Here is a 55,194-nt window from a genome sequence, read left to right as displayed (position 1 = left end):
CCCCCCCCCCCCCCCCCCCCCCCCCCCCCCCCCCCCCCCCCCCCCCCCCCCCCCCCCCCCGCCGGGATCGAGCAGAACGGGCACGAGGCGGCGCTCGCGTCGGCGGGCTTGTCCTGCCCTCCGATGTAGATCATCCGGTGCGGCGTCCAGAGCCGTTCGAGCGAGTCCGGGACGCCCGGGTGCTCTGCGGCGGTCTCGCTCACACCTGGACCCGGTCCCGCACGGCCGCGAGCACACGCTCGATGGCGTCGGCGATCGGGACGCCGTTGTCCTGGCGTCCGTCCCGGTACCGGAACGAGACGGCGCCGGCTTCGGCGTCCTCTCCCCCGGCGATGAGCACGAAGGGGATCTTCTGCGTCGACGCGGTGCGGATCTTCTTGGCGAAGCGGTCGCTGCCGTCGTCCAGGTCGGCGCGGACGCCGTTCGCACGGAGCTGCGCGACGACGTCGGCGAGGTAGTCGTTGAAGGGTTCTGCGACGGGCACGGCGAGGACCTGGACCGGCGCGAGCCAGGCCGGGAACGCTCCGGCGTAGTGCTCGGTGAGCACGGCGAAGAAGCGCTCGATCGAGCCGAAGAGCGCACGGTGGATCATCACCGGTCGCTGGCGCGTGCCGTCGGCGGCGGCGTACTCGAGGTCGAACTTCTCGGGGAGGTTGAAGTCGAGCTGGATCGTCGACATCTGCCACGTGCGCCCGATGGCGTCCTTCGCCTGGACGGAGATCTTCGGTCCGTAGAACGCCGCGCCCTCGGGGTCGGCGACGAGCTCGAGGCCGGACTCGGTGGCGACCTCCTCGAGCGTGCGGGTCGCTTCCTCCCAGACCTCGTCCGAGCCGACGGACTTCTCGGGGTCACGGGTGGAGAGCTCGAGGTAGAAGTCGTCGAGCCCGTAGTCCTTGAGCAGGCCGAGCACGAAGTTCAGTGCGTCGGTGAGCTCGGACTTCATCTGCTCGCGCGAGCAGTAGATGTGGGCGTCGTCCTGCGTGAAGCCGCGGGCGCGGGTCAGACCGTGCACCACACCGGACTTCTCGTAGCGGTAGACGGTGCCGAACTCGAAGAGGCGCAGCGGGAGCTCGCGGTAGGAGCGTCCGCGCGAGGCGAAGACGAGGTTGTGCATCGGGCAGTTCATGGGCTTGAGGTAGTAGTTCTGCCCTGCCTTGCGCACCACGCCGTCGGCATCGCGCTCCTCGTCGAGGTGCATCGGGGGGTACATGCCCTCCGAGTACCAGTCGAGGTGGCCCGACGTCTGGAAGAGCTGCTCCTTGGTGATGTGCGGGGTGTTGACGAAGGAGTAGCCCTCCTCGATGTGCCGCTTGCGGGAGTACTGCTCCATCTCGGAGCGGATGATGCCGCCCTTGGGGTGGAAGACCGCGAGGCCGGACCCGATCTCGTCGGGGAAGGAGAAGAGGTCGAGCTCGGTGCCGAGCCGGCGGTGGTCGCGGCGCTCGGCCTCGGCGAGGCGTTCGAGGTGCTCCTTGAGCTCGTCCTTCGTGGGCCACGCGGTGCCGTAGATGCGCTGCAGCTGCGGGTTCTTCTCGCTCCCCCGCCAGTACGCCGCAGCGCTGCGCATGAGCTGGTAGCCGTTGCCGATGAGCTTTGTGCTCGGCAGGTGCGGGCCGCGGCAGAGGTCGGACCACGCGACGTCGCCGTTGCGGCGGACGTTCTCGTAGATGGTCAGCTCGCCCGCTCCGACCTCGACCGAGGCGCCCTCGGCGGCGGTGTCGCTGCTGCTCTTGAGGCCCACGAGCTCGATCTTGTAGGGCTCGTCAGCGAGCTCGACGAGCGCGTCCGCGTCGGCCACGACACGACGACGGAAGGTCTGGCCTTCCTTGACGATGCGCATCATCGCCTTCTCGAGGGCCTTGAGGTCCTCGGGCGTGAAGGGCTCGGCGACGTCGAAGTCGTAGTAGAACCCGTCCTTGATGGGCGGGCCGATGCCGAGCTTCGCGGTGGGGTTGACCTGCTGCACCGCCTGAGCGAGCACGTGGGCGGCCGAGTGCCGGAGCACGTCGAGGCCGTCGGGCGAGTCGATGGTCACGCCCTCGACGACCGTGCCCTCGCGGAGCTCGGACGAGAGGTCGCGCAGCTCGCCGTCGACGCGCAGGACGACGACGTCACGGCGCTCGGCGAAGAGCTCGGTGCCGGTCGTGCCCGTGGTCACCGTCGTCTGCTGACCATCGACTGTGATGGTGACGGACGGGTCCAGCGGCGACGACTCAGACACGGTGGTCTACTCCAATGACGTTCGAGGGGCGCTGCCTGGTGACATGCGCCCCTCGATGTTACCGACACCGGCCCCGCTCGCGGGCCACCGGCGCCGACCGTGTCCGTCGTCGGTCCGTCGTTGGTCCGTCGTCGGTCCGTCGTCGGTCCGTCGTCGGTCGTCCGTCGGTCGTCCGTCGGTCAGTTGTTCGCCTGCTTCGCCTTCTCTGCGAGCGCGGCGACGGCCTTGTCGACGGAGTCGGGGGCGACGGCGGTGACCTTCTCGGCGATGGCGTCGATGTTCTCGTCGGTGAGGTGTTCTTTGGCCTTGCCTGCGAGCGCGCCGAGGTCGTCGAGGCCGAAGCCGTTCTTCTTGTCTGCCATGTGTGGGGCTCCTTGTGCTCGTGGCCGCCTGCGGAGGGGTGGCTGGTGGTTCTACGGTACTCAGCGGTGCGCCTGGATGGGTGGTGGGTGTCTCGTTGACGGTCTCGTGGACGGCGTCGCGGTGTGCGACCCTTCGGAGATGGCCGATGCTTCGTCTGCGACGACCGTGGGGCCGTCGCGTGCTTTCCACCTGTTGGTGTGGTGCGGTGTCCCCGTGCTCGGTGCGATGGCGGGCGGGGTGCTCGCGCTGGGGCTCGACTGGATCGTGGGCCTCTCCTGGGTTCCGTTCCAGGGTCCGTTGAGTCTGGTCGACGAGCTGACGGGGTCGTGGACGGTGCTCGCTCTGGTCGTTCTCGGGGTGGCGCTGGGTCTGGTTCTGGCGCTGTCGGTGTACGGGGACGTCGTCTATGTGACGGTCGAGCCGCAGGCCGTCGTCGTGACGCGGGGGGACGAGGTTCGACGGGTCCCTCGGAGCGCTGTCGCGACGGTCTTTCTCGAGGGTGGGCATCTTGTGGTGCAGGATGCGTCGGGTCGTCGGGGTGCGCGTGCCCCGGTCGATCACCTCCCGACCGACAGGTTGAGGGCTGTGTTCATCGGCTGCGGGTATAGGTGGGTCGAGGCCGATCCTCTGGCTGGGGCTTTCTCTCGGTGGTTCGAGAACGCGCCGGGCCTTCCGGCCGGAGGCGATGCGATCCTCGCGGCGCGGCAGAAGGCTCTCGACGGTGGGCAGGAGGAGGCCGCTGAGGACTTGCGTGTGGAGCTGGACCGGGTCGGTGTCGTGGTGCGCGACGAGGGAGGTCGTCAGTTCTGGCGCCCGGTCGTGTAGCGGGACCTTGCGTGCGGCGGGTGGTCGTCAGGCTGCGAGCGCCGCGAAGGCCTCGTAGACCATGTAGGCCGGCCAGAAGATGCCTTGGAAGATCGCGTAGAGGTACTCCCAGAATGCGTCGGCCTGCTGCCAGAAGTAGACCCATGCGCCGAAGATGCCCAGGCCGTAGAGCGCTCCGCCTCCTGCGGCTGCTCCGGCACTGCTGTCTGCCATCGTCGTCCTCCGTCCCTCTTGCGCCCGTTCGGGAGTCTGGGCGCGGGCTGGTCGGGGGCCCGCTCGCTGTGGGGCTCAGCTCTGCGGCGCGTGTGTGTGCCGGTAGCGGGCCTGGGCTGTTATGAGTCGGTGTGGGGCACGGTGTGGTGGACGTGGGCGTCGGGCCCGGGATAGACGAGTGCTTCGTGTCCGGTGTCGGACCATCGGACGAGGTAGGGAGGGCTGCCGTCAGGGTGGCGCACCTCGAGGATCTTCGCGTCTCGGGCGGGCGTGTCGAGGTGTGCGCTCTGGACGACGAGCCGGTCTCCTGCCTCGGCGTACATGTCGGTTCTTCTTCCTCGTGCGGGCGGACTCGTGGGGGGCGTCTCAGGTCCACCTTGGACTTGCGTGGGCGGTGGGTGTAGGGCCGAAGGACCTGTACACGACGGGGCCCGTCGGCCTGGGGGCGGGCGGTGGTGGTGCGTCGGGTGCGGGGACCACGGGGTCCGGTGGCTCGGTGTCGGGACCATGTTCCCTGCGGGAGGTGACCGCTGGCCCTGTCGGGCGGGGTTCTGGGTGGTGGAGCCTGGAGATCAGGTGAAGTGCTCTGAGAGGCATCATGTCCACCACTGCGGTCTTCGATCCACGTCCGGTGCACGTCGACGCTCGGCTCGACGAGCCGTTGAGCCGTGGGCTGTGGTTGGTGAAGTGGTTGCTGGCGCTGCCGCACTGTGTGGTCCTGGCGTTCTTGTGGGTCGCGTTCGGTGTGACGAGCGTGATGGCGTTCTTCGCCATCCTTTTCGCGGGGCGGTATCCGCGAGCGCTGTTCGACTTCAACGTCGGGGTGCTGCGCTGGTCGTGGCGGGTGTCGTTCTACACGTACGGGGCTCTGGGGACGGATCGGTATCCGCCGTTCTCGCTGCACGAGGTGGCTGACTATCCTGCTCACCTCGAGATCGAGTATCCGCTGCGTCTGTCGCGCGGTCTCGTCCTGGTGAAGTGGTGGTTGTTGGCGATCCCGCACTACCTGGTGCTGAGCCTGTTCCTGGGTGGTGTGGGGTATGCGGTGCAGGAGGGGGATCGGGAGTCGTTCTCGGGGATGGGGCTGATCGGTCTTCTCGTGCTGGTGGCTGCGGTGGTGCTGTTGTTCACGGGTCGTTATCCGGTGCGGGTGTTCGATCTCGTGATCGGGCTCGATCGCTGGGTGCTGCGGGTCGTGGCCTATGCGGCGCTCATGACGGATCGCTACCCGCCGTTCGCGCTCGACCAGGGGGGCCTGGAGCAGGTCGTTCGAGAGCAGCCTGGGGTGGACGGCTCTGGGGTCGGGGGGTCTGGAGCGGCGTCGGCTCCTCGTCCGCCGTCGCGTCATGATGCGGGCTGGTCGCCGGGTCGGGTCGTTGCGCTGGTCGTCGGGTCGGTGCTGGTCCTGACCGGTCTGGGCATGGGTGGGACGGCGGTCGCCCTGACGGTGGTCGACTCCGGTGCCCGAGACCGGGACGGTTTCCTCATGAGCGACCCTCGGGCGTTCGACAGCCGGACCCACGCCATCACCTCCCAGAGCGTGCGCCTGCACTCCGACGCTCCGGGTGACTTCCTGCCGGGTCGGCTCCTGGGCGACGCCCGGCTGACCGCTGCACCGGCGGACGGCGCGGAGCTCTTTCTCGGTATCGGCCCGACGCCCGACGTGGAGCGCTACCTGGCGGAGGTGGACCACGAGACCGTCACGGGCTTCGACGACGGCAAGCCGGAGTACGGCGCACGCCCGGGGTCGACGACCCCGGATCCCCCGTCGGGGCAGACGTTCTGGGTGGTCGAGGACACCGGTCCGGGCGAGGTGACGATCACGTGGGAGCTCGCCGACGGCGACTGGACGGCGGTCCTCATGAACGCTGACGGGAGCGCACCCGTCGCGGCCGCGGTCGCCGCCGGTGCCGAGCTGCCGGCCTTGGACGACGCGGCTGTCGTGCTCGGGGTGCTGTCTGCCGTCGCCGTGGCCGCCGGTGTCGTCCTTGTCGTCGTTCCCCTGCGCGGGGTCTCCACCGAGCACCGCGCCCGCACCATCACCCCCGGGAGGAAACCATGAAGGCCGCCGTCGTCCCCCAGCTCGGAGCACCCTTGGAGATCCGGGACGTCCCTGTCCCGCACCCTGGTCCCGGACAGGTTCTCGTGCGGATCGAGACGTCCGGCCTGTGCCATACGGACATCCATGCCGCCCGCGGGGAGTGGCCGGTGAAGCCGAAGATCCCGCTCGTCCCCGGCCACGAGGGCGTCGGTGTGGTCGAGGAGCTGGGTGAGGGCGACCTGCACCTCGCTGTCGGGGACCGGGTGGCTCTCCCGTGGCTCGGTCTGGCCTGTGGCCGCTGCCGGTACTGCGTGGGCGGGTGGGAGACCTTCTGCACCGACCCGCAGTACATGGGGTACACGATGGACGGCAGCTATGCCGAGTATGCCGTGGCCTACGCGAGCCACGTGGTCCGCGTGCCCGACGGGGTCAGCTCACTCGATGCTGCTCCGCTGACGTACGCGGGCGTCACCACGTACAAGGCGCTCAAGGTGGCGCGGCCGCAGCCGAACGAGACGGCCATGGTCGTCGGCATCGGCGGTCTGGGGCACCTCGGCCTCCAGTACGCGAAGGTCTTCGGCGCGACGACGGTGGCCGTCGACGTGCACGACGACAAGCTCCGGCTGGCTGAGGAGCTCGGTGCCGACCACGTCGTCGACGGACGCGGTGACCAGGCGGGCGAGCTGGCTGCTCTCGGCGGGGTGGACGTCGCACTGGTGACTGTCCCTTCCCCTGCCGCGATGCGTGCCGCGCATGCCGCCCTGAACCCCAACGGGCGTCTGGTGATCGTCGGCCTGCCGGCGGACAACATGCTCGAGCTCCCGATCTTCGAGACCGTCCTGACGGGCAAGTCCATCATCGGTTCGCTGGTAGGCACCCGCAACGACCTCGTCGACTGCTTCGCGCTGCACGCGAGCGGACGGACACGTGTCATCACGAGCACCCGGCGTCTCGAGGACGTCAACGAGTGCTTCGAGGAGGTGCTTGCCGGTCAGGTGCCCGCGCGACTGGTCTTCGACATGACGGGTAGCGCGTCGTGAGCGTCCTCGGGCCCGTCCGCGCGGCGGTCGTCGTGTCTGGGGGCCCCGTCGCCCTGGCTGCGGCGGGTGTCCTCGCACCGGTCGCCGTGGTCCGCCGGTGGCCCGACCGTGCACGGCCGGGATGGGTCCGGCGCGCCGCATGGGCGGCGACGAGCGCCGCTCTCCTGGCCTCATGGCTCGAGGTCGGCCTGGTCCGTCCGCGGATGCGCCGGTGGGGAGCCACACCGCAGGAGCGCACCAGGACCTATCCCGGTGACATCGACGACGCGCTGCTCACCACCACACGTGCCGTCACGGTCGACGCGCCGGCCGAGGTCGTCTGGTCGTGGCTGGTCCAGATCGGCCAGGACCGCGGCGGGTTCTACTCCTACGACTGGCTGGAGAACCTCGCAGGGTGCCAGGTGACCAGCGCGGACCGGATCCACGACGAGTGGCAGCACCGCAGCCCAGGTGACGAGCTGTCGATCTTTCCCGGCTACGCGACGACCATCGCCGCAGCGGACCCGCCTCGGTCGCTGCTCATCGAGAACTGGGGCGCCTACGTGGTGGAGCCTGTCGACGCGACCACGTGCCGGTTGATCGCCCGCTCGCACGCCGAGCGTGGCCTGCCGGGTGCGGCGTACGTCCTGCTCGTGGAGCTGCCGCACGCCGTCATGGAACGCAAGATGCTCCTGGGCATCAAGCGACGCGCCGAGCAGTCGGCCGGCACACCGCCACCGGCCGCCGGGCCGGTCGAGTCCCGTGTCAGTGCTCTCGGTGCGTCCGAGCCCTGGCGAGCTCGGTGATGCGGCCGAGGTTGATCGCCCAGCCGACCCCGAAGGCCCGCGGTGTGACCAGTCTCGGGTCTGCCGGCGCCCACCAGCTCTGACGCACGCGCTCCCAGGTGGGCCGGCGCAGGTCGTAGGGCACCCCCACGATGCGCCCGTGCCACGACCGCTCCCCCCGCGGGAGCCTGAGCTCCCGCACGACGGCCGCTGCGGCGAGCGCCAGCGTCACCGCCTTGACCAGGTCACGCAGACCCGTGTCCTCACGCTTCTTCATGGCTGCACCTGTGCTCCCCTGGTTCCGGCGACCACCCTGGTGTGGCCGGGTGGCCTCTGCCCGATCGCGTGGACGCGACGCGCGAGCAGACGTGAGCTTCATCGTAGATCTCGACCCGCCCTGGCGGGAGGGCCGGGGCACGGGACCTTCTCCTCGCCGAGCGGTGACCGATGGCCCTTCCTGGACCGGGTCGCACGCCGGACGCTGGTGGTGTCGTCCACCAGCGAACGGCGGTCCCATGCGACGGTCCCTCGGCTCGATCGCCCTGCTCGTGGTGGGCTGCGTCAGCCTCGCGGTCGGCGTCGGGCTCGGACCGGCGCACGCGAGCAAGGAAGGGCTCGGACCGGTCGCCCTGGGCGGATTCCTGCTCATCCTCGGCGGACTCGTGAGCGCTCTCTGGGGCGCTCGCCGGGTGCTCGGCGCCACCCGACGCCGGTGGTGGCTGGTGACCGTCCCGCTGATGCTGCTGGGCGCCTCCGTGTGCCTCTGGACGCTCGGTCAAGCGGTCGCCGCCTCGTTCCCACCACGGCCTGACCTCGGCACCCGGACCCCCGACAGCCTGGGCCTGACGTACCGCGACGTCACGTTCGAGAGCCGGGACGGAGTGCTCCTGCGGGGCTGGTACGTCCCGTCGGAGAACGGTGCCGGGGTGGTGCTGCTGCACGGTGCCGGATCGACACGCTCGAGTGTGCTCGACCACGCCGGCGTCCTGGCACGGCACGGGTACGGCGTCCTGCTCTTCGACGCGCGCGGCCACGGGCAGAGCGCAGGGCGCGGGATGGACTTCGGCTGGTTCGGCGAGAGCGACACCCGCGGCGCGATCGACTTCCTGTCCGCCCAGCCCGAGATCTCCTCGGGCAGGATCGGTCTCGTGGGCCTGTCCATGGGCGGCGAGACGGCCGTCGGCACCGCTGGAGCCGACCGACGGGTCGCCGCAGTGGTGGCCGAGGGCGCGACGAACAGGGTCGCGGAAGACAAGGCCTACCTCTCGCGGTACGGCCACCGCGGAGAGGCCCAGCACCACGTCGACCGGCTCACCTCCCAGCTCACCGACCTGCTCACCAGCGCCCCGAGACCCGCTCCGCTCCGGGACTCCGTCGAGGCCGCGGCGCACCGGTCGAGCCCGGCAGCCTTCCTGCTCATCACGGCCGGCGACGACCCGGACGAGGGCTACGCAGCCGACCACCTGTGCTCGGGAGCGCCGACCGTGTGCGAGGTCTGGACGGTACCTGGCGCGGGGCACACCCACGGGCTCCGGGTCGCGGGTCCACAGTGGGAAGAGCGGGTCACCGGTCTCCTCGATCGCACGCTCCGCTGACCAGCGAGACGGTGACCGGCGAGACGCCAGAGGCCGGTTCCCGTCGCGGGAACCGGCCTCTGATCTGCACTGCTCTGGTGGGCGATACTGGGTTCGAACCAGTGACCTCTTCGGTGTAGACGAGGTCTTGCCCTTTCTCCTCACGGATCCTCGGTCAGATCGCGCCGATGTGAATGATCGGGCGGACCGGGTCCGACGTCGACACTGGGTCTGTGCAGACACCAGACGACGCTGCGGGCGGTCCTGGCGGCGGTTGACCGCACATAGAGGGTCGAAGCCAGTCGCCGCCATCCTGCGGACGCCTCGAGCTTCGACAGACGTCTCGTGGTAATCATCAAGGGAAGCTGTCCCAGCGCGCACGCTGCAGCACGCCAAGTCAAGTGTTTCGGAGGCGGAGAAGATGGAAGATGTCTCGGCACTACTACTCGGCGCCGGTGCGCTCTTGGTTTCCCTCACATCTCTGCTCGGCATTGTCGAACTGGCCACCATACGCACCATTCGCCCACCGAAGCAGAGAACATTCTCTCACATTCGCCACGCTGCAACACAATATCAGACCATCTTCGCACCCGCCCTTGCCGCGCTTGTATCAGGCCTGTTCGTCAGCCTGTCGGCGTCCTTCTTCTACGCAAGCCTGACCTCCGAACAAGACTCGTGGCACCAGGCGGCGGGCCCCGTCGCGTTCATCGGAGGAATGGTTGCACTTGCGGCGACCTTGTGGTCGGCCCTCAAGAGCGTGGGGGAACCCGCGGAGTTGGCGCGCGACCCGTTCACCATCCGAGCTGCCGCAGATGAGAGCGCTGCGAATCCGCGGCACAGGGCGCTCGATCCGGACTTCCTGACGCAGCAGCTCGACGACTGGGCGAAGCACATCTCCACTCACTCCCTAAATCTCAGCGCGAAGGCTAGCTCACCCCGTCTTGACCAAAGCCTGAATCGAGCGGCACAGGAGCACGGGTTCTGGCTCCCAGTCCTCTATTCGCTCGACATCTACCGCGCGGCGCTCCTAGAGTTCCCAGTTCGATTCTCAGGCCCCCTCCTCAGCTTCGCTCTATTTGCCGGCGGGACTGTGTGTTTCGCTGTCGACTTTGCAGGACCCGAATCCACCACTTCGAGCAGACCGTGGGCTGCGACGGCCTTGTTCATGACAGTCGGTGCGGCACTCACCGTGTTCTACTGCACGACACGAGGCAACCGTGCTCGTCTCTGGCATCGCATTCACCTGGTCGCGCTCGACGATGCTCGACAAGCAATCGACAGAGCGAGAGCCGCCCATGAATCGGTCGCATCCGAGGACGCTCTCCTCCGGCGAGTCCTCGGAAGCGCCGACGGGTTCCTCCAACAGAAGCAGGGCGCACCCGAGACCGACACGCGCGTCATCTTCCGGTTGGGCAGGTTCCGTGTGTCGATCGACGCGGACTCGAGCCAGGGAACGTTCGCCTAGTTGCTGGATACTCTCGGCCCGGTTCGCTCCCGCAAGCTCTGCGGGCGTCCAAGAAGGAGCAACGACTGCGGCGGCTCTGCCGGCGAAGATCACGCTCCACGAACTCCGACACTGGGTAGCGACCATGCTCAATGGCATCAACCTTGAGGCTGTCAGCGACACGCTCGGCCACGCGGGCGTGCAGACCACCTGCGGCACTCACTCCGAGGCGTCTCGCCACACCGCCGCCGAACTTGTGCCAGTTGCGACTTGCCCGCGCGGACACGCAAGAGGCCGCTTCTCTCTAGCAGAAGCGGCCTCTGAACAGCGGTAATACTGGTGGGCGATACTGGGTTCGAACCAGTGACCTCTTCGGTGTGAACGAAGCGCGCTACCACTGCGCCAATCGCCCGCTGATCTCGTGCACGGATGCCGGACGCTCACCTTCAGCGTCGGTGTCCGTGGAAGATCGTAACCGGTCGAGGGCCATGGATGCGAACCGGCCCACCGTCATGTCCGTCCGGGACGGCCGCCCTGCACCGTCAGGGGTCGATCCCGTCCCGCACGCGTCGGGCGAACAGCTCCTGCGCGGCGACGGACAGGTGCCCGGGCACGAGGTCGACCCCGTCGAGGGACACGACCGGCGACACGTTGCGGATGCTCCCCGCGAGCGCGAGCGCGAGCGCACCGTGACCGGCGAGGACGTCGTCGAGGACGGTGAAGGGCAGCTCGTCGGGTGTGGCCTCACGGACCGGGAGTCCCTCCTGGGCGGCCCACTCGAGGAGGAGCTCGCGGGTGATGCCGGCGAGGCAGCCGGTCTCGAGGACGGGTGTGAGGAGCTCGCCGTCGCGCTCGACGAGGACGTTGGATGCGGTTCCTTCGCAGAGGGCGCCGACGGTGTTGGCGAGGAGGCCTTCGTCGGCGCCGCGGGCGGTGGCGTAGGCGAGGCCGACGACGTTCTCGGCGTACGAGGTGGTCTTGAGGCCGGCGACGGCGGAGCGTTCGTTGCGGATCCAGGGCAGGCGGACGACGCGCGAGGGTTTGGCGGGCGGGGTGGGCCCGGCGGCGACGAGGAGGGTGACGGGGCCGTCTCCGCGGGCGGAGCCGAGGGGGCCGGCTCCGGCGGTGACGGTGATGCGGAGGCGTCCGACCGTGGAGCCTGCACGGTCGAGGACGCTTCGTACGGCGTCGCGGACGATGGCTTCGTCGGGTGCTGTGATGCCGAGGCCGTGGGCGGAGCGGGCGAGTCGGGCGAGGTGGCGGGTCAGGGCGAAGGCTTCGCCGTCGTAGACGGCGCACGTCTCGAAGACTCCGTCGCCGACGGTGAAGCCGTGGTCGACGGCGCTGAGCGCCGGTTCCTCGGCGGTGACGAACCGCCCGTCCGTCCAGATGACCAGTTCCATGCGCTCAGTCTGCCGTAGACGCGAGCGCGATCAACCGGTGGGCCTTGAGCTCGGTCTCGCGCCACTCGGTGCCGGGGTCGCTCCCCCACGTGATGCCTGCCCCCGTCCCGAAGTGCAGGTGGGGTCCTCCCTGCGGGGTGTGTGGGCTGTCGGGGGTCCACCAGAAGGTGCGGATGCCGACGGCGAGCTCGGCGGTGCCGGAGTCGGCGTCGATCCATCCGAGGGCGCCGCAGTAGGGGCCGCGTGGGACGGGTTCGAGCTCGCCGATGATCCGCAGGGCGGAGGACTTGGGTGCGCCGGAGACGGAGGCGGGCGGGAACGTCGCCGCGAGGAGCGGGCCCCACGGGCCGGGAGTCTGGGTGACCTGCGGGCGGAGCGTGCCGACGACCGTGGAGACGAGGTGCGCGAGCCCGGGGTGCTTCTCCACGGCGAGGAGGTGCGTCACCTCGACGCTCCCCGGTTCGCACACGCGCTGCAGGTCGTTGCGGACGAGGTCGGTGATCATGATGTTCTCGGCACGGTCCTTGGCGAGCAGCCCGTCAGGTGTGGGCGCGGTGCCCTTGATCGGGGCGGAGGTCACCGTGGAGCGGCGCGACCCGTCAGGGTCTGCCGAGCGTTCGACGCGCAGGAAGAGCTCAGGAGACGCGCTGACCACCCAGACGGGGTCGAGACCGCTGGTCGCCGGGACATGGACCACCCCTTCGTAGGGAGCGGGGTTCCCGGTGGCGAGACGCTCCGCGAGGGCGGCTGCGTCCGGTTCGCTCGCCGTGGGCGGCAGCGGTGCGGAGAGGATGCGGCAGATGTTGGCCTGGTAGACGCTCCCCTGCCGCACGTGCTCGCGGACCGTCGCGACGGCGGCCCGGTAGGCGGCCTCGTCGAGAGAGGTGCGCCAGCTGCTGGGAGCAGGGCCGTGCCACGGTTCGGTCGGACGAGTCTCGGGCGCACGCCCGTGGGAGCCGGCGTGCCTGTCGACGTGCGCGAAGCGCCACGCTCGCACCGGCCCTTCGAAGTCCGCGACGACGAACCACACGCCACCGGCCTCGAGCGCATCGGGCTGACGCGTCAGGTCGACCATCTCGACCACGTCGCGCCCCGTCATGCGCCCGAAGCGCGCGTATCCGTCCACGCGCACACGCTACCGACCATCGGCCCACGGGCGGCATCTCAGGGAGTTTTCCGCGAGATCCTGCGGCCGACGCGCAGGTGACGGGCCTCAGTTGGACTCAGGGCGCGAAAGTCCATTAGAGTCTGGGACGCGCCGAAAACGCCGGGAAGAAATTCCCGAACAGCTCGGTGCATGCGGACGTGGCTCAGTGGTAGAGCATCACCTTGCCAAGGTGAGGGTCGCGGGTTCGAATCCCGTCGTCCGCTCGGAGACAGATCCTCGGGGGTCTCCCCCGGTGATCGATCTCAGCGGTGGAGTGGCCGAGAGGCGAGGCAGCGGCCTGCAAAGCCGTCCACACGGGTTCGAATCCCGTCTCCACCTCGTAGTACGAAGCTTGTGTTCCATCTCATGCAGCACGCATGGGCGATTGGCGCAGCGGTAGCGCGCTTCCCTGACACGGAAGAGGTCACTGGTTCGATCCCAGTATCGCCCACCAGCATCACAGCAGGTCAGAGGCCGTTTCGGAGAAATCCGGAACGGCCTTTTTCGTTGTCTGGAGGGGCCGTACCTCTACGCGTACCCCTACCGGGTCTCGCGGACTGGTGTGGACGGGTCTGGATCCGGGTGGTCGGCAGCGTGATGTGCGACACGTCGATGCTAGGTCGATGGGGGTTCGCGGAGGCTGTCCGAGAGAACCGTCATCGCGGCGCGGGAGACGCTGTCCGAGACGTGACCGTAGACGTCGGCGGTAATCCTGATGTCCGCGTGGCCCAGAAGAGTACTGACCGCCTTGACGTTCACTCCTGCCTCGAGCCACGCCGTGGCCGCAGAGTGTCGGAGGGTATGGACGTTGACGTGGTCCAGCCCCGCTTTCGTTGCCGCGGTGGTCATGGCGCGCAGGACGTTGCGCGGGTCCATCGGCTGTCCGGTCTCTGTCGTGAAGACGAAGCCGGCTTCGTGCCAGTCCTCGCCGGCCCGCGACCGTTCCTCAGCTTGGTCCCGGCGGTGGGCAGCGAGCATCGCGACCTCTGCCGGAGCGAGAGGGAGGACGCGTCGAGACTGGGCCGTCTTCGGGGGTGTGACCACGAGCTGGCCGTCGACTCGGGTCAGCGTGCCTCGGACCGCGAGCTCGGCGCGGTCGAGATCGACCGCGTCCCAGGTGAGGGCGAGTGCTTCGCCCTTGCGGACGCCGGTCGTCGCGATGAGGCGCAGCAGTGGGTAGTAGCGGGTCCCTGTCGCACATGACAAGAGGGCCGAAACGTCCGCCACCGACAGATGACGCGCCTCGGTCCGCTCGATCCTCGGCTGGCGCACCAGGTCAGCAGGATTCCGTGCGATGAGCCCGTCGCGAACCGACCCGGCGAGGGCGAGCCGTAGGACGATGAAGATCCGCTGCACGGTGGACTGCGCCAGGCCTCGCGCTCGCAAGCGAAGGATCAAGGCCTCGATGTCCGAAGGCCTGACGCGGTCGAGTGTCAGGTTCCCGAACGGGGGCGACTCCAGGTGTCCGCGTGACAGGCCCTCGTAGAGCGCCTTCGTCGTGGCCCGGCGGCTCGACGCCGCCACGGTCGTGTCCAGCCACCGCCGGCACCACTCCTGCACCGTCATCGACGAGTCCGTCACGGGAGCGCCCGCCGCGAGCCGCTCCCCCGCGTCCCGCATCTGCTGCCGCGCCTCGGCCGCTCTCCGCCCGTAGAACGACCGACGCCTGATCTCCCCTGTGCTCGGGTCCTCGTAGTGGAAGCGAGCCTCCCACGTTCCGTTCGGACGCTTGCGGACCGAACCCTCACCGTTCGACCGCTTCGCCATGACTCACCCGCTCTCCCTCTCACAGCACCCGCTACAGGAGCCCGCACTGCGGAGATCCACCCAGGCTTCCCCCTTCCCTTGCACGTGTGCCTCCCCACCGAAGCACCAGTGCATATCGCCGCCCCACGGGAACCCGTGGATCATCGAACGCCTCGCCGCCCACCGACCTCAGCGCCTCGACCTCAGGTCCCTGCCATGTGGTGTGCCCCGTGGTGCGGGACATCGCGCGACCTTTCGTCCTCGACCGCCGCGGCCGGCTCGGGTAGGACAGTGGAATGCCTCCATCCAAGTCACTGACATCCGAAGAGCTCGCGACCGTCCTAGGCGTCACTGCGAGCTCCCTGCGAAAGCAGGCACGAGCGGGTCGCATCCCCTCCCACAAGGACGGTTCGCGATACACCTTCGACGAAGGTGAGGTCCGGGCTGCACTCGAACGCGGGCGCCAACCGAAGTCCCCACCGCAGGAGACACCGTCACGTCGCGCGGCGTATGTGCTCGACCTGTGCGACGAGGTGGTCGGAGCGCGTGGGAGTCGCGAGCACACGTTCGACTGGCTCCTTGGCGATCCGAACGAGCACGGCAGACGGGCGCGGCTACGAGTCGACTCCTACTGGCGAGACCAGCGCCTCATCGTCGAGGTGCACGAGTCCCAGCACCAGGAGCCGACTCCATTCTTCGATCGCCGAGCAACACTCAGTGGGGTCGGGCGCGCCGACCAACGGCGTCTGTATGACGCTCGCCGCGCAGAGCAGATTCCGCTTCACGGGTTGCGCCTGGTTGTCGTTCGCTTCGCAGATCTGTCGATCGGCTCGAAGGGGCGCCGCCGACCAGACCCAATCACCGACCTCACCACTGTCCGAGGGCTCCTTGAGCGCTCCGAGGACTGAGCGACAAGCACCACCCAGCGGTGGGTAGTCAGCGAGCCGGTCACGGTGTGCGAGACGCGCTCAAGAGCAAGCGAAGATCCATGACACATCTGGCACTTGTACCGCCGACGCGCCTCCCGGCACGTAGATCCCGGACACGGACCGTGAGAGATGACGTGCCGAGTCGGGGCCCGACTGCCGCATGTGTCTCGCGGACGCCGGTGTAGAGGCGGAGGGGAGCCCGCCACGTTCTCATTTGCCGTCCCCGCAGGGCCTGACTCTTGTGCCACACCGAGGGTGGCTACCCTCGCCCGGATCTGCTATCTGGCATGGCGGCATGCTGTTGCACGGTCATTGCCGTATTCAGGACGGATACCCGCGCATAGAGTGGGCTGATGCTTCCCAGTCATGCGCGCGAGAGGCTCGCTCAGCCACTCCGTGAGACGTGCGAGGAAGCGCGTCCCCTGCACGCCAGCCACACGCTGCCCATCGAAGCCGCCCTATGGGGCTGGTACTCCAACGGGTTGGTAGAGCGGCTACGCGAACTCGCCGCCGGGCTTGAGCACTTTCCGAGTGACACGTCCTTCGGCAGCCTCAGCAAACACGTCGAGTCGGTGGTCGCCTCCCGCAGCAGCGCCTTGTCTGTCCTGTACGCGCTCGAACCCTTCGCGCCGTTCGACCATGAGATCGCCCAACGGATTCTGCAAGCCGTTGATATGGGGCTCGCGCAAACTGCAACCGCGCTTGAAGACGGAACCACACCGCCACGCCCGCGGGAGCTATGGCTAGCCTGCAACGAGTGGCCGCACGGCCTATCCGACGACAACGAGGTCAGCCTCAACCAATTGTTCGGTCTTGACGAGGAGCCGGTGGATGACATCGGCGACCTCAAACCCGGCTGGGTGCTGGCAGCCTACAAGTACGACGGCGCGGGGCTACTGAACCAACTGGCGCCCCACCTATCGTCCTTGGGGCTACCCATGACCCGCGATGTCTTAGCAATGACGTCGGTGATCGGCTGGATATCCGACGCACCCGACCCTGTCGTCGCCTACATATCCTTGGATTCGCTAACGAACAGGCTCGCAGCGGCATCGCCGGCACTGACTGACCAAGTATTGGGCTACTTCAGGCAGCGCGAGCGAGGCCGGCACCAGGCCCGCCGTCGGATTCTGCGCACTATCACGGGTGCTGCCGCGTCAGACGACCCCGAGACCCGCGCGCTGGCGACTACCGACATCTACAGGCGACTTGTGGAGGGGTCGGTGCGCCAGTTCGGCTGGGCGCTGCGGTGTCTGCAGATCGGGGCGTGGTCTGCGCCACCCGTGTTGGCCCGGGTCCGCGAAGCAATGCTCGCGAGCGGGGGCTTCGCGCGACGGATCGCCCGGGATGCCGTGCTCGTAGGTATGCGCAATGGCGAGGCGCACGAGGACTTGGAGTGGGACGGGATTCACGATCGCTACGTCGTCGACGGTGAAGTTATCGTCCGCGACAAAGTCGTCACGGCCTCGATGATCGCGCTCTCCTTCGACCGTGGCTGCGAAGCGGCGCTCGCCTACCACCGTGCCACTCGGCTGCCCAAGCGAGAAGCGGCGCTCACACCCACCCCGGACGACCAGTTCAGCATGCCAGCCTGGCAGCGGGCGGAGGCCTACTTCGGCAGCAACGGCCTTCGTGTACTCAGAAGTGAACTGAATGCTCGCGCGGCGAGAGTGTGGCTACGAGCACTGGAAAATACACAGGTCAACCCCTGTTTTCAGGCGCTCATGTCAGTCCAGCAGTTGTTACCCACGATCGAGACTTTCGAGGTATGCGTCGAAGGTCGGAACGAGCCGGTCATCGAGGTATCCGCAGGCGCCCTGGCCATCAACGTGCCTGTGTGGACGCAAGCTCTCGAAAACTTCGACGTCATGCCGATTGTGACGTTCCTTCCCGCAAACTTCGCCGCACGCTTCGAGGCCGAATCGCCATCCAAGGCCTCGCGTTCTGCGGCATGGATGGCTGCCGACGGAGTGCTTGACGCTCTCGATGGCGGGCCTGAGTCTCTTGATGAAAGCGGCGTCACGCTTCTAGTCGAGCGACTCCGCCTCGTCGAGACAGCAGTCGAGCACTGTCTTCTCCTTATGCCCGAGGCGAATCAGACAAGACTGCGCTCAGTGGTCGTGGCCGTACGGGAACTTCTGGATGGTATGACCGAGTTGCGCGACCGACCGCTGAGCCTCCTTGCGATCGAAGCACTACAGCCTGTCGGCCGCATCCGGCACTTCTGGTCGGCCTGGGGTCCGGTCAAGCGCCATCCCAATGTGCCGGAGCCACCGCCACCTGCTCATATCAACGAACACCTCCCAGAGCGCTGGAAAGGCTCCCCTTGGCTCCGACTGTAAGCGGATCGGGCTTGCGCCAGATTGCCTGACGCAGCGCCAAGGCGGTGTTGATCGCGGACGGTGCGCCGCTCAAGACGATGTACCCGCAGATGGCGCGGGAGAAGACGTCCATAGTCACTGTCAGCCATGGCCGGTCGGGATTCCCGCCAGCGCCGACGATGAGGACGCCGAGCTCGGTGTGGTCGGCCTGCCATGTCTGGTTGGGCGGTTCGGCCCGGCATCGGTACAAACTCGTGCCGATCCCGGTACAAGTCTGGCCTTCCAACGCCACGGCCACCAGACCGGTATCCAGGCCCTGCACGATCTCCCGCACCGTGGAGTAGCTCGGCGCCGGCTGCCCGCGCTGCTGCGCATCGGTCACGGCCAGCCGGTGCAAGGTCGCGATGCTCGGCCGAGGCTTGGTCAGCGTGAACCACTCGACGAACGCCACTGTTGCTGTATTCGTTCGCCGGATACCCGCGTCTCCTCCGGGCTGGGGCTAGAGGGCGGTGATTCCGCCGGCGCTGTATTGGTGGTGCCAGCGTTGCGGGGTCCGGGCGCTGATTCCGGTGCTGCGGGCGAGGGCCGCAAGCGGGATCTGGTCTTCGTCATGGAGCCGAAGAAACTCGCCACCGCTCGAGCCCGTCCATCTCCGCGCCTACATCTGTGCGCTCGCGCGGGCCGTGCCGGCCTGCTGGTGCCGGTACAGGGTGGCGCGGCTCCATCCGACAAGCCTGGCCGCGTCTTGCGCGGTCCTCCCGCGTGCACGGGCATCGGTGTCGACCTGGAGCTTGTCGGCGATGGCGGCCGGGTCCGACAGGGGCCGGCCGAAGCGAGTCCCGTTCTGTCGTGCGGCGGCGATGCCGGCGTTCACCCGCTCGACGATCAGTTCCCGCTCGTACTCGGCGAGGGTGGCTAGCATGTTCAACATCAGCCAGTTCCTCGTGAGCGACGTCGAGCACCGCGCTGAAGCTTGTTGTTTTTGGAGGCACCGTCTCTGCCGCGAATGATGAGTCGAGTCGATGTCGGTGCCCCATGGGAGAGTCAGCGCAATCGTTGACCGGCGAGGACTCGAGACCTCAGGGAGCATCCGTGGCCATCTTCTACTTCGATAACAGCGGGCGTGTGATCGCGTTCCGGCGCCAACCAGACGACAAGTTCCTGTTCGACGAGCGCGGCCACTGGATCGGCTGGTTTCCCTGGGGCGATGACGACGCGGTCAACCGCGAGGGTGCCTACCTTGGAACGACGGTCGGAAATCGCTTTCTCGCCCGGGTGTCCCCTCGATACCGGGGCTACCCGGGCTATCCAGGCTACCCGGGCTATGCCGGCTACCCGGGTTATCCCGGCTACGCCGGGTATGCCGGCTACCACCCTGGGTTCAAGGATGTCGACTCCAGCCGCCTGAAGGGATGACCGGTCCCGACACGAGGTCAGACCCGCCGCCATACGTGGGACGGGCACTGTGGCTCTACATGGAGGATCTTGGGGCGTAGTTGAAGACGTACCCGTCGGCCGGGCCGACGCCGTGGCTGCCGACGGGCCAGTACTCGACACCTTCGTGAATGTAAGGCTGTCCAGCGTGGACCCAGACGCTGGCCAGGAGCTCGGTACTTCCAGGTGCTGGGCGCAGGTGCGCGCGAGATGTTCGCCAGAAGTCAATCCTGAGCCCTGGAATTGCCTGTCTGACACGGGCGGAGACCGCGCGGTGCCATGACGCCGGGCGTGTCTCTCCGGGAACGTGGGCGTGGTACTCCTCGTCGTTTGGGTAAGTGAGGATCAGGCGGTCGGGCTCGCCGTCGACGCCTTCGGCGACGGAGGCCGCGGCGATGGTGGCTATGACGACTTTGGCTGTCCAACTCTCGAGCTCTTCTAGCGCTTCGCCTACGCCGTCGGGGATAGGGCTCATACCTGCTTCCCAGCGCCGCAACGTACGGCTCTGTACACCGAGGTGCTCGGCAAGCCAGCCGCCAGACAGGCCGAGGTACTCACGCCGGACACGTAGCTCGGCCCCGGTCACGAGACTCTCGGTCCTTGGTCGCTCTTGCGTGATAGGCCACGAGTCAGGCATGGCGCGCTCCTCTTCGGGTCGAGGCCTGGGTGTTGACGTGCGACGCAGATTGCACAAACACGCCGCCGTACATTGCACGGTCTCGGGCGTGTCGCGCCAAGCATGCAAAGTAGTGATCGTCGCTGCAATTCGGGCCTACGCTGGCGAGGTCCAGGCACCGAGCATCTGTGAGGCATCCGTACACAGGAATCACATGCTGGCTTGAGGTCGCCGAAACATCCTACGGACGATGGCTTGAGTGGTCGGAGCTGGCTTCAGTGCCCTGGGTTGAGTTCAGAGCTCTGCGTCGACGACGGCCCGGAGCTCTCCGGCCGTCGGGAGTGCCGCTCGGGCGTCTTCGGGAAGTCCTTGATAGTCAGCCACGGCGACCGGCGCCGCGGTCGAGGCCAACGCGTACTGGACTGCAGGTCCGCCCTTGTCGGTGCACAGCAGGATCCCGACGGTGGGGGCATGGGTACCTGGGCGTCGCAGTTCGCCGTCGACGGCCGCGACGTAGGTACCCAGCTGTCCCACGTAGGAGGGCGAGAACGACCCGACCTTGAGCTCCACCACCACGTAGCGCAACTGCTCGACGTGGAAGAGCAGCAGGTCGATGATGAACTCCTCGCCGTCTCCCAGTGGGAGGTGGAACTGCCGACCAACCAGGGCCATGCCGCGGCCGAACTCCATGAGCGTGTCCTGCAACCGGTCCATCAAGGCTTGTTCGACGTCACGCTCGAGCCGGGTGGTCACCATCGCCAGATGCTCGAAGACGTACGGGTCCTTGACCAACTGGCGGGCCAGGTCAGAGTCTGCGGGATCGAGCGCGGCGTCAAAGTTCGAGGGTGCGGCGCCGATCGCAGCGCGAAGGTTCGCCTTGATCTTGTGCTCCAGGACGGAGCGCGACCAACCCTCCTCGACCGCCCGGGCGGTGTACCAGTCGCGTTCGTCGCGTGCCTTGAGCCGGTCCAGGATCACCATCAGGTGGCCCCAAGGCAATTGTGCAGCAGCCTGCTGCACAAACTCCGACTCGGTCGGCCACGCCTGAGCCACGCGGCGCATGTAGAGCAGATTCCGGCGGGACCAGCCCCGCTGCTCGGGAAACTCCCGCTTGAGGTCGGCGGCGAGCATCTCGACGACCTGCGAGCCCCATCCGGCGCTCTCCTGCCGATCGAGGATGTCGCGGCCGATCGACCAGTACAGCCGGAGCACCTCGGTGTTGACCGCACGGGCAGCTCTGAACTGTGTCTGGCGCACCCGGTCCTTGAGCCTCACGAGTAGGTCCGCATACCCGGCCAGCTCCAGCGCGCCCTCGTCCTGCGTCTTCATGCCGTCATTGTGCCGGGTCAACCGCTGCGGATAGGACGGACCCGATGCCCTCAGTTGATGAAGGTTCGATTGAGGTTTCCTCCTGGCCCCACAAGTCCCACGCGCGCGGCCGCGAGGGCGGCGACGCTTCTGGCAGCAGACCCAGAGGAGTCCCCGTGCACACCGCTCTCGTCCGACTGTGGTCCGTCGTCGCACTCACGGTGCCGCTGGCCACCTATCCCACCCTCGCCCTCGCGGTGCCCGAGCACCAGCAGGTGACTGTCGACTACGCATCCCAGACCGCAGGCCCCGTGACCGATGTCGATCCTCTGCCGGAGGGCCCCGCAACGCCGCCCGCGGACGACATGGAGGGGATGCAAGGCATGGATCACTCGACCCCTGTCGAGGAGGAGCACGGTGAGCACGAGGAGACCAGCGACGACCACCCCGACGAAGTGGCCCCCACACCGGACCGGCCCCGGGTCCCGGTGCTCTCAGCGTTCGGCGGGCTGAACGCTGTCGTGCTGGTCAGCGCCGCGGTGCTGCGCCGGCGCCGCCGCGACAGCGACCTCCCCCTCACCGCCCGCACGGCTGATCGGCCACGAAGGATCCCGCGATGACCACGCCCATGCTCACACCGCCCTCCGCCCAGGACGTCGATCCTGACGTGACCCCGGGACCAGACCTCACGCCACCACCAGTGGGCCGCAACCTCATGGCGATCCCGTGGATCGCCCGGTCGCTGCGCAGCCGCTGGTACCCGAAGATCTTCCAGATCCCCGTCGCCGCAGTCTTCGGGCTCGTCGCCTACCAGCTCCTCGCCGGGCCCGACGTCGCGCACGAGAACGCGGGCACGGCCCTCATGTGGGTGCTGTGGTGGCCCGTCATCCCGATCGTCTTCGTCCTGCTCGGCCGGTTCTGGTGCGCGGTCTGCCCGTTCGGGGCCCTGACGGACGTCGTGCAGAAGTGGGTCGGCGTCAACAAGCCGGTGCCGAAGTTCCTCAAGAACTACGGCATCTGGATCATCGACGCCTCGTTCCTCGCGATCACATGGGCCGACCACGTGTGGGGCGTCGTCGAGTCCCCTGGGGCTCCGGGGTCCTGCTGCTCCTGCTCACCACCGCGGTCATCGCCTCCGGCGCGTTCTTCCAGCGGCGCACGTTCTGCCGCTACCTGTGCTTCCTCGGCGGGCTCTCCGGCAACTACGCCCGCGTCGGCATGGTCGAGCTCCGTGCCGACACCGGGATCTGCAAGACCTGCACCGCCAAGGCCGTCTGCTACAACGGCAACGACAAGGTCGCTGGCTGCCCGCTCTTCACCTTCCCGCGCACGATGGACGACTCCGCCAACTGCAACCTGTGCGCCAACTGCATCAAGTCCTGTCCCAACGACGCCATCCAGATCCGCGTGCGCAAGCCCACGAGCGAGCTGTGGTTCATCACCAAGCCCAAGATCGAGCAGTCCTTCCTCGCGATGGCGATCATGGGCATCGTCCTCATCCAGAACATCACGATGCTCGAGGTCTGGGCGGACGTGCTCACGTGGATCGAGAGGACCACGGGGATCACGAGCTACCCGCTGATCTTCACCGTCGCGTTCACCGTCGCCGTGACCGTCCCGGTCGCTCTCCTCGCCATCGCCTCACGCGTCGCGGCCGCCGGGAACCTCGAGAGCACCGCGAAGAACTTCGCACGCTTCGGGTACGCGCTCATCCCCCTCGACGTCGCCGCCCACCTCGCGCACAACCTCTTCCACCTCCTCGCCGAGGGCGGCTCCGTCTACACCACCGTCGCCGCGCTCTTCGGTGCACGCACCACCGGCGTCGACCCCGCCCTCCTGAGCACGGGCACCATCCAGGTGCTCCAGTTCGCACTGCTCGCCCTGGGCGTCGCGGGCTCGCTCTACACCGCCCGACGCATCGCCCACCGCCGCTACCGCACCGACGCACGTCGCCGAGCGACCCTCGTGCCCTACGCAGCGATCATCATCCTGCTCGGCGCGGTCAACGTGTGGCTGTTCCTCCTGCCCATGGCGCACCGCATGTGAGACCGGACGCTAGCGGCGAGATCCTCTGCACCAGGCCTCACGCTCATAGAGAGCGCGGCATGGTCGATGGGACAAGTCGACTACGGAGGAGGTGAGCACAATGGACGGGATCGTCTCGATCACTCAGCGGATCAACGAGATTCAGGCAACGATCGGCTCTTTCTCCTCACCTCGCCCTGACCTCCCGGGCTCGGTCCGCTCGGCGTCGTTCGATCGAGCCCTCGGACTGGCCGTCGACGACCTGTCGAAGGTCGACGCCGCGGGCGCTAAAACCGTCTCGTGGTCAGCTGCTGGCGTTCCCGCCGACCTTGCCCGTTACGGCAACGGCGAAGTCCCCCGCGCGGAGCTCATGAATGTCGCAGGGACGGGGCATCGCCTGTGGGCGCCGGCCGGAGAAGCGTTCGAACAGCTGCTTGCGGATGCGGCCAAGGATGGCGTCTCGATCGGGATCACCGATTCCTATCGCTCCTACGATGCGCAGGTCGACGTCGCAGAACGCAAGGGCCTGTACTCCCAGGGAGGCCTCGCGGCCACCCCGGGAACAAGTCCTCACGGCTGGGGCATCGCCCTTGATCTCGACCTGAACTCCCAGGCCCAGGCCTGGATGCGATCCAACGCCGGACGCTACGGCTTCGTGGAGGACACCCCCCGCGAGCCGTGGCACTGGGTCTACCGCAAGTAGCTGGCCACACTCACTCCTGGAACCAGGAGCGCCCGCCGTCTCCGGTGCGGTAGACCGTGCTGTCGAATGCGGCGAGGTATGACTCCTCCCCGATCGCCGTGAAGGCCTCTGGTGTTCCTTGAGGCACACCGGTGACAGCCCACGCCGCTCCGTCGAACATCCACAGCCTGCCTGTCGCGTCCAAACCTGCCAGGGACGCTGTGACCTGGTCCGCGTGACCAGGAACATGAGCGACCAGGACAAGGCGCTCTATCGGCTGGGACTCATGCGGAGCGAAGTTCGTTCCACCGTCCGTACTCACGAGAAGACCGGTCTCCGTCGTCGCGACGAGTCGGTCCGGGTCGTTCGGATCGACATCGACATCTCGGGCGTTGATGCTCGGTCCGCTGGTCCAGGTCACACCGGCGTCGTTGCTGATCTTGAGCCGCCCGTCGGAGGAATCCAAGCCGTAGAGCCGGTCTCCTGCTCCCGTGAGGTCGTGGAAGTCGCTGTGCCCGCGCAGGGAGACGTCCTCCCATCCGGCTCCAGCGTCTGTGCTGCGCAGCAGACCCAGGTTTGCCGGTGCGACCTCCCCGGGAGCTGGGTGGCCGCTGGCGTAGAACGTGTCGGGCCCGGTGACCACGAAGCCCATCATGTCGTTTCGGCTCTCGCCGACGGGCTGCGGGACTGAATCGTCGAGCCGGAACAGTCCCTGATGTGTTGCGACGTACACCGTGTCGTCGCCAGGGTTGAGTCCGATGCCGTGGATGTGTTCGAACGTGGGCGGTGACGCGTCGGACGCATCACCGGTCGGGTCATCGGTGGCTGGCGATGTGGCACAACCGGCGAGGGCGAGAACAACGGTGAGCGCCAGTGCAGAGGCTGGTCGTGCGATGGGGTGAGGGCGCATGGAAGGTCCTTGAGAAGGGGGAGGCACGGCAGGGTGCGGCGGGACAGCGTGATTCGCCGTCCCGCCACAAGAAGGTGAGCTGAGTCAGAGGCTGTCGAGCATGCCCTGCATCGTTGCGATCTCGGTCGTCTGCGCGTCGATGATCGTCTGGGCGAGCGCCAGAGCGTCAGCGTTCTCGCCCGAGTCCAGCTCCTCCTGCGCCATCCCCACTGCGCCTTCGTGGTGGCCGATCATCAGCTCCAGGAACCGTTGGTCGAACTCGGTTCCAGTCAGGGCACTGAGCTCGGTCATGACCGCTTCCTGGTCCATGCCTTCCATCTGCATGTCGCCGTGGTCCATGCCTTCCATGCCGTCATCAGGCGAGGTCTCCTCGCCCCAGCCCTCGAGCCAGGACGTCATGGTGTCGATCTCAGGGCCTTGGGCAGCGGAAATTTCCGTTGCGAGGTCCTTGACCTCCTGGGTCTCGGCGTTCGTCGCCGCAAGGTCAGCCATCTCGACTGCGCCCTCGTGGTGGACGATCATCATCTGTGCGAACTCGGTGTCGGCGTCGTTGTGTGCGACCTCGGCGGCCTCCTGTGTAGTTTCCTGCGCCGTGGGTGTCGATTCCGACTCCGGCGCAGCATCGCCGCACGCGGCGAGAGCTGTGGCCAGGGCCAGCGAAGCAGCAAGGGCAGCAATACGTGTCTTGGTGTTCATGGTGGGCTCCATCGTCTGTCCGTCCCTGGACGAGGGACGGGATCTGGGTGTGGTTGCTCAGGTTCGCCGCGGGGACGGCAAACCAGAGGGTTCCTACACGCGCAGAACGCACAGAGAGTGCGCCACGATGGGTCGGCTGCCTCGAGGGCGATGAGCCGATACCGCCACCAGCACCGCCGGGGCGTCGTCGTGCATACGTCGCAGTCGGCTCCTGGCGAGGATCCACCGAGAGACGGCCGGTACCAAGATTGCCGCCGCGACCAGAGCGCAGCACACGACGAGAGCGTCGTGGAGCGAGCTGTCAGCGGTCGGGTGATCGAGGGGAAGGAGCGTGACCTCCGACGCCGAGGGCGTCGTCCACGTCGCGTCCGCCAGGCTCGACGCGACCGACATCGGTGCCTCGAGCTCCATGTGCCCGCCGTGCCCGTCCTCGGACGCGCTGTTCAGCACGACCCCGAGGAGCACCACCAGGAGCAGGACGACGACAGCGCCGACGCGCTGGATGCTGCTCACCCGAGCGCGCATCTGTCCCCCAATCACCGGAAAAACCCAACTGTGGTCAGGCTAACAAGAGTTCCTGAGACCTCGATGAGCCCATCGTCGCTGGTCCCTTCGTCGGAGCGAGCGCTTCACCCCCACAAGCCGTGATCATCCCGTGACATACCCCGGGTACGTCCTGTACTTTCGAGGGGCTCCACAGCGGCGAGATGCCAGTGAAGCGCTCAGGCGGCACGTCGAGCCCTGCCACCGCCTGAGGTTGCCGATGAACTCGTTGGCAGGGACGGGGGACCCAGAAGTGGGCGCTGGCTACAGCGTCCTTGGGGTGAAGTCGTATGGCCCGAGAGGTCATCGGCCGGGTGTTCTCCTACCCGAACCCGACAGCTAACCTCGCAGGCGTCATGGAGAGAACATGAACACGACGGTGAATTCTGCCCGCCACCGCGCGGCCAGGCGCCCTATCACGCCCCTGACGACACTGCTCCTCAGCACCTGCGAGAACGCAACGACCATGCGTCGTCGAACAGTGGTCGCAGCGGCCTCCTCGGGACTCTTCGTCTCGATGTTCGTCGGAGCGCCGGCCTCGGCGGCACCCGCCGCCGCCTCGTCTCCGAGCACCGTTGATGTCGACGCACTGACAGCCCAGGCCCGCGAGCAGCTGGATGTTGCGCCCGCAGTCACCGCGGCGAGCGACGCGTCGTGGACCGTCGAGCACACCGCGATCTCCGTCACACCCGCACCCGAGCCCGAGCCCGAACCAGAGCCGGAGCCGGAGCCGGTCCGGTCTGCACCCGCTGCTTCACGGTCGGCTGAGCGTGCGTCGACCGCGACTGTGACGAGCGAAGCTGCCGCACCGACCGAAGCCCCTGCTGGGGCTTCGATTCCCGCCACGGCCTCCGGAAGCGCCATCATCGAAGCGGCCAGCCGCTACGTCGGCGTGCCCTACGTCTGGGGAGGAACTACCCCGAGCGGGTTCGACTGCTCTGGATTCACCTCCTACGTCTACGCCCAGGTCGGGATCACCATCCCCCGCACCTCCGGCGAGCAGCAAGCAGCCGGCACCGTCGTCTCGCGAGACCAGGCACAGCCCGGAGACCTCATCTTCTCCCCCGGCCACATCGGGATCTACGCCGGCGGCAACACGATGATCGACGCGCCCAAGCCCGGCAAGACCATCCAGTTCCGCGAGATCTGGCAGTCAAACCCAACCTTCGTCCGCATGACCTGATAGACGGACGGGCCCTGCGCGTCGTGTCACCTACGGGCTGTGACCTGCGCTGGCCGAGAGGGATTGACGGACAAGCTCATCACGCTCTCCTCGCGCTCTGGCCATAGTTCGTCGCAGGAGCGGCAAGAAGCGAACCTAGGTGCTTGACGGGTGCACCGTTCACACCGTGCGCTCCGCTCACTCGTCGACATCGTCCCGGGTGACGGCTTCCACCACCGGTCGTTCTGTCGCCACCGCGCCTACCTCGGCGGCGGCCGCCGAGCTCCTCGGCGCCCGCCACACCACCGACTGTCCACCTCTCAGTGTCTCTGCACGGCCGTTCACGCGGACGCGGACCCGATGGTTGATCGCGCACGGGTCGGCGGTAACAGTGATGGCGTCATGGTCGAGCGAGATTCGCAGACGCTGCCCGCGGTGCACCAGGGTGAAGCGGGCACGGCGCAGCGCAGTGGGTAGGCGGGGGTTGAGGACGACGCTCTCGCCCTCGGTGCGCACGCCTCCGAAGACCCGGGTGACGATGTCGATGGTGGCGGCCATGGCCCCGAGGTGGATGCCCTCACCTGTGGTCCCGCCCTGGGTGTCGTCCAGGTCGGCGGCAAGGGCATCACGGAAGGTCTGCCACGCGCGGGCCGGGTCCGTCCGGGCGAGCACGGAGGCGTGCACGACCCGGCTGAGGGTCGAGCCGTGGGCGGTGCGGGCTAGGTAGTACTCGACCGTGCGCGCGAGCACCTCGGGCCCGGTGCAGTAGCCGAGCCGCTCGAGGGTGGCCGACAGCTCGTCGGGGCCCAGGAGGTAGAGAAGCATGAGGACGTCAGCCTGCTTGGCGAGACGGTAGCGGTTGGTGGCGTCGCCCTCGGCTTCGAGGATGAGGTCCAGCCGGCCGATGTCGTCGTAGGTGCGCCGATAGTGGGTCCAGTCCAGCTCGGCCAGCGCCTCGTATCCAGCGAACTGGCTGATCACGCCATCGTGGAAGGGGACGCTCAGGCGGAGGGTGAGAGCCTCCCAGCGGCCAGGCTCGTCACGGCCGATCGCGAGCCGGGCGCGTAGCTCGTCGCAGTCATACCCGGACGTCACCGCGAGCACGTCGACGGCGCGCGCGCACACCCAGGCCGCCAGGACATTGGTGTAGGCGTTGTCGCGCAGACCTTCACCGGGGGCGACGGGGTAGCCGTCGTGGTACTCGTCCGGTCCCATCACCCCGTCGATGTGGAACCGGTCCTCTGCCGTGTCGTAGGTGGCCAAGGACGTGAAGAACCGGGCGACCTCGATGATGAGGTCCGCGCCACGGCGGGCGAGCCAGGCCACGTCCCCGGTGGTCTGGAAGTGCTGCCAGGCGTTGTGCGCTACCGCCAGGCCGACGTGATGCTGGCGGCGGGAGTTGTCCGGCATCCACCGCCCGGACCTGAGGTTGAACAGCACCCTGGGGGTCTCCTCACGTCCATCGCTGCCGCTCTGCCAAGGGAACCTCGCCCCCGCATGCCCGTCGGCACTGGCGGCGGCACGGGCGGCGTCCAGGCGCCGGTACCGGTAGTCGAGCAGGGCCCGGGTGACCCCGGGACTGCGGGCAGTGAGCACGGGCAGCACGAACAGCTCGTCCCAAAACACGTGCCCGCGGTAGCCCTCCCCGTGCAGCCCGCGCGCCGGCACCCCGGCATCGACCTCGGCGGTATGCACGGAGAGGGACTGGAGCAGGTGGAAGACGTGCAGATTCAACACCAGCTGGGTCTGGCGGTCCGCGTCCAGGTCAACGCCGAAGCGGTCCCACAGCTGTGCCCAGGCTGCCTCGTGCGCGGGCAGCAGAGCGGCGAGGCCGCCCGGCGACCGGCTCAGCTCGCCTAGAGCCCCCATCCCGGACGACGCGATCGCCGCGTCCTTGGAGGTAACGACGGTGACCGTCTTGTCGATCGTGACGGGCCGGCCGTCGCGAAGGGACAGGTCGAAGCGCAAGCCTTGGCGGTCCCTCTCGCCCACCAGCGCCGCGGAAGTGTCGGCACCGCTGACGGTGGTGCGGGCGGCGACGGCGATGCGTACGTGGCTCTGCGTGGTCTCCACCTCGGTCAGTACGGTGTGCTCGTCCACGCGCTCCTGGGTGAGAGTGCGCAGGTGGTGGTCGGCGAGCCCGCGGTACTCCGCGACGTTGGTGTTGGATACGCTGGCGTCGACGCCGGAGAAAACGCTCACCGGGCCGTCCCAGCCCTCGGCCACTAGCGTGGTCTCCAGGGCGGCGAGGTGCGGGCGGGCCATCGAGACCAGGCGGCGCTGGCACACGCGCAGGCGCCGCCCCGCGGCGTCAGCGAGCACGGCCGTACGGGTGAGCACCCCGCGGCGCAGGTCTAGCTCACGGCGTTCATCGGCGACGGTCAGACCGGCGGACCACCAACCTGCCGCACCGATGCGCACGTCCAGGACCAACCAATTGGGGGCGTTGATCAGGTGTTCGTCCTCGACCTCGCGCTCGTGCATGACGGATGTGAGCCGGTTGTACACCCCGGCCAGGTACGTCCCCGGGTAGTGCACCCCGTCCGCCTGCCGCTCCGGGGCCGCGCCGCGGGTGCCGAGGTAGCCGTTGCCCAGCGTGGTCAGCGCCTCCCGGTGTGCCTCATGGACCGGGTCGAACCCCTCGTAGACCAGGACCCACGGGTCCGTCCGCAGGGAGCCCAGGTCCAGATGGGCGACGTCAGTCACGACGACGTCTGCACCAGCCGCCTCGAGCGCCTCGCGCTGCCCGCCGCGATCGACGCCGACGACCAGGCCGAACCCGCCACGCCGGGCCGCCTCGATGCCGGTCACGGCATCCTCGAGCACCACGGCCCGGGCTGGATCCACACCGAGCTCGCGGGCCGCTCGGAGGAACATCGCCGGGGCCGGCTTTCCCGCAAGGCCTAGGTCGGCGGCGCGCTCACCGTCGACGAGCACGTCGAACATGTCGGCCAGCCCCGCCGCAGCGAGGATCGCAGCGGCGTTGCGGCTGGCGGTGACCAGCGCCAGCGGCACCCGGCCAGCCCGCAGCCGGCCGAGCAGCTCGACCGTGCCGGGGAACGCACGCACCCCCTGAGCGGCAAGCATCTCCAGGTAGATCGTGTTCTTGCGGGCGGCCAGACCGTGAACCGTCCACGCCAGGGCCGGGTCCCCGGGCACCCCGGCCGGGATGTCGATGCCCCGAGAGGTCAGGAACGCGCGCACGCCGTCCTCCCGGGCGCGCCCGTCCACGTGCCGGCGGTAGTCCGCGTCTGCGTCGAAGGGGGCGTGGGGCCCGGTGACGGTGAGCCGGTCGTCGGCCAGTGCCTCGTCGAAGAGCTGCTGCCAGGCTTCGGCGTGCATACCGGCGGTGTCGGTGACCACCCCGTCCAGGTCGAAGATCACCGCCTCCTGTGGTGGCCGCGCGCCCGTGGGTTCGGGACCGTCGGTGTACCGGTGCGGTGCGTTGGGTGTCACGGAGTCCTCTTCTCGACGGGGCGGGCAGGCGGGGCGGCGGGTACGCCCAGCGGTGGTGGTGTGGCGCCGTGGGCGGCTGGCGCCGCCTGGCGGCGGGCTGGTCGTAGTGCCGTCCACATGGCCACCAGGACTGCCCCCAGCCCCGCTGCTGTCCATCGTCCCGGTTGTTCTCCGAGTACCGCGGTAGACAGGACGATGCCGAACACCGGGGTCAGGAACGTCCATCCGGCCAGGGCGTCCATACGGGATTGGCGGGCCTCGGTGAACCAGGCCACGGTGGTCGCCGCTGTACCCACCAGCGCCAGGAACACCAGCATCAGGACGAAGCGGGGAGTCCAGGTGATCACTGGGGCTCCCTCGAGCGCCGCGGCTAGTCCAGCCAGGGCGACACCCCCGATCACCAGGTGCCACCCTGTGATCACGACCACGTCGAGTCCTGCCAGGCGCCGCGACAACAAGGTCCCGGCGGTGACCGCCGCAGCGGCCAACAACGACAGCGCCGCGCCACCACCACCACCACCGCCCCCGGGCACGGCGACAAGCAGCAGGCCGGTGAAGCCGATCACCAGGGCCACCGCGGTCCGGGCCGAGGGTTTCTCGCCATAGAGCCACCAAGCGGGCAGCACGATGAGCAGTGGCTGGGCGTTGGCCAGCACTGCGGCCGTGCCCGTCGCCAGGCCAGCCACCCCGGCGAACATCGCGGCGAACGCCACCGTGACGTTGACCAGGCCCAGCACGATGATCCACCCCCAGGCCCGGGCGACCGCGGGGGTGGGGCGACGCTGGACCGCGCCCAGCGCCACCAGCGCCACCCCGGCCACCAACGCCCGCAGCGCGGCGAACCACAGGATCGGTGAGTCGCGTAGCCCCCACTCGATCGCTATAAAGCACGCCCCCCATGCCGCGGTCACCCACAGCATCCGACCCGGCCGCGGAGCGCGCATCGCCCCGGCCGGGAGGTCGAAACGCGGACCGGTCAGGGGGTCCCCGCCGGGACTGGCACGGTCGGCCCTGACGCGCTCTCGCCGCGCTGCGGTGCGGCGGGCGCCTGCTGGGCAGGCAGCCGGAGCCGCTTGAGCAACAGGGCGTTGACGGTGACGATCACGGTGGAGCCCGACATCGACAGCGCCGCGATCTCCGGACGGAGCATCAGCCCGAAGGCGGGGTAGAAGACCCCGGCAGCGATCGGAAGTGCGAGGACGTTGTACCCGATGGCCCACGCCAAGTTCTGGCGCTCCTTGCGCACGGTGGCCTTGCCGATGCGCAGCGCGACCGGCACGTCCAGCGGGTCCGAACGCATCAGGACAACGTCCGCGGTCTCGATCGCTACGTCCGTCCCCGCGCCGATCGCGATACCGAGGTCGGCCTTGGCCAGCGCCGGGGCGTCGTTGACGCCATCACCGACCATCGCCACCGTCTTCCCGGCCCTGTGCAACTCGGCGATCTTCTCCGCCTTGTCCCCGGGCAGAACCTCGGCGATCACCGTGTCGATCCCCAGTTGCTCGGCGATGCGCCGGGCGGTCGCCTCGTTGTCCCCAGTAAGCATGACCACCTCGATCCCGGACTTGTGCAGGGCGGAGACCGCCGCCGCCGCGGTCTCTCGGGCCGCGTCGGCCAAGGCGATGACCCCCACGCCCCGTCCGTCCACGGCGACCAGCACCGCGGTGCGCCCCGACGCGGCCAGCCGGTCGCGCCGGGCGCCGAGGTCGCCGAGGTCGACGTTCTCCTTGACCATCAAGCGGTGGTTGCCCACCAGGACCCTCCGCCCGTCGACCGTGGCGGTGGCGCCGTGACCAGGGACATTGAGAAACTCACTGACCGGAAGCGTGCGTACGCCGAGCCCGGCGGCATGACTATCGATGGCCCGGGCAAGCGGATGCTCAGACTCGCGCTCGACGGCGGCCACCAGCGCGAGCATCTCCTCCTCGCTCATGCCCGCGGCGATGATGTCGGTGACCTCCGGCTCGCCTTTGGTGAGCGTCCCGGTCTTGTCCATCACCACCGTGTCGATCTTCGCCGCGCCCTCCAGCGCAGTGGCGTTCTTGAACAGCACCCCCCGCTTCGCGCCCAGGCCGGTGCCGACCATGATCGCTACTGGGGTCGCCAGGCCCAAGGCGTCGGGGCAGGTGATAACCACGACGGTGATCGCGAATAGCATCGCCTGAGCCACCCCCACCCCAGCGAGCATCCACACGACGAACGTGGTCGCGCCGCCGATCAGGGCCACGAAGACCAGCCAGAACGCGGCTCGGTCGGCCAACCGCTGCCCGGGGGCCTTGGAGTTCTGCGCCTCCTGGACCATCTTGACAATCTGCGCCAGCGCGGTGTCCGCCCCGACCTTGCTCGCCCGCACGCGCAACGTCCCCGTGGTGTTGATCGACGCGCCGATCACCTCCGCACCCTGGGCCTTGCCCACCGGCATCGACTCCCCGGTGACCATCGACTCATCGACCTCGGACTCCCCCTCCTCCACGACCGCGTCCACCGGAATCTTCGACCCGGGTCGCACCAGGAGCAGGTCACCCACCGCGACCTCGGACGTAGGAACCTCGACCGGCTGCCCGTCACGGATCACGACCGCCTGCGACGGGGCCAGCTCGAGCAGGCTCCGCACCGCGTCGTTCGCGCCGCCCCGGGCGCGCATCTCCAGCCAGTGCCCCAGCAGCACGAAGGTGGTCAGCACGGTGGCTGCCTCGTAGAAAACCTCACCGCCACCGCTCAACGTCACCGCCAAGCTGTACAACCAGCCCGCACCAACCGCGACGGCGACCAAAACCATCATGTCCAGCGTCCGGGCCCTCAGGGCGCGGTACGCACCGTCGAAGAAAATCCACGCCGAGTACAAGACCACCGGGATCGACAAGATCAGGGAAAAGACGTCGTCCCGTAGCCCGAATGGCGCCGGGACCGTGAATCCCAGGACCTCCCGACCGATCGCCGACCACAGCAGGATCGCCACCGACAGGACCGCGGCGACCAGGAACCGATTGCGCATGTCCCGGGCCATGCCCTCCACCGACCCGCCGCCCCCGTGCCCCCCATGTCCCATCACCGACTGCGCGGACCGGTCAGCATCCTCGCCGTCGTGCTCGTGCACGGCATGTGTCTTCGGCTCGGCGGCGGTGCCGCTCTTCGCCGGTTCGGTCATCGGATCGCACAAGTGGTCAGGGACGGACTGCCCGGCGCAGTGGTACCCGCATTCGTTGATCCATCCCACGAGCTGGGCCACCGAGGTCTTGTCCTGGTCGTAGGTGACGGTCGCCGTCCGGGACGAGGCGTTCGCCTCCACCGCAAGGACGCCGGGACGTCGGGCAAGCGTCTTTTCCACCACAGCTTCCGAGGTCGCCCAGTGCAGCCCGCCGACCTCAAGGACCATTGTCTGACTCTTCATCGGGAATCTCCTCTCTGGCCCGAAGGCGGACGGGTAGTGCACACCTCGGGCTCAGTTGCTGCCGACCCGTTCTCATCACGCACTCCTTTCTCCTCGTGTGTTTTGCCACAGACAGGCGACGGTGAAGACGCTGCGGTGCACCCCGCGAGCGTCTCCGTCGCGTATCGCCGTGACCGGCCCTAGCTCCGCACGAGCCTGGCGATCGCTTCTGAGGCTTCCTTGATCTTGGTCTCCTGGGCCGCACCGCCGGTGCGTGCGGCGTCGGCGAGGCAGTGGTGCATGTGTTCGTCCAACAGACTCAGCGCGACCCCCTGGAGCGCCCGCGAGGCGGCGGAGACCTGAGTCAGGACGTCGATGCAGTACCTGTCCTCCTCGACCATCCGCGCAATGCCCCGGACCTGACCTTCGACCCGGTGCAGGCGGCGGAGCAGGTCCTGGGCGGTCACGGCGCGGACATCCGCCCCTGCTGCGCTCATCTCTCAACCGTCCTTCCCTCTATCGATGCCTCATCACTACGACACCCCTACCGGGGACAAGCCCCGGTAGAGGATCCGTCACGCCGTGGCTTGTGCGGTGTACCTGGCGGGGTCTGCTGTGAAGCTGGCTGCACAGTGCTTGGAGCAGAAGTAGTAGGTGATGCCTTCGTGCTCGGCGGTCGCCGGGTCGACGGTCATGCCACAGACCGGGTCGATGGCCTTCTCTGTCGTCTTGGACATGTCTTCCTCTTTCTCTTCATCGCGTCCAACCTCCACGACCGGGTCGGTGGTGGAGACGTGGACGTCGTCTGGGATGGTCGGCGGCGTGAAGCTGCGGAGCCGGTTGGCGTTGGCGACCACGGACAGCGATGACAGCGCCATGGCCCCCGCGGCGATCATGGGGCTCAGGGTCAGGCCGAACGCCGGGTAGAGCACCCCGGCGGCGATCGGGATCCCGATGCCGTTGTAGATGAACGCGAAGACCAGGTTCTGTCGGATGTTGCGCATCGTGGCCCTGGAGAGGTCGATCGCGGTCACGAGGCCGGACAGCGCACCGGAGATCAAGGTGATGTCTGAGGACTCGATGGCCACGTCTGTTCCGGTGCCGATGGCCGAGCCGACGTCGGCCTGGGCCAGTGCGGGGGCGTCATTGATGCCGTCCCCGACCATGCCGACGACACGTCCCTCGGCCTGCAGTCGTTGGATCTCGCGTGCCTTGTGCTCAGGCATGACCTCGGCGACCACGCGGCGGATCCCGACCTGTCGGGCGATGGCCGCGGCCGTGGCGCGGTTGTCGCCGGTCATCATCACCACCTCGATGCCTCGAGCCTGCAGGGCGGCGACTGCGGCGGCGGAACCGGGTTTGAGGGTGTCCGCCACACCGATCACCCCGGCCGGGCGGCCCTCGACGGCGACGAGCATCGGGGTCTTGCCGTCGGCAGCGAGCCGAGCTGAATCCGCGGCCAGCGCATCGGGGTTGATGCCGGCCCCGACCAGAAGGCGCCGGTTGCCGACCAGGACCTCGCGGCCTGCGACCAGGGCCCGGACCCCCTGTCCTGTGACGGAGTCGAACGCGACGGCTTCCTCGAGTCGCACGCCCCGCTCGCGGGCGCCACTGATGATCGCGGTGGCGAGCGGGTGCTCGGAGGACCGCTCCACGGCCGCGACCAGCCCCAGAACCTCGTCGGCGGCGAAACCGGGAGCGGGAAGGACATCGGTGAGCGCGGGGGCGCCCTTGGTGATGGTGCCGGTCTTGTCCAGCACGACGGTGTCGAGCTTGTGGGCAGTCTCCAAGGCCTCGGCCGAGCGGATGAGGATGCCGGCACCGGCACCCTTCCCTGTGCCCACCGTGATCGACAGAGGGGTGGCCAGACCCAGGGCACAGGGGCAAGCGATGATCAGTACCGACACGGCCGCGACCATGGCGAAGATGAAAGCTGGCGGGGGGCCGACCAGCGACCAGGCCACGAAGGTCCAGATCGCGATCGCGATGACCGCGGGCACGAAGTAGCTGGAGACTTCGTCCACCAGGCGCTGGATCGGGGCCTTGGAACCTTGCGCCTCGCGGACCAGCTTGATGATCTGGGCGAGCATCGTGTCTGACCCGACCTTGGTCGCGGTGTAGTGGAAGGTCCCGGTCTGGTTGATGGTGGCGCCGATGACGGTGTCACCGGTGGTCTTGGTCACTGGGATGGGCTCCCCGGTGACCATCGCCTCATCTACTGCGGAGGTGCCCTCGAGCACCTCTCCGTCCACCGGGAGCTTCTCCCCTGGGCGCACGACCACGATGTCCCCGGCGACGACCTCCTCGATCGGGATGTCGGCCTCCGCACCGTCGCGGATGACGCGGGCGGTGCGTGGCTGCAGCCCGATCAGGGTCCGGATCGCTTCACCGGTGCCGGCCTTGGCCTTGGTCTCCAGGAGTCGGCCGAGCAGGATCAGGGTGATGATCACCCCGACCGCCTCGTAGTACACCTCTCGCACCTCCACCGGCAGCAGCCCAGGAGCGAAGGTGACGACGAGGCTGTATCCGAAGGCGGCGATGGTGCCCAGCGTGATCAGGGAGTTCATGTCGGCCGCGCGGTGGCTCAGCGCCAGCCACCCGGTGCGGTGCACGGGCCACCCGGTGTAGAGCATCACTGGGGCGATGAGTGCGAGCTGCACCCAGGAGTTCAGCAGGAGTGATGGGACCCAGTCGGCCATGAAGACATCTCGCGCCATGACGGCGATGAGCACCGGCAAGGTCAGGACCGCACCAACGACCACGCGCCGTCGCAGGTCGCGGATCTCTACTGCATGCTCCTCCGCGCCCTCGTCGGTCTGGAGGACTGCGGACGACGCGTCCTGCGGGATGTCCTGCGTAGGACGAGCCCGGTCTGGGGCTATGGGCGTGGTGGCCTCATTCGCCAGGCCCGGTTCGCTCGCGGGTGTTCCGGCGTCCGTGACATGCAGGCGACCTCGGACCATGTTCATGCCGCAGGCGAACTCGAAGTCACCGATCGCCTCGGGCATGAGCTCGACGGTCGTCGTCTGGTACGCGGGGAGGACCTGGTTGACCTTGAAGGCGGGCATGACGACCCGCGAGGTGCAGTCTCCCGTCTCTTGCCGGTCGAACTCCATCCGCACCGGGACCCCGCGGGTCACCTGGATGACGTCCGGGCTGTAGCCACCCTGGACCTTGACCTTGACCACCTGCACGCCCTCGTCCATGACCGCCTGGCGGACCTTCTTCGGGCCGAAGAAGTACCACGCCATGAAGCCCGTCACTGCGAGGGCCGCGACGATGATGACGATCTCGGAACCGGTCATCGCACACCTCCAAGAAGGATCTCGTTGTTGCCTGGCTCGCTGATGTGCGACGTCAGGACGTGTTCAGGTCCGTGGTCGTGGGGTCCGGCGCGCCTGTCGTCGACCGCCAGGACGAACCCAGCCCGCTCGACCGCGGCGCGGATCTGGTCGGTTCCCATGGCAGCTCCGCTGGTGACCACGACCGGCGATCGGCCACCGACGACCAGGTCGATGGCTGCGCCGCTCACCCCATCGACGGTGCGCATCTGTTCCAGCACCTCGGCCAGGCACGACCCGCAGGTCAGTCCCTCGACGGCGAACGCGGTGGTGACCATGATTCGACCCTTCAGCTCGACAAGTACCCCAGGGGGGTATATCTACCATGGACCTCGTTCATAACAACGTCAACAGGGCATCGACGAAGATTCGATGAAGCGGCGGGCCCCGCTGAGCCACGAGCGCGTCATCTGCTGGTCTTCGTCGAACCTTGACCGTTCCTCACGGTGTTCTTCGTCCAGGTTCGCAACTGTTCATGGTGGGCGCGGCTCGGATCCGGCAGCAGGCCAGTCGCCGCGCCCGCGGACGGAGACGAACGTGCAACCTGTGCTGTTCTCGATCCTGGGCGTTGACGTCCAGACCTACGGTCTGAGCAAGGCTCTCGCAGCGCTGGCAGGGGCGTATCTGCTCGGCCGCGCCTTCGAACGTCAGGGCCTGAAGAAGGACTCGGCCCACTCGTTGGTGCTGTGGGCGACCGTCTGGGGCTTCGTCGGGGCGAAGATCTACTTCCTGCTCGAGCAAGGCGGTGGGATCACCGTCCACGACCTCGGCGGGATGGGGTTCACCTGGTACGGCGGCCTGGTCGGTGGAGTGCTCTCTGCACTGGTCGTCATCCACCGTCACCGCTTGCCGCTCGGTGTCGTCGCTGGCGCCATCGCCGTGCCCCTCACCGTCGCTTACGGGATCGGCCGGCTCGGCTGCTTCTTCTCCGGTGATGGCACCTACGGTGAGCCGTCGTCGCTGCCGTGGGCGATGACGTTCCCCAACGGCGTGGTGGCCACCACGGTCCCGGTCCACCCGACCCCGCTGTATGAGGTGTTGGCTGCCGTGGGGATCGCCGCGGCGCTGTGGGCGCTGGGCAGGCGGTGGAAGCCCGTAGCCGTCTTCGGGGCGTACCTCGTCCTGAGTGGCGCCGCCCGCTTCCTTGTCGAGATCGTCCGCGTCAACGACCCTGCCCTGCTCGGGCTCACCCAGCCTCAGCTGTGGTCCATCGTCTCGGTCCTGGCAGGAGCCGTCCTCCTCGCCCGCACTCGCCCGATCCGCGTCACCGCTGACCGGGGGTCGGGCGCACCGCACCGCCCGACCCACCTCACGGAGACGGCTGACGCCTGAGACGGCACCTCCGGGTTACGCACGACGATCTTCAGCGATTCTTCGTCACTTCTGCATCTGCACGCACGGGTGGGACCCGCAGCCTGGTGAGGTCAGCAGTTGACGTCGACGGCTTCGCGAACGACGTCGCAACACGCACAACGAGAGAAATCTGGGTGAGAACGATGAACAAGCAGGGTCACAATCACGGTGGGAAGTCCCACCTCCTGGGAATGCTGGGCATCGCCGCAGTGGTGGTAGTCGTCCTGCTCGCCGCTGGACGCTCCTTCAGTGAAGCGCTCCCTCTGGCCGCCGTACTGGCCTGCCCGTTGATGATGGTCGGGATGATGTTCATGATGAGGAAGGGGCACGACAAGTCCGACCACGACACCACAGAACCACCGGCCCTGACCCCGACCTCGTCGGCGCCGAGCAGCTCGGCGCATCAGAGCCACTGAGGCGCCTTGCGATCCGACGGCGCCGACGCCGCCTGGGTCGACACCTGCGAACGGGCGGTGGAGATGCCGGCCGAGGGGACACTGTGACGCCTGCCGCCTCGGTGTCTGCCTGCCCCGTTTGCTTCGGTGGTTCTTCATCGCTCGTGCCCCGTTTCCAAGCACCGTGAGGGTCAGAATCGACATGAGCACGACACACTTGTCCCACCCAGTCCCCGCCGCCACCCCCGACGCGACCCCGCCGCCTGCGGAACGCGTACGACGCCGCACCGTCTGGACGGTCATCACCGGAGCTCTAGGCGCGGTGATGGGACTCGTTCCTCACGTGCTCCACCACGTCGGCCCCCTCGTCGGCACGGCCCTGGTGACGGGAGTGGGCGGCACAGCCCTGTTCGGCGCCCTTGGCCTGACTGCCTCCGTGCCGATGCTGCTCAAGCTCAGACGGCGCTTCGCCAGCTGGTGGGCACCGGCTTTCGCGCTGATCGTCTTCACCGGGATGTTCGCGCTGTCCTCGTTCGTCATCGGACCCCAGATCAGCGGCGAGAGCGAACCAGCGGACACGGTCGTCAACGACACCGGCGAGCACGACGTCCACCACGAGTGACCTCGACCCCACGCGGGCCGTCCTGGTGGCCCAGACCGTACCGGCACGCCCGGCAGCGCCACCGCATTAAACCGAATCTTCATCGGGTCAACACAGTCGGACCGGGCTACAACCCGGAGAGTGGCCGTGGGCCGTAGGGTCCGGCTTGCCGATAGCTCGAGGAGCACACATGAGAAGGTCCGTCACCCGCAAGGTCATGATCGGGATGGTCACCGCAACGGGATCGGTCGTTCTGGCCGCGTGCGGTCAGAGCACCACGCCACCAGAGGCGGGGTCGACCGCAACCCAGGGCGACGTCACAATCGCACAAGGGACCGTCACGGGAACGATCTGGGTCGCCAACGAAGACGGTGGCACCCTGAGCGCCATCGACGCCCAGACCAGCGAGGTCGTGGCCACCATCGAGGGCGTGGACAGCCCCCACAACGTCCAGGCCAGTCCGGACGGTTCGACGGTCTGGGCAGTCAGCGGCCACAAGAACGCACTCGTCGCCATCGATGCAGCGTCCCTGACGCTGACAGGCACCGCTGCCACCGGTGCAGGGCCGGCGCACGTGGTCGTGAGCCCAGACGGAACACAGACGTACGTGACGAACTCTGGCGAAGACACTCTCAGTGGCTACCGGTCCGCGGACCTCGAGCCGCTGGGACAGGTTGAGCTGAGCGCGGGTCCTCACGGACTGCGGCCCACCGCGGACGGCACAACGCTGGTGATCGCGAACACCGCCGAGGGCACTATCGATGTCGTGGACACCGCGACGCTGTCCGTCACAGCCACCATCCCGGTCGGCGACTCCCCCGTGCAAGTGGCTGTCGCCGGTGACGGCCAGTACGCGTACGTCAGCCTGGCCGGCGACAGCGCGGTAGCAAAGGTCGATCTGGCCAGCCGAGCCGTCGTTGCGACGGTCGCGGTTCCCACCGCTCCCGTGCAGCTATACCTGACGGCCGACGGGACCAAGTTGCTCTCCGCCGACCAAGGCACCAACGATGACCCGGGCGACACGGTCTCGGTGATTGACCCCGCAGACATGTCGTTGACAGCGAGCATCGAGACGGGCGCCGGGCCTCACGGAGTAGTGATCGACCCGACCGGCACCCTGGCGTGGGTGACGAACCTCTACGACGACACCGTTTCCGTCTTGGACCTCACCACCAATGAGGCGGTCGCTACCATCCCTGTTGGGGACAAGCCCAACGGGATCTCCTTCAGTCCCCAGACCCCGTCCTGGTCCGCGCCGAAGACCGTCGAGATCACCGTCCCGGACTATGCCGACAGCGGCGAGACGACAGACGAGCACGCCGAGGATGGCGAGAAGCACGACTAGCCCCTGCGGGCCGTGATGTTGGTGACCCGACAGGATCTTCTCGACACCCGACTGCTGGGATCTCCCGACGCTCGCAACTTCCTGCTCCACCCGGCGTGGACACTGCGCCGGGTGGAGCATTTCCAGCATCACCCGATCACCGCATCGCGATCGAGGCCGGGAATCGCCCACCAAGAAACGAATTTCGGCCCCAACGATCCCGTCAGCGACCAACTCTGATCGCCTGGTCCATCACCCGCCCGTCAGCCCCATGATCACCGAACGGAGTGGGTGAGCGGCTCGAAGGTCTGCGCTGGACGTTCCAGTTGGACCGCTCGGCAGATTCACCATGGGCTCATGCACACGGGCGGGCACCAACTCACCACCGATGACGGGCGCACCGTGGCTGCGGTACCCGGGGATCTCAAGCGCCGCGACGTCAACTCATCGTCTCCACCTACCGAACCGTCAGATGGATCGTGGCCCCCAACGGTGTCCGCCCCGTTGCGTCTGGGCGGTCCCTGGTGTCCCGTGCGCGGCTGAGCGGTTGACAGCGAGGACTTGCCTCGTTGAGCTGCTGCGATCCCGTCGCGATGGGTCGCTTGCGCTCGGTCGAGCACGGCGCTGGACCGAGCCTGGCTGTAGGACGAAGGACATCGCAGAGCGTGTCCATCCTGGGTGCCTACTCCGCAGGATGGACAGCAGAGGAGCGGTTGCCCTGCGGCGTGTCACAACCTGCTGGTGACCTCTTCGAGAAGCTCGTCCGGCTCGAGCCACATCGAGGGGTAGTTGCCGTACCACTTCTGGACGCCGTCGGCGTCGATCAGGATGAATCCGTGGCCGGGCAGGCCCTCGTGCATCCCTGTTCCGAGGGTGTCGTAGGCATCGGAGACTGTTCCGTCGTCAATGAGGAACGGGGTGGTCACCCCGAGCCTGGTGCGCTCGGCGTTGATCTGCTCAGCGGAGTTCATGACGATCGGCAGGACGGTGATGCCCGCCTCGGCGAACTCAGGGTTCTGCTCGATCTTCTGCATCTGCAACAGGCATGCGTCGCAGCCGGCTCCCTCGTTGAAGTAGAGCACGACAGGCTCACCCCGGTAGTCGGCGAGCGACACCACGGATCCGTCGGAGGCGGGCAGCGTGAAGTCTGGGGCTTGACGCGCGTCGGCGGACTCGGTAGGGCCCGCGTTGAGGAGGGCCAAGGTGACGACGATTGCGATGACCAGCAGCGCGGCACCCCACAGTGCCCAGCTGCGCCGCTGGCGGCGCCGTGCTTGGGCTGCCTGCATCACCTGGATCTCGTGCAGGGCGTGCTGGCGTTCATTGAGGCGCCGGGTGGCGTTGGCGGAGGTCATCGTGGGATCTCTTCCTCGGTCGAGATGGCGTGGCACGCCGGCACCGTGTCGACGGCCTCCGGCGTGCTCGGGGTACGGGGAGTGCGTCGGCGTCCGGTGAGCGTCGCCCACACGAACGCGCCGGCGACGGCGAGCAAGAGCAAGCCGAGAATGGGCTCAGGTACCGGTGACAACCACTCCTGGACGGATCCGAAGACAGTGGTCAGAGCCCGGCTGGCGCGGTCCTGGACGGCCGATCCGCCGGTCATCTGCTCGCTTCCTGCCAGGGCGATGATGAATCCGCCCATCACTGCGAAGCCCACCGCGACGGCGATGTTCAGGGTGTTGGTGACTAGGGCGCGTCCAGCTATGCGCATCTTGATGACCTTCGCGCGCATGATCTTCTTGTCTCCCAGGTTCGCCTTGTCCCAGATCAGCGCCATGACGAACAGTGGGAAGACCATCCCGAACACGTAGGCCACACCCAGGGTGAAGCCTCCGATCGGGGATCCCGACAGCACCGAGAGAGTCATGACGCCAGCGAGGACCGGCGCGCAGCAGCTCGAGGCGATACCCGAGAACACACCGAGGGAGAAGAAGCTCGCGGTGTCTCCGCGGGTGGTGTCTGGCGCACGCAGGAAAGACGGTAGTGACCACATCCGCCCGGAGAATGCCAGGATCGCCAGGGCGATCATGAGGGCCCCGCCGGCGTAGTAGAGGGGTGCGTGGTAGCGGGCGATCGCGCCCGCCAGCAGGCTCATGCCGAGAGTGATCGGGATCAAGACCAGGCCGAGGCCTGCGGCGAACACAAACGTCAACGGCAGCAGCCGCCACCGACGGTTCTTCACGGCGCCAGCGAGATAGCTCGGTGCGAGGAACACGATGCAGCAGGGGGCGAACAGTGCGACCCCGCCGGCGAAGAATGCCGCCAGGACGCTCCCGGTGGTCAGCAGCTCGGTTCCCACGGTCAGACCGCCCCGGTGAGGGGGCGCGCGCCCACGCGGAGCTCGAGTGCTTTCACGAGCTTTTTGCGAGGCAGCCGTCCGGAACTGAAGAAGACACCGTCGAGCAGCACGAGGGGGTTCATCGCCGGGCGGTGCTCGGCAACGAGTCGGCGCCCCTCGGGAGAGTCGATCTCGATGCTGCGCACGTCGAGCGAGTACTGCACTGCCAGAACACCCAGGGCCTCCTCGGCGTCCAGGCAGAAGTGACACGCCGGTGCGTGCACAACGGTCACCACGAAGGGTGCAGCGGGTTCGGTGGGCACGGACGCTCCTTGAGATGCGGACCAGAGGCCCACAGCCTCACGTCGCAACCCCGAACTCATGGTGGTGTCTGCGTCAAGATTCGATGAATGGTCGACGGCGCCCTGCTCTGCTGGTTCGGAACCAGCGCGGGCGCGCTCAGAATGGAGCCATGGACACACACCTGCCCGTGGTCTCAGGGCATCGCGCGGTCGTCGTCGATGATGAGGAGGCTCTGAGCCGCGTCGTCGCGGACTACCTCGAGCGGGACGGGTTCGAGACGCATCTGTGCTCCGACGGCGCACAGGCCGTGGAGCTCATTCGCCAGGTCGACCCCGACGTTGTCGTGCTGGACCTGGGCCTGCCCGGGGTGGACGGAGTCGAGGTCTGCCGTCAGCTGCGCACGTTCTCCGACTGCTACGTCATCATGCTGACCGCTCGGGCAGAGGAGATCGACATCCTCATCGGCCTGTCGGTGGGCGCGGACGACTACATGACCAAGCCGTTCAGCCCACGTGAGCTCGTCGCCCGGATCGCGGCGCTGCGGCGTCGACCCCGCCGGGCGCCTGTGACCCCCGAGGGAGGTGCAGGCTCGCAGGTGATCGTGATCGGCACGCTGACCCTTGACGTGGCGGCCCGCGAGGTCCGGGTGGAGGGGGACCTTGTCGATCTGACGCGCACGGAATTCGACGTTCTGGCAGCCCTGGCATCGCGACCCGGCATGGTGTTCAGCAGGCGTGTCCTGATCGAGAAGGTCTGGGGCGAGGGATGGGTGGGCGACGAGCACCTGGTCGACGTGCACGTCCTGCACGTGCGTCAGAAGCTGGGTGACAGCGCCGACCGACAGACATTCGTCCGGACCGTACGCGGCGTCGGATACCGCATCGGACCCGGCTGATGATTCCCGCTCGACCACGCTCTTTAGCTCTGCGGGGACTCGCCCCGCGACTCCTGGTCGCCATCATGTTGGTCCTGGCCACGGGTGCGGTCACCGCATGGGTGGTCGCCTCGGTCATCGGGCCCGCCCTGTTCCACGATCACATGCTGCGCGCCCAGCTGAGCGACCCTGATATGGCCGTGCTGCATGCCGAGGAAGCGTTTCGTTCGGCCAGCACCCTGACTTTAATTTTCGCACTGGCTGCCGCAGGCCTTGCATCGATGATGGTCTCAGTGCTCCTGGCGCGCCGGATCTCTCGTTCCTTGGCAGCGTTCTCCTTGGCGGCCGCGGACGTCGGGATCGGCCTGTATGCATCGCGCATCTCGGCGCCAGGCATCGGCACCGAGTTCGACACAGTCGCGGCATCTTTCAACCAGATGGCCGAACGGCTACAGGACAGCGAACGGCTTCGCGGGCGCCTCATGGCAGACGTCGCGCACGAGGTGCGCACACCCGTAGCAACCATCAGTGCCTACCTCGAAGCACTTGAGGACGGCATCCAAACCCTCGACGAGGCCACGACCGCCGTCTTGCGCGAGCAAGCCGCCCGCCTGACCCGCTTGTCTCTGGACCTGTCTGCGGTCACCCGCGCGGAGAGCGGTGACCTGGCTCTCGAGCGAGAACCCGTCCACCCCGGCGAGCTGGTGACTGCTGCTGTCAGCGCGGGTCGTGAACGAGCAGCAGCGCAGTCCGTGCACCTCCAGAGCGACATCGACGAGGACCTGCCCCAGATCCATGTCGACCGCCTGCGGATGGCGCAGATCCTCGACAACCTCGTCGCGAACGCGATCAGACACACGCCACCGGGAGGCACCGTCACCGTTCATTCCTCCAGGGCCCCCGCCGGCTGCATCAACCTCTCTGTCCGGGACACAGGCGAAGGCATCGCGGCAGAGCACCTACCGCACCTCTTCGAGCGCTTCTACCGCGCGGACACCGCGCGCGACCGGGCCCATGGTGGATCCGGGATCGGTCTGGCGATCTCCCAAGCACTCGCCGTCGCCCACGGTGGAACGATCACCGCGGCAAGCGCGGGTCCGGGAACCGGAAGCGAGTTCAGCCTGACCTTGCCTGCGGCCTGAACCGGAGCAGTACCTGGGGTACGGGCGATCCTTTCAGCGGCGCCGGCCGCGGGCTGGACCGAGCAACGGTGATACCCCACCGGACGGTGGGGCAACGTCGTCGGTCGTTGGATGTGTCTCAACGCCCCTCGGCGGCGCCCCGGCGGGATAGAGCCGGATGATCGCCCACACGACAACCGTCACGAACAGCACCAACAAGGCGATGGCGACCCAGCTGCCGATTCCCAGACTCATCCACCACCTGTCCATCCACTCCCCCGCTCCACGGCGATCTCGAACTCGTTGGTTCAGCGTCCCACCGCCAGATCAACGTCCGATTGACTCGGCATAGAGGACCGCTGAATTGCCTCACCAGTGCGTGACGCCACAGCACCTTCTGACGGACACTCAAGGGATGGAACCGCGGCAGAACGACCACGAAGCGGCGTACTGGGACCAGTGGAACGCCCTCAACAGGGAAACCGGTCGAGGCGAGGTCTCCGTGGATCAGGGCCGCGTCGTCCGGACCTGGCTCGGTTTGCTGGGGCGCCGAGATCTCCGCATCCTCGAGGTCGGGTGCGGAGCCGGCTGGTTTGTCGACCAGCTCGTCACCTACGGGGAGGTCACCGGCGTCGACATCAGCTCGACAGTCCTCGAACGAGCCAGACTCCGCACCCCGCAGGCAACCTTCATCACAGGCGACGTCATGGACATCGACCTGGCCCCTTCGTCGTTCGACGTCGTCATCGGACTGGAGGTGCTCTCGCACGTCGCTGACCACGAAGCCTTCGTCCGACGCCTCGCTGAGGTCCTCGTCGACGACGGACACCTCTTCCTCGCCACACAGAACCGCCCGGTGCTCCAAGATCACTGCACGATCCCACCGGCCCACCCGGATGCTCGACGAAAGTGGTTCTCAGCCGATGAACTCGTCGACCTCGTCACGGACCACTTCAGCGTCCAGACCCTTCGCAGCGTGACGCCCACCGCACACCACGGATACCGTCACTACCCTGCTTCACCTCGCATCCGTCGCGCCCTAGAACGCACCCTCGGCACGTCCGCCGCTCGGGCATGGTCATGGCCCATGGAACGAGCCGGATGGGGCTTCACGCTCATGCTGCACGCACGCAAGACCCCCACTTCACCGATCAAGGAGCAGCATTGAGGGCACCCGCCACTGGCCGACGGTGCGCGCATCGTTGACGGCTTGGCTGACCACGCGAGTCGTCCTCGTGGTGGCGACCACCGCAAGCCCTGATCGGTACTTCCGTGGGAAGGGCAAACCTGCTGGTGGTCGCAGTGTCAGGTGTGGTGCGGGGGGTGGTCATAACGAAGGTGCTCGGCTTGGTGCAGCACGTTGCGCACGAGCGCGTCGACGTGCTCGTTGGCGTGCCGGTAGTAGACGGTGACGCCGTCGCGGCGGGTGTGCACCAGGTGTCCGGCGCGCAGCTTGGCCAGGTGCTGGGACACCGCGGGAACGGGACGGTCGAGCTCCTCGGCGATCGCCCCGACCGAGAGCTCACGGTCGTGCAAGGCGTCGAGGATCGACAGGCGGGTGCGGTCAGCGAGCAGGCGCAAGACATCCACAGCGGTATCGAGGTCGGCGCTCGAGCGGCCGACTGCCTGTGATGCCTCGGTGGTCACGCTTCTCAGCCTGCCACATCGGTCACCGGCACCGGCGCGGGCTGGTGTGCGGCGCGCGGCCAGAGCGCAGCTGTGGCGAGGGTGGCCGCGGTAGACACGGCGGCGAGCACGAGGGCGGCCGACTGGAGACCGAGCCCGCCAAGCCACCCGGCCAGCGGGTAGGTGATGAGCCAGCACGCGTGCGACAGAGAGAACTGGGCGGCGAACACCGCCGGCTGGTCACGTTCAGGCGTGCAGCGGGTGATGATCCGGCCCACCGGGGTTTCCGCGGCCGCCCACCCGGCCCCCACGAGGACGAACAGGACGCCGGTCAGCGCGAGGCCCGTGGTGCCCGGCACCGCCAGGACCAAGGCGATTCCGGCGGTCGCGACGGTCAGCATGGCTGCCCCGCCAAGCATCAGCGCGCGCTCGGGCAGCGCGTCCAGGGCGCGCGGCAGGAGCACCGCCACGACGATCGACCCGGCACCCAGGCACGCGATCAGCACGGCGGCGACCCCCTCCCCGCGCTCGAACACCGTGCGGGCGATGACCACGTACTGCACCAGGACGTAGGCGCCGCCGGCCGCAACCGCGAGGTTGAGCGCCAGGACGGCGCGCAGCGCCGGGGTGCGGATCATGAGCTCCATCCCGCGCCGCACCCGTACGCCGAAGGGCTGCGCCTCGACGTCGACCTCGAGCGGAGCGCGCCGCAGCGCGATGCGTGAGACCAGGACCGCAGAGACCGCGAACCCGGCCGCCGTCCCCACGAACAGCTGCGAGCTGGGGACCAGCAGCAGGAGCGCCGCGGCGAGCAGGGGTGAGAGGACCATCTCGAGATCCTCCGACATCCGCGACAACGACAGTGCCTGCGTGTACTGCCGCTCGTCGGGCAGCACCCGCGGCAACGCCGCCTGATACGTCGGGGTGTGCACCGCCGAGGCCGCCTGGAGCACCAACACGAGCACATAGACCTGCCAGACCGCCGACACCAGGGGCAGCCCGAGCACGACCACGACCCGCACCACATCCGCGGTGACCAGCACGACCCGCGGCGAGGCCGCGTGCACGACCGCTGCCGCAACCGGGGCAACCGCCACATAGGCAGCCATCTTGATCGCGAAGACCGTCCCAAGCACCAACCCCGCATCGGCACCGGCCAGGTCGTAAGCCAACAGACCAAGCGCGACCGTCGTCAGCCCGGTCCCCGCCAACGAAATCACCTGAGCCGTGAACAACTTCCGATAGGTCGGGTTGGCTAGCGTGCTCAACATGACCTCATAGTTGCATGCTTGCGCGCATATGCAATATTGCAGGCGCGCTAACTATCGCAGGTCCCAGCCACGTTGCGCGCCGACGGCGCACTCGTGGGTCACCAGTCGCCCACAAGCTCCAGGTCACACCTACAGATGGTGCAAGCACCATCCGCGAACGGGCGGCACCACCACCGCGACAGGCACGGATCCACATCTCTCACTCACCCGGCCCAGTGGTGCGAACCTATGTCCCACTACGCCACCAGTACGCAGGAACTAGGCGCCCACCTAGGGGCCACCACCTCGACACCTACGCACCACCTGATGGCCATGATCAGGCAAAGTTGAGGTCATGTTACATAGGTGGGCGAGCGTGCAAAGTAGGTTGCACGTCCACATTTCCTGTTGACGTGCAACGCAGATTGCACAGACACGCCGCTGCACTTTGCACGATCTCGGGCGTGTCGAGTCAGGTGTGCAAAGTAGATCGCCTATCTCTCTTCCGCGACCTTTCGGGATTTCCCGTGCCATCCAAGGGCGAGCGGGATCGGGTGCCAGCGATCGACCGCCCAGCGCATCTCTCAATGTGCCTCGCGGTACATAGGTCTCGGGCACGGGCCATGAGACACGACACGCCGATCCGGAGCGCGCCCGCCGTAGGTGTCTCATAGACGGTCGTCCACGGAACACCTGGATCCGGTTGCTGCCGTCGACTTTGACCTCGAGGGAGAACTAGGGGCCGTGGGAAGTAGTAGTGAGCAATCGCGATGCTGCCGCCGTGTGCGCTACAGCAGCGTCACTCTCCAGGCCGCTCGCGGAGCATGAGGAGCACTCCGGGGATCGCGACCGCGACGATCACGATGTCCGCAACGTTGCCGATGAACCAGTTGCCGTATGCCAGGAAGTCCACGACATGACCTCTAGTGAACCCTGGCTCGCGGAAGAGCCGGTCGCCGGCGTGCGAGGCGGCGGCTCCGCCGAGCGCACCGATCACGATCGCCCATCCGGGCCGCCGGACGCGGAAGGCGAAAACGACCGCGGCGACCGCGGCAACGACGGCCACCAGAGCGAACACCGGAGTGGAGCCTTCGCCGAAGGAGAAGGCCGCGCCGGGATTGTAGGCCAGTTGCAAGCCCAGAAGATTGCCGATCAAAGGGATGCGCTCGCCCTCGGTAAGTGTGGCTTCGGCCCAAACTTTGGTCCCTTGGTCGACGAGCACTACCAACGTGCCGAGCGTGAACGCTCCCACGGTGAGCTGCCAGCGCCGCGGCGGGGAAACTTCTCGCGCCTCAGGCTCGTGGCCGGTCTCGCGTGACGTCATGCGAGGACCTCGAAGAGCCGGAGGACGACGCCGGACTCCATCACAATGAACAGACCCAAGCCGATGAACACCGCGGGGACGAGCCAATGCTCGACCCGCTCCAACGCATCGGTGACGGCCTTGTGCGTTCCGATCAGCCGTCCCGCACCGCACCAGACGGCCACGAGGAGGAGGAACACCCCAATCATGACCGCGACGTCAGCGGGTGCGCTGGTGCGGAAGATCGGCGTATAGAGGGAGATGTTGTCGGCACCATTGGCGATCGTGATCCCGGCGACGCCCCACAACCCGACTGCAGTGATCTTCGCTTCTTCATCATCGTCATCAGCATGGTTGCGGCGTAGCCCGCGCACGAGCGTCCAGATGCCGATGGCGAGCGGGATCAGTCCAAGGAGCCCGACCCAGGCATCCGGGATAATCGTCAAGCCTAAAGCGGCCACCACGCTGATCACGACGAGGGTGATGAACCCGAGGTACTGCCCCGCGACGATCTGCCATGGTCTCGGCTTGCCCCGACGAGAGGCGAGGAACAGCACCATGAGCACGACGATGTCATCGATGTTGGTCGCGGCGAACAGGCCGATCGCCGACCCGATGGTCGCGAGCATCAGCTGTCCATCCGCGGCGTGCGGGTTCGGGCGGCGCGCAGCCCGTTGATGATCACGACTACCTCGGCGACCTCGTGGACGAGGACCACGGTAGCGAGTCCCAGAGCTCCGAAGAGGGCCAGTGGGAGAAGCACGGTAATGATCAACAGAGACAGGATGATGTTCTGGTTGATGATGCGGCGTCCTCGGCGGGCGTGGTCGAACGCGCGGGGGATGAGACGCAGATCGTGACCGGTGAACGCGATATCGGCGGACTCGATCGCAGCGTCCGACCCGGTCGCGCCCATCGCGATACCGATGTCCGCGGCTGCGAGTGCGGGCGCGTCGTTGATGCCATCGCCGATCATCGCGACCACCCCTGTCCGAGAGAACACTCCGATCGCAGCGGCCTTGTCCTCAGGGCGCAGCTCGGCGCGCACGTCGTCGATCCCTGCCTGCGCAGCCAGAGCCCGGGCGGTGCGCGCGTTGTCACCGGTGAGCATCGTGACGCCGACACCCTGAGCTGCGAGGGTGTGGACGACCTCGGGAACCTCGAGGCGCAGTTCGTCCCGGACGCCGATCGCGGCGACCGGTGTCCCGTCACGGTGCACGATCACGACGGTCATGCCTTGCTTTTCCAAGCCCTCGACCCGGTCGTTGAGCTCGCCGGCGTCGAGCCAGCGCGGGCTGCCGACGGTGATCTTCGAACCGTCGGCCGTACCTTCGACGCCATGCCCCGCTTGTTCGGTAACGTCCGCAGCGGCGATGACGCCCGGGGCGGCAGCGGTGATCGCCGCGGCGAGGGGATGTGTGCTGTGTTGCTCCAGTGCGGCCGCCCACGCGAGCACTTGCGCCTCGGACAGGCCGTCGACGGTGAGGACCGCGGTAACGACAGGCTCGTTGCGGGTGAGAGTGCCAGTCTTGTCAACGGCCACGTGCCGGACGGTGCCGAAACGTTCAAAGGCTGCACCAGATTTGATGATTACCCCGAATTTGCTGGCCGCGCCGATGCCGGCGACGACCGTCAACGGCACGGAGATCGCCAACGCGCAGGGCGAAGCTGCCACCAGCACGACGAGAGCGCGGGTTATCCACAGCTCCGGATCGCCCAGCAGTGAGCCGATGATCGCGACCAGCGCGGCGAGAATCAGAACACCGGGAACGAGTGGTCGGGCGATCTTGTCGGCGAGGCGGGCACGTTCACCCTTTGCGGTCTGCGCCTTCTCGACCAGCTCCACGATCGTGGTGAGCGAGTTGTCGGTTCCCGCCGCGGTCGTCTCGACCTCCAGCGCACCGGCACTGTTGATCGCGCCAGCCGACACCACGTCGCCGGGCTCGACTTCGACCGGGATCGACTCGCCAGTAATTGCCGAGGTGTCCAGACTGGAGCGTCCCGCCCGGACGACGCCGTCGGTCGCGATCCGCTCTCCCGGGCGGATCACCATCACCTGGCCGATAGTCAGTTCCTTCGCGGCAACCTCGACTGAAACCCCGTCTCGCAGCACGGTCGCGGTGTCCGGCACGAGCTTCAACAGCGCCCGCAGACCACCGCGGGCGCGATCCATCGCCTTGTCTTCCAGCGCCTCGGCGATGGAGTACAGGAACGCCAGCGCGGCCGCCTCCTCGACGTAGCCGAGCAGGACGGCGCCGATCGCGCTGATCGTCATCAGCGACCCGATACCGATCTTGCCCTTGAAGAGCTTCCGGACCGCGCCGGGCGTGAAGGTCGACGCACCCAGCAGCAGGCCGATCCAGAACAAGGCGAGCGCCCCGATCTCAGTTCCGGACCACTCAGAGATCAGACCCCCGAGAAGGGCAATACCGGAGAAGATCGGCACCAGGACACTGGGGTCCTTCCACCACGGCCGATCCACGCCCTCGACCTCCTCGCCTGCCGCCGCCGTAGTCTCATGCTCGCAACCACACGCCGCGCTCATGCGCCTGCTCCAGTCCCACAGCAGCCGGGCGCCGTGCACGCCGAATCCACGCACGGAGCCTGCTCGTCCACGGCGAGCGTCACGTCCACCAGAGCGGTGAGGGCTGCAGCGAGATGGGGGTCGGCGATCGCGTAGCGGGTCTGCCGTCCTTCCGGCTCTGCAACGACGATCCCGCAGTCTCGCAAGCACGTGAGGTGGTTCGAAACGTTCGAGCGGGTCAGCTCCAGCTCACGTGACAGCACAGCGGGGTAGCTTGGGCTGTCGAGAAGGGTCATCAAGATCCGGGAGCGCGTCGGGTCGGCCATGGCCCGGCCGAGCCGGTTCATGACGTCGAGGCGCGAAGAAATAGTCAGCATGTGCTGAACTATACAGCAGTTGCTGACCTGTTTTCGGCCGAACCGCCCACGGGACGCCCCGCGCGATGCGGCACCTCCATCGCGACCAACGGACCAACGAGTTCAGACCTGGAAAATCGACGCAGCGCACCAAAGACGCTGATCCGCCACTGAGCAGCCTTTGAACCGCGCCATTTAGCGATGCGAGTCACATCAACCACGGAAACGCGCCACCCCGGCCGGCGGCGCCGCCCAGCGGGCAGGAACCCGAGACGGCTCTAGCAGGGACTGCGGGAGGTCTAGTGGCGGGGGGCGTACATGATGATCGCGACGCCGAGCAGGCAGATCGCGGCTCCGGTGATGTCCCAGCGGTCGGGTTGGAACTTGTCGACGACCATGCCCCAGGCGAGGGAACCGGCGACGAAAATGCCGCCGTAGGCGGTGAGGATGCGCCCGAAATTCGCGTCGGGCTGCAACGTCGCGACGAACCCGTAAGCGCCCAGTGCCAGGACGCCCGCGCCGATCCACATCGCGCCGCGGTGCTCGCGGACCCCTTGCCAGATGAGCCAGGCGCCGCCGATCTCGGCGACGGCCGCGACGACGAACAGGAGCAGGGAGCGCAGCACGGTCATGCGGGCAGTTTCGCATGCGACGCAGCTGACGCCTGCGTGGTGCTCCATCAGCAGGCTGGCGGCGAACCAGTTGGCCTTGCCGCGGCCCGTCGGTGAAGCCGGTTCGGGTCAGGACTACGGCGGTGACCTTCGAGCGCCCGCAGGCGGGCCCGGAGCAGTAGACGACGGTGCGGCGTGCGTGCCATTTAGGATCTGAACATGGAGTTTGTTGGTCGTTGCGTCTTCGATGCTCCTTCTCGAGCGCTGATACACGTCGTTGAGCCCTGACGATGACGTCTTCGGCCTTGCCTGAGTGTCCCGACGTGTCGGCGAGCACGAGCGCTGTCCGGGCATCCAGGGGTCTCGGCGCGGCGGCCTTCTCGACGTTCGTCGCTCTGATCTCACATGTCCTGGCCGGTGGGGAGATCCCGGGCTTTCTCGGCATAGCCGTCCCTCTGGTGCTGGCTGCGCCGGCCTGCCTTGCCTTGGCACGGCTGCGACGGTCGTGGCTGAGGTTGTCGATCTCTGTGGGAGTGAGCCAACTCCTCTTTCACACGTTGTTCGTCCTAGGCACGACAGCCTCCGCGTCGGCTGACGTCGTCAACAGCGGCGGTCCGCACGCCGACCATGGCGCCCAGACCGCCCTCATCGTCGTGGCGGCGCGTGACCCGATGACTCACGTCAGCCACGGTGGCGCGGGGATGTGGGTGGCGCACGCTCTGGCCGGCCTCGTGACAATCGTGGTGCTGCAACGAGCCGAGGCCGTCCTGTCCCGGCTCGCTCGGCTTTCCGGACGTCTAGTCGGATTCCTCATTCGTGCCGAAGTCCGGCCTGTGGCACTGCCGACCCCCTCGCGCTCAACCGTGTCGAGCGATGCGGGGACCTGGATCGCGGTCGCCCGCTCGGTTGTCTCCGGCAGTGTGGTCCGTCGGGGCCCACCCGTCCTGTCGCCGATCTGATCACCCCACAGCACGCCCGCCGGGTGAGGCCCTCACGCCCCAAGCTCCCCTGCACCCCTGCACCCCTGACATAGCTGCGCACTGCGCCGCCAACGCGGCCCGCCGCCGACAGGACGTCCGCCTCTCTCGACGGAGCTGGGCGAACCTCGCCGGCATCCTCCCTGGCTCCGCTGCGCACAGACCCCGACTCGAAGGTTGTATCCGACATGACTGTCTTTTCACCGCGTGCCACCCTACGGACAGCCGGGATGGGAGCGCTCCTGGCGCTCCTCGTCACGGCCGGTGGCCGTCCCGCCGACGCACGTCACTCTGGACTTCTCTGACGACCTCTTGATCATCGGCCCGGCCGTCGTCGTCGCCGACGAGAGCGAGACTGACTGGGCCGCAGGTGAGCCCGTGGTCGACGGCTCAGTGGTCACCGTGCCCTTGGCCGACGATGTCCCTGGCGGGACATACGAAGTGCGCTGGCGAGTGGTGTCCTCCGATGGGCACCCAATCTCCGGGGTCATCCCCTTCACGATTGCGGACACCGTCCCGGACGAGCCGTCTGCGGTGGCCGCTCCCCCCGCCGTGACCCCCGATCCCACTCCGTCTACCACTCCCACCACCGAGGAAGCCACCGCTGCCGCCCCCACCGCCGCCACGTACCCGGGCTGGGTGAGACCGGTGATCATCAGCTCCGCCGGCGCCCTCGTCGCGATGATCCTCTTGTGGGTCGCGAAGCGCCTAGCGCGGCGGCGCG

At 67.8% G+C, this 55,194-nt stretch carries 53 protein-coding genes, 4 tRNA genes, 2 pseudogenes and 1 riboswitch; of the genes and pseudogenes, 25 read left to right on the top strand and 34 right to left on the bottom strand.

All coding sequences use genetic code 11. The features are described 5' to 3' along the window. The 3 genes and pseudogenes from ABKW26_RS16440 to ABKW26_RS16430 all read right to left on the bottom strand — a co-directional run. Nucleotides 1-203, bottom strand: a pseudogene (locus ABKW26_RS16440) (hypothetical protein); the annotation flags it as partial. Beyond that, nucleotides 200-2,221, bottom strand: coding sequence for a threonine--tRNA ligase (gene thrS / locus ABKW26_RS16435; RefSeq protein WP_348595034.1), 2,022 nt, complete (start codon nt 2,219-2,221; stop codon nt 200-202). The pseudogene ABKW26_RS16440 and the gene thrS, both read right to left, overlap by 4 nt. A 179-nt stretch (nt 2,222-2,400) precedes the next feature. Next, the gene (locus ABKW26_RS16430) at nt 2,401-2,583 is read right to left on the bottom strand and encodes a hypothetical protein (protein WP_348595033.1); all 183 of its coding nucleotides are present in this window, start codon (nt 2,581-2,583) and stop codon (nt 2,401-2,403) included. A gap of 238 nt (nt 2,584-2,821) precedes the next feature. Between ABKW26_RS16430 and ABKW26_RS16425 the strand changes: the two genes are divergently transcribed. Further along, nucleotides 2,822-3,409, top strand: coding sequence for a hypothetical protein (locus ABKW26_RS16425; protein WP_348595032.1), 588 nt, complete (start codon nt 2,822-2,824; stop codon nt 3,407-3,409). 27 nt (nt 3,410-3,436) lie between these two features. Here the strand turns inward: ABKW26_RS16425 and ABKW26_RS16420 are convergent, their stop codons facing one another. Together ABKW26_RS16420 and ABKW26_RS16415 are read right to left on the bottom strand one after the other, a co-directional pair. Next, entirely contained in the window at nt 3,437-3,622 is a 186-nt protein-coding gene (locus ABKW26_RS16420) for a hypothetical protein (RefSeq protein ID WP_348595031.1), read from the bottom strand. 119 nt (nt 3,623-3,741) lie between these two features. Next, nucleotides 3,742-3,945 carry a DUF1918 domain-containing protein gene (locus ABKW26_RS16415; protein ID WP_348595030.1) on the bottom strand — a complete coding sequence of 68 codons (204 nt, stop codon included), beginning with the start codon at nt 3,943-3,945 and terminating at the stop codon, nt 3,742-3,744. Nucleotides 3,946-4,220: 275 nt separating this feature from the next. On the opposite strand from ABKW26_RS16415, the gene ABKW26_RS16410 reads away from it, so the two are divergent. Genes ABKW26_RS16410 through ABKW26_RS16400 form a run of 3 tightly spaced genes read left to right on the top strand, consistent with a single transcriptional unit; the run spans nt 4,221 to nt 7,488 of the window. After that, nucleotides 4,221-5,684 (top strand): DUF4389 domain-containing protein, encoded by a 1,464-nt coding sequence (locus ABKW26_RS16410; protein WP_348595029.1) that lies wholly within the window; start codon nt 4,221-4,223, stop codon nt 5,682-5,684. Next, a complete protein-coding gene (locus ABKW26_RS16405) occupies nt 5,681-6,703 on the top strand; it encodes a zinc-dependent alcohol dehydrogenase (RefSeq protein ID WP_348595028.1) in 1,023 nt (340 codons plus the stop codon). The genes ABKW26_RS16410 and ABKW26_RS16405 overlap by 4 nt, the downstream gene beginning before the upstream one ends. Beyond that, nucleotides 6,700-7,488, top strand: coding sequence for a hypothetical protein (locus ABKW26_RS16400; protein WP_348595026.1), 789 nt, complete (start codon nt 6,700-6,702; stop codon nt 7,486-7,488). The genes ABKW26_RS16405 and ABKW26_RS16400 overlap by 4 nt, the downstream gene beginning before the upstream one ends. Here the strand turns inward: ABKW26_RS16400 and ABKW26_RS16395 are convergent. Continuing rightward, nucleotides 7,448-7,744 carry a DUF5808 domain-containing protein gene (locus ABKW26_RS16395; protein ID WP_348595025.1) on the bottom strand — a complete coding sequence of 99 codons (297 nt, stop codon included), beginning with the start codon at nt 7,742-7,744 and terminating at the stop codon, nt 7,448-7,450. The genes ABKW26_RS16400 and ABKW26_RS16395 overlap by 41 nt on opposite strands. Nucleotides 7,745-7,982: 238 nt before the next feature. Between ABKW26_RS16395 and ABKW26_RS16390 the strand changes: the two genes are divergently transcribed. After that, nucleotides 7,983-9,062, top strand: a complete 1,080-nt coding sequence (locus ABKW26_RS16390) for an alpha/beta fold hydrolase (RefSeq protein WP_348595024.1) — start codon at nt 7,983-7,985, stop codon at nt 9,060-9,062. Between the two features lie 400 nt (nt 9,063-9,462). Further along, on the top strand, nt 9,463-10,506 hold the full coding sequence (locus ABKW26_RS16385; RefSeq protein ID WP_348595023.1) for a hypothetical protein: 1,044 nt from the start codon (nt 9,463-9,465) through the stop codon (nt 10,504-10,506). 316 nt (nt 10,507-10,822) lie between these two features. Here ABKW26_RS16385 and ABKW26_RS16380 read toward each other — a convergent pair. The 3 genes from ABKW26_RS16380 to ABKW26_RS16370 form a co-directional block, all read right to left on the bottom strand. Continuing rightward, nucleotides 10,823-10,897 (bottom strand) — tRNA-Val (locus ABKW26_RS16380). A 130-nt stretch (nt 10,898-11,027) separates the two neighbouring features. Next, nucleotides 11,028-11,888, bottom strand: coding sequence for an aminotransferase class IV (locus tag ABKW26_RS16375; protein WP_348595021.1), 861 nt, complete (start codon nt 11,886-11,888; stop codon nt 11,028-11,030). A gap of 4 nt (nt 11,889-11,892) precedes the next feature. Beyond that, nucleotides 11,893-12,987, bottom strand: coding sequence for a chorismate-binding protein (locus tag ABKW26_RS16370; protein ID WP_348595042.1), 1,095 nt, complete (start codon nt 12,985-12,987; stop codon nt 11,893-11,895). A gap of 200 nt (nt 12,988-13,187) precedes the next feature. Here ABKW26_RS16370 and ABKW26_RS16365 point away from each other — a divergent pair. The 3 genes from ABKW26_RS16365 to ABKW26_RS16355 all read left to right on the top strand — a co-directional run bounded on the left by ABKW26_RS16365 (nt 13,188) and on the right by ABKW26_RS16355 (nt 13,489). Continuing rightward, nucleotides 13,188-13,259 (top strand) — tRNA-Gly (locus tag ABKW26_RS16365). 44 nt (nt 13,260-13,303) lie between these two features. Further along, nucleotides 13,304-13,374: transfer RNA gene (locus ABKW26_RS16360), tRNA-Cys, on the top strand. Nucleotides 13,375-13,414: 40 nt separating this feature from the next. Further along, nucleotides 13,415-13,489 (top strand) — tRNA-Val (locus ABKW26_RS16355). Nucleotides 13,490-13,650: 161 nt separating this feature from the next. On the opposite strand, the gene ABKW26_RS16350 is transcribed toward ABKW26_RS16355, so the two are convergent. Next, nucleotides 13,651-14,802, bottom strand: a complete 1,152-nt coding sequence (locus ABKW26_RS16350) for a site-specific integrase (RefSeq protein WP_348595020.1) — start codon at nt 14,800-14,802, stop codon at nt 13,651-13,653. Between the two features lie 1,261 nt (nt 14,803-16,063). On the opposite strand from ABKW26_RS16350, the gene ABKW26_RS16345 reads away from it, so the two are divergent. Continuing rightward, nucleotides 16,064-18,052 (top strand): hypothetical protein, encoded by a 1,989-nt coding sequence (locus ABKW26_RS16345; protein WP_348595019.1) that lies wholly within the window; start codon nt 16,064-16,066, stop codon nt 18,050-18,052. On the opposite strand, the gene ABKW26_RS16340 is transcribed toward ABKW26_RS16345, so the two are convergent. Genes ABKW26_RS16340 through ABKW26_RS16330 form a run of 3 tightly spaced genes read right to left on the bottom strand, consistent with a single transcriptional unit; the run spans nt 18,000 to nt 19,121 of the window. Further along, nucleotides 18,000-18,482: a transposase family protein gene (locus tag ABKW26_RS16340; RefSeq protein ID WP_348595018.1), complete on the bottom strand. Its 483-nt coding sequence runs from the start codon at nt 18,480-18,482 to the stop codon at nt 18,000-18,002. The genes ABKW26_RS16345 and ABKW26_RS16340 overlap by 53 nt on opposite strands. A 48-nt stretch (nt 18,483-18,530) precedes the next feature. Further along, a complete protein-coding gene (locus tag ABKW26_RS16335) occupies nt 18,531-18,629 on the bottom strand; it encodes a hypothetical protein (RefSeq protein ID WP_348595040.1) in 99 nt (32 codons plus the stop codon). A 60-nt stretch (nt 18,630-18,689) separates the two neighbouring features. Next, nucleotides 18,690-19,121 (bottom strand): recombinase family protein, encoded by a 432-nt coding sequence (locus tag ABKW26_RS16330; RefSeq protein WP_348595017.1) that lies wholly within the window; start codon nt 19,119-19,121, stop codon nt 18,690-18,692. 2 nt (nt 19,122-19,123) lie between these two features. Between ABKW26_RS16330 and ABKW26_RS16325 the strand changes: the two genes are divergently transcribed. Beyond that, nucleotides 19,124-19,447, top strand: coding sequence for a hypothetical protein (locus ABKW26_RS16325; RefSeq protein ID WP_348595016.1), 324 nt, complete (start codon nt 19,124-19,126; stop codon nt 19,445-19,447). Nucleotides 19,448-19,502: 55 nt separating this feature from the next. Here ABKW26_RS16325 and ABKW26_RS16320 read toward each other — a convergent pair whose 3' ends face one another. Next, a complete protein-coding gene (locus tag ABKW26_RS16320; protein ID WP_348595014.1) occupies nt 19,503-20,102 on the bottom strand; it encodes a helix-turn-helix domain-containing protein in 600 nt (199 codons plus the stop codon). 273 nt (nt 20,103-20,375) lie between these two features. Next, nucleotides 20,376-21,410 carry a PDDEXK nuclease domain-containing protein gene (locus ABKW26_RS16315; RefSeq protein ID WP_348595012.1) on the bottom strand — a complete coding sequence of 345 codons (1,035 nt, stop codon included), beginning with the start codon at nt 21,408-21,410 and terminating at the stop codon, nt 20,376-20,378. Between the two features lie 155 nt (nt 21,411-21,565). On the opposite strand from ABKW26_RS16315, the gene ABKW26_RS16310 reads away from it, so the two are divergent. The 4 genes and pseudogenes from ABKW26_RS16310 to ABKW26_RS16295 all read left to right on the top strand — a co-directional run bounded on the left by ABKW26_RS16310 (nt 21,566) and on the right by ABKW26_RS16295 (nt 24,117). Then, complete coding sequence (locus ABKW26_RS16310; protein ID WP_348595011.1) at nt 21,566-22,009, top strand: hypothetical protein; 444 nt, start codon at nt 21,566-21,568, stop codon at nt 22,007-22,009. Continuing rightward, a pseudogene (locus tag ABKW26_RS16305) lies at nt 22,006-22,320 on the top strand (4Fe-4S binding protein); the annotation flags it as partial. The gene ABKW26_RS16310 and the pseudogene ABKW26_RS16305, both read left to right, overlap by 4 nt. A 119-nt stretch (nt 22,321-22,439) precedes the next feature. Then, nucleotides 22,440-23,435, top strand: a complete 996-nt coding sequence (locus tag ABKW26_RS16300) for a hypothetical protein (RefSeq protein ID WP_348595010.1) — start codon at nt 22,440-22,442, stop codon at nt 23,433-23,435. A 100-nt stretch (nt 23,436-23,535) separates the two neighbouring features. Continuing rightward, a complete protein-coding gene (locus tag ABKW26_RS16295; protein WP_348595009.1) occupies nt 23,536-24,117 on the top strand; it encodes a M15 family metallopeptidase in 582 nt (193 codons plus the stop codon). Nucleotides 24,118-24,127: 10 nt separating this feature from the next. On the opposite strand, the gene ABKW26_RS16290 is transcribed toward ABKW26_RS16295, so the two are convergent. The 3 genes from ABKW26_RS16290 to ABKW26_RS16280 all read right to left on the bottom strand — a co-directional run bounded on the left by ABKW26_RS16290 (nt 24,128) and on the right by ABKW26_RS16280 (nt 26,215). After that, nucleotides 24,128-25,006, bottom strand: coding sequence for a F510_1955 family glycosylhydrolase (locus tag ABKW26_RS16290; protein ID WP_348595008.1), 879 nt, complete (start codon nt 25,004-25,006; stop codon nt 24,128-24,130). An 84-nt stretch (nt 25,007-25,090) separates the two neighbouring features. Continuing rightward, nucleotides 25,091-25,702, bottom strand: coding sequence for a DUF305 domain-containing protein (locus ABKW26_RS16285; RefSeq protein ID WP_348595007.1), 612 nt, complete (start codon nt 25,700-25,702; stop codon nt 25,091-25,093). A gap of 93 nt (nt 25,703-25,795) precedes the next feature. Further along, the gene (locus ABKW26_RS16280; RefSeq protein WP_348595006.1) at nt 25,796-26,215 is read right to left on the bottom strand and encodes a hypothetical protein; all 420 of its coding nucleotides are present in this window, start codon (nt 26,213-26,215) and stop codon (nt 25,796-25,798) included. 238 nt (nt 26,216-26,453) lie between these two features. After that, a riboswitch (cyclic di-AMP (ydaO/yuaA leader) is annotated at nt 26,454-26,614 on the top strand. Nucleotides 26,615-26,711: 97 nt separating this feature from the next. Here ABKW26_RS16280 and ABKW26_RS16275 point away from each other — a divergent pair. Next, the gene (locus tag ABKW26_RS16275; protein WP_348595004.1) at nt 26,712-27,428 is read left to right on the top strand and encodes a C40 family peptidase; all 717 of its coding nucleotides are present in this window, start codon (nt 26,712-26,714) and stop codon (nt 27,426-27,428) included. A 177-nt stretch (nt 27,429-27,605) separates the two neighbouring features. Here the strand turns inward: ABKW26_RS16275 and ABKW26_RS16270 are convergent, their stop codons facing one another. From ABKW26_RS16270 to ABKW26_RS16245, 6 genes are all read right to left on the bottom strand, one after another. After that, nucleotides 27,606-30,863, bottom strand: a complete 3,258-nt coding sequence (locus tag ABKW26_RS16270; protein WP_348595003.1) for a beta-phosphoglucomutase family hydrolase — start codon at nt 30,861-30,863, stop codon at nt 27,606-27,608. Continuing rightward, complete coding sequence (locus ABKW26_RS16265) at nt 30,860-31,774, bottom strand: DMT family transporter (RefSeq protein WP_348595001.1); 915 nt, start codon at nt 31,772-31,774, stop codon at nt 30,860-30,862. The genes ABKW26_RS16270 and ABKW26_RS16265 overlap by 4 nt, the downstream gene beginning before the upstream one ends. A 65-nt stretch (nt 31,775-31,839) precedes the next feature. Continuing rightward, entirely contained in the window at nt 31,840-34,254 is a 2,415-nt protein-coding gene (locus ABKW26_RS16260; RefSeq protein WP_348595000.1) for a heavy metal translocating P-type ATPase, read from the bottom strand. Nucleotides 34,255-34,433: 179 nt separating this feature from the next. Beyond that, the gene (locus ABKW26_RS16255; protein ID WP_348594999.1) at nt 34,434-34,730 is read right to left on the bottom strand and encodes a metal-sensitive transcriptional regulator; all 297 of its coding nucleotides are present in this window, start codon (nt 34,728-34,730) and stop codon (nt 34,434-34,436) included. Between the two features lie 78 nt (nt 34,731-34,808). Next, nucleotides 34,809-37,538, bottom strand: coding sequence for a heavy metal translocating P-type ATPase (locus ABKW26_RS16250; RefSeq protein ID WP_348594998.1), 2,730 nt, complete (start codon nt 37,536-37,538; stop codon nt 34,809-34,811). Further along, the gene (locus ABKW26_RS16245; protein WP_348594997.1) at nt 37,535-37,852 is read right to left on the bottom strand and encodes a heavy-metal-associated domain-containing protein; all 318 of its coding nucleotides are present in this window, start codon (nt 37,850-37,852) and stop codon (nt 37,535-37,537) included. Before ABKW26_RS16245 ends, ABKW26_RS16250 begins: the two co-directional genes overlap by 4 nt. A 259-nt stretch (nt 37,853-38,111) precedes the next feature. On the opposite strand from ABKW26_RS16245, the gene ABKW26_RS16240 reads away from it, so the two are divergent. From ABKW26_RS16240 to ABKW26_RS16225, 4 genes are all read left to right on the top strand, one after another. After that, nucleotides 38,112-38,906 carry a prolipoprotein diacylglyceryl transferase gene (locus ABKW26_RS16240; protein WP_348594996.1) on the top strand — a complete coding sequence of 265 codons (795 nt, stop codon included), beginning with the start codon at nt 38,112-38,114 and terminating at the stop codon, nt 38,904-38,906. Nucleotides 38,907-39,070: 164 nt separating this feature from the next. Continuing rightward, nucleotides 39,071-39,343: a DUF2933 domain-containing protein gene (locus tag ABKW26_RS16235; protein WP_348594994.1), complete on the top strand. Its 273-nt coding sequence runs from the start codon at nt 39,071-39,073 to the stop codon at nt 39,341-39,343. A gap of 304 nt (nt 39,344-39,647) precedes the next feature. Then, nucleotides 39,648-39,944, top strand: coding sequence for a hypothetical protein (locus ABKW26_RS16230; protein WP_348594992.1), 297 nt, complete (start codon nt 39,648-39,650; stop codon nt 39,942-39,944). 169 nt (nt 39,945-40,113) lie between these two features. Further along, a complete protein-coding gene (locus ABKW26_RS16225) occupies nt 40,114-41,268 on the top strand; it encodes a YncE family protein (RefSeq protein ID WP_348594991.1) in 1,155 nt (384 codons plus the stop codon). Nucleotides 41,269-41,975: 707 nt separating this feature from the next. On the opposite strand, the gene ABKW26_RS16220 is transcribed toward ABKW26_RS16225, so the two are convergent. Genes ABKW26_RS16220 through ABKW26_RS16210 form a run of 3 tightly spaced genes read right to left on the bottom strand, consistent with a single transcriptional unit; the run spans nt 41,976 to nt 43,848 of the window. Continuing rightward, the gene (locus ABKW26_RS16220; RefSeq protein WP_348594990.1) at nt 41,976-42,602 is read right to left on the bottom strand and encodes a peroxiredoxin family protein; all 627 of its coding nucleotides are present in this window, start codon (nt 42,600-42,602) and stop codon (nt 41,976-41,978) included. Continuing rightward, entirely contained in the window at nt 42,599-43,546 is a 948-nt protein-coding gene (locus ABKW26_RS16215) for a cytochrome c biogenesis CcdA family protein (RefSeq protein WP_348594988.1), read from the bottom strand. Before ABKW26_RS16215 ends, ABKW26_RS16220 begins: the two co-directional genes overlap by 4 nt. Before the next feature lie 2 nt (nt 43,547-43,548). Beyond that, on the bottom strand, nt 43,549-43,848 hold the full coding sequence (locus ABKW26_RS16210) for a glutaredoxin (protein ID WP_348594987.1): 300 nt from the start codon (nt 43,846-43,848) through the stop codon (nt 43,549-43,551). 149 nt (nt 43,849-43,997) lie between these two features. Between ABKW26_RS16210 and ABKW26_RS16205 the strand changes: the two genes are divergently transcribed. The 3 genes from ABKW26_RS16205 (at nt 43,998) to ABKW26_RS16195 (ending at nt 46,991) form a co-directional block, all read left to right on the top strand. Further along, on the top strand, nt 43,998-44,723 hold the full coding sequence (locus tag ABKW26_RS16205; RefSeq protein ID WP_348595038.1) for a response regulator transcription factor: 726 nt from the start codon (nt 43,998-44,000) through the stop codon (nt 44,721-44,723). A gap of 65 nt (nt 44,724-44,788) precedes the next feature. Beyond that, entirely contained in the window at nt 44,789-45,844 is a 1,056-nt protein-coding gene (locus ABKW26_RS16200) for a HAMP domain-containing sensor histidine kinase (RefSeq protein WP_348594985.1), read from the top strand. A 394-nt stretch (nt 45,845-46,238) separates the two neighbouring features. After that, a complete protein-coding gene (locus ABKW26_RS16195; protein WP_348594984.1) occupies nt 46,239-46,991 on the top strand; it encodes a class I SAM-dependent methyltransferase in 753 nt (250 codons plus the stop codon). A gap of 137 nt (nt 46,992-47,128) precedes the next feature. On the opposite strand, the gene ABKW26_RS16190 is transcribed toward ABKW26_RS16195, so the two are convergent. The 7 genes from ABKW26_RS16190 to ABKW26_RS16160 form a co-directional block, all read right to left on the bottom strand. Then, complete coding sequence (locus tag ABKW26_RS16190) at nt 47,129-47,470, bottom strand: metalloregulator ArsR/SmtB family transcription factor (RefSeq protein ID WP_348594982.1); 342 nt, start codon at nt 47,468-47,470, stop codon at nt 47,129-47,131. Between the two features lie 5 nt (nt 47,471-47,475). Beyond that, a complete protein-coding gene (locus ABKW26_RS16185; protein WP_348594981.1) occupies nt 47,476-48,720 on the bottom strand; it encodes an MFS transporter in 1,245 nt (414 codons plus the stop codon). A gap of 778 nt (nt 48,721-49,498) precedes the next feature. Next, nucleotides 49,499-50,023, bottom strand: a complete 525-nt coding sequence (locus tag ABKW26_RS16180) for a signal peptidase II (protein WP_348594979.1) — start codon at nt 50,021-50,023, stop codon at nt 49,499-49,501. Continuing rightward, on the bottom strand, nt 50,020-50,631 hold the full coding sequence (locus ABKW26_RS16175; protein ID WP_348594977.1) for a cadmium resistance transporter: 612 nt from the start codon (nt 50,629-50,631) through the stop codon (nt 50,020-50,022). Before ABKW26_RS16175 ends, ABKW26_RS16180 begins: the two co-directional genes overlap by 4 nt. After that, the gene (locus ABKW26_RS16170; protein ID WP_348595036.1) at nt 50,631-52,547 is read right to left on the bottom strand and encodes a cation-translocating P-type ATPase; all 1,917 of its coding nucleotides are present in this window, start codon (nt 52,545-52,547) and stop codon (nt 50,631-50,633) included. Before ABKW26_RS16170 ends, ABKW26_RS16175 begins: the two co-directional genes overlap by 1 nt. Continuing rightward, on the bottom strand, nt 52,544-52,903 hold the full coding sequence (locus ABKW26_RS16165; RefSeq protein WP_348594976.1) for a metalloregulator ArsR/SmtB family transcription factor: 360 nt from the start codon (nt 52,901-52,903) through the stop codon (nt 52,544-52,546). The genes ABKW26_RS16170 and ABKW26_RS16165 overlap by 4 nt, the downstream gene beginning before the upstream one ends. 278 nt (nt 52,904-53,181) lie before the next feature. Further along, on the bottom strand, nt 53,182-53,514 hold the full coding sequence (locus tag ABKW26_RS16160; protein WP_348594974.1) for a YnfA family protein: 333 nt from the start codon (nt 53,512-53,514) through the stop codon (nt 53,182-53,184). 302 nt (nt 53,515-53,816) lie between these two features. On the opposite strand from ABKW26_RS16160, the gene ABKW26_RS16155 reads away from it, so the two are divergent. Next, nucleotides 53,817-54,452, top strand: coding sequence for a hypothetical protein (locus ABKW26_RS16155; RefSeq protein WP_348594973.1), 636 nt, complete (start codon nt 53,817-53,819; stop codon nt 54,450-54,452). Between the two features lie 282 nt (nt 54,453-54,734). Continuing rightward, on the top strand, nt 54,735-55,194 hold a 460-nt coding region (locus tag ABKW26_RS16150), incomplete at its 3' end, for a copper resistance CopC family protein (RefSeq protein ID WP_348594972.1).

This window comes from Sanguibacter sp. 25GB23B1, assembly GCF_040012415.1.
Taxonomy (GTDB): Bacteria; Actinomycetota; Actinomycetes; order Actinomycetales; family Cellulomonadaceae; genus Sanguibacter.
This window is presented reverse-complemented; position numbering and strand designations above follow the sequence as displayed.

Excerpts from the sequence above, each read along its gene's own strand:
- ABKW26_RS16345 (WP_348595019.1), top strand. The coding sequence starts at position 16,064 with ATGCTTCCCAGTCATGCGCGCGAGAGGCTCGCTCAGCCACTCCGTGAG.
- ABKW26_RS16295 (WP_348595009.1), top strand. The coding sequence starts at position 23,536 with ATGGACGGGATCGTCTCGATCACTCAGCGGATCAACGAGATTCAGGCA.
- ABKW26_RS16225 (WP_348594991.1), top strand. The coding sequence starts at position 40,114 with ATGAGAAGGTCCGTCACCCGCAAGGTCATGATCGGGATGGTCACCGCA.
- ABKW26_RS16255 (WP_348594999.1), bottom strand. The coding sequence starts at position 34,730 with ATGAGCGCAGCAGGGGCGGATGTCCGCGCCGTGACCGCCCAGGACCTG.
- ABKW26_RS16315 (WP_348595012.1), bottom strand. The coding sequence starts at position 21,410 with ATGAAGACGCAGGACGAGGGCGCGCTGGAGCTGGCCGGGTATGCGGAC.
- ABKW26_RS16395 (WP_348595025.1), bottom strand. The coding sequence starts at position 7,744 with ATGAAGAAGCGTGAGGACACGGGTCTGCGTGACCTGGTCAAGGCGGTG.
- ABKW26_RS16415 (WP_348595030.1), bottom strand. The coding sequence starts at position 3,945 with ATGTACGCCGAGGCAGGAGACCGGCTCGTCGTCCAGAGCGCACACCTC.
- ABKW26_RS16410 (WP_348595029.1), top strand. The coding sequence starts at position 4,221 with ATGTCCACCACTGCGGTCTTCGATCCACGTCCGGTGCACGTCGACGCT.
- ABKW26_RS16180 (WP_348594979.1), bottom strand. The coding sequence starts at position 50,023 with ATGACGTCACGCGAGACCGGCCACGAGCCTGAGGCGCGAGAAGTTTCC.
- ABKW26_RS16260 (WP_348595000.1), bottom strand. The coding sequence starts at position 34,254 with ATGAAGAGTCAGACAATGGTCCTTGAGGTCGGCGGGCTGCACTGGGCG.
- ABKW26_RS16420 (WP_348595031.1), bottom strand. The coding sequence starts at position 3,622 with ATGGCAGACAGCAGTGCCGGAGCAGCCGCAGGAGGCGGAGCGCTCTAC.
- ABKW26_RS16170 (WP_348595036.1), bottom strand. The coding sequence starts at position 52,547 with ATGAGCGCGGCGTGTGGTTGCGAGCATGAGACTACGGCGGCGGCAGGC.
- ABKW26_RS16245 (WP_348594997.1), bottom strand. The coding sequence starts at position 37,852 with ATGGTCACCACCGCGTTCGCCGTCGAGGGACTGACCTGCGGGTCGTGC.
- ABKW26_RS16350 (WP_348595020.1), bottom strand. The coding sequence starts at position 14,802 with ATGGCGAAGCGGTCGAACGGTGAGGGTTCGGTCCGCAAGCGTCCGAAC.
- ABKW26_RS16235 (WP_348594994.1), top strand. The coding sequence starts at position 39,071 with ATGAACAAGCAGGGTCACAATCACGGTGGGAAGTCCCACCTCCTGGGA.
- ABKW26_RS16330 (WP_348595017.1), bottom strand. The coding sequence starts at position 19,121 with ATGCTCCCTGAGGTCTCGAGTCCTCGCCGGTCAACGATTGCGCTGACT.
- ABKW26_RS16220 (WP_348594990.1), bottom strand. The coding sequence starts at position 42,602 with ATGACCTCCGCCAACGCCACCCGGCGCCTCAATGAACGCCAGCACGCC.
- ABKW26_RS16160 (WP_348594974.1), bottom strand. The coding sequence starts at position 53,514 with ATGACCGTGCTGCGCTCCCTGCTCCTGTTCGTCGTCGCGGCCGTCGCC.
- ABKW26_RS16285 (WP_348595007.1), bottom strand. The coding sequence starts at position 25,702 with ATGAACACCAAGACACGTATTGCTGCCCTTGCTGCTTCGCTGGCCCTG.
- ABKW26_RS16300 (WP_348595010.1), top strand. The coding sequence starts at position 22,440 with ATGGGCCGACCACGTGTGGGGCGTCGTCGAGTCCCCTGGGGCTCCGGG.
- ABKW26_RS16405 (WP_348595028.1), top strand. The coding sequence starts at position 5,681 with ATGAAGGCCGCCGTCGTCCCCCAGCTCGGAGCACCCTTGGAGATCCGG.
- ABKW26_RS16195 (WP_348594984.1), top strand. The coding sequence starts at position 46,239 with ATGGAACCGCGGCAGAACGACCACGAAGCGGCGTACTGGGACCAGTGG.
- ABKW26_RS16375 (WP_348595021.1), bottom strand. The coding sequence starts at position 11,888 with ATGGAACTGGTCATCTGGACGGACGGGCGGTTCGTCACCGCCGAGGAA.
- ABKW26_RS16390 (WP_348595024.1), top strand. The coding sequence starts at position 7,983 with ATGCGACGGTCCCTCGGCTCGATCGCCCTGCTCGTGGTGGGCTGCGTC.
- ABKW26_RS16200 (WP_348594985.1), top strand. The coding sequence starts at position 44,789 with ATGTTGGTCCTGGCCACGGGTGCGGTCACCGCATGGGTGGTCGCCTCG.
- ABKW26_RS16385 (WP_348595023.1), top strand. The coding sequence starts at position 9,463 with ATGGAAGATGTCTCGGCACTACTACTCGGCGCCGGTGCGCTCTTGGTT.
- ABKW26_RS16320 (WP_348595014.1), bottom strand. The coding sequence starts at position 20,102 with ATGCCTGACTCGTGGCCTATCACGCAAGAGCGACCAAGGACCGAGAGT.
- ABKW26_RS16185 (WP_348594981.1), bottom strand. The coding sequence starts at position 48,720 with ATGTTGAGCACGCTAGCCAACCCGACCTATCGGAAGTTGTTCACGGCT.
- ABKW26_RS16370 (WP_348595042.1), bottom strand. The coding sequence starts at position 12,987 with ATGACGGGGCGCGACGTGGTCGAGATGGTCGACCTGACGCGTCAGCCC.
- ABKW26_RS16205 (WP_348595038.1), top strand. The coding sequence starts at position 43,998 with ATGGACACACACCTGCCCGTGGTCTCAGGGCATCGCGCGGTCGTCGTC.
- ABKW26_RS16290 (WP_348595008.1), bottom strand. The coding sequence starts at position 25,006 with ATGCGCCCTCACCCCATCGCACGACCAGCCTCTGCACTGGCGCTCACC.
- ABKW26_RS16175 (WP_348594977.1), bottom strand. The coding sequence starts at position 50,631 with ATGCTCGCGACCATCGGGTCGGCGATCGGCCTGTTCGCCGCGACCAAC.
- ABKW26_RS16275 (WP_348595004.1), top strand. The coding sequence starts at position 26,712 with ATGCGTCGTCGAACAGTGGTCGCAGCGGCCTCCTCGGGACTCTTCGTC.
- ABKW26_RS16250 (WP_348594998.1), bottom strand. The coding sequence starts at position 37,538 with ATGACCGGTTCCGAGATCGTCATCATCGTCGCGGCCCTCGCAGTGACG.
- ABKW26_RS16165 (WP_348594976.1), bottom strand. The coding sequence starts at position 52,903 with ATGCTGACTATTTCTTCGCGCCTCGACGTCATGAACCGGCTCGGCCGG.
- ABKW26_RS16430 (WP_348595033.1), bottom strand. The coding sequence starts at position 2,583 with ATGGCAGACAAGAAGAACGGCTTCGGCCTCGACGACCTCGGCGCGCTC.
- ABKW26_RS16230 (WP_348594992.1), top strand. The coding sequence starts at position 39,648 with ATGGGACTCGTTCCTCACGTGCTCCACCACGTCGGCCCCCTCGTCGGC.